The organism is Mesorhizobium sp. WSM4813 (assembly GCF_055811555.1).
The window spans coordinates 1-50,023 of sequence record NZ_JBVVQU010000044.1; the positions used below are offsets into that span (position 1 = coordinate 1).

At 61.0% G+C, this 50,023-nt stretch carries 37 protein-coding genes, 1 tRNA gene and 1 pseudogene; 14 read left to right on the forward strand and 25 right to left on the reverse strand.

What is annotated here, in order from left to right; all coding sequences use genetic code 11:
- Positions 1–207: 207 nt before the first annotated feature.
- The 4 genes from AC0L25_RS22985 to AC0L25_RS23000 all read left to right on the forward strand — a co-directional run bounded on the left by AC0L25_RS22985 (position 208) and on the right by AC0L25_RS23000 (position 3,774).
- A complete protein-coding gene (locus AC0L25_RS22985) occupies positions 208–2,061 on the forward strand; it encodes an ABC transporter ATP-binding protein (protein ID WP_473597614.1) in 1,854 nt (617 codons plus the stop codon).
- Positions 2,058–2,900: a 4-hydroxy-tetrahydrodipicolinate reductase gene (dapB, locus tag AC0L25_RS22990; protein ID WP_473597615.1), complete on the forward strand. Its 843-nt coding sequence runs from the start codon at positions 2,058–2,060 to the stop codon at positions 2,898–2,900. The genes AC0L25_RS22985 and dapB overlap by 4 nt, the downstream gene beginning before the upstream one ends.
- A gap of 32 nt (positions 2,901–2,932) precedes the next feature.
- Complete coding sequence (locus AC0L25_RS22995) at positions 2,933–3,556, forward strand: 2,3-bisphosphoglycerate-dependent phosphoglycerate mutase (protein ID WP_473597616.1); 624 nt, start codon at positions 2,933–2,935, stop codon at positions 3,554–3,556.
- Between the two features lie 133 nt (positions 3,557–3,689).
- A tRNA-Leu gene (locus tag AC0L25_RS23000) sits at positions 3,690–3,774 on the forward strand.
- Between the two features lie 269 nt (positions 3,775–4,043).
- Here AC0L25_RS23000 and AC0L25_RS23005 read toward each other — a convergent pair.
- From AC0L25_RS23005 to AC0L25_RS23025, 5 genes and pseudogenes are all read right to left on the reverse strand, one after another.
- The gene (locus AC0L25_RS23005; RefSeq protein WP_473597617.1) at positions 4,044–5,114 is read right to left on the reverse strand and encodes an adenylate/guanylate cyclase domain-containing protein; all 1,071 of its coding nucleotides are present in this window, start codon (positions 5,112–5,114) and stop codon (positions 4,044–4,046) included.
- 3 nt (positions 5,115–5,117) lie between these two features.
- Entirely contained in the window at positions 5,118–5,609 is a 492-nt protein-coding gene (locus AC0L25_RS23010) for a Rab family GTPase (protein ID WP_473597618.1), read from the reverse strand.
- A 16-nt stretch (positions 5,610–5,625) separates the two neighbouring features.
- Positions 5,626–8,691 (reverse strand): OmpA family protein, encoded by a 3,066-nt coding sequence (locus AC0L25_RS23015; protein ID WP_473597619.1) that lies wholly within the window; start codon positions 8,689–8,691, stop codon positions 5,626–5,628.
- Between the two features lie 7 nt (positions 8,692–8,698).
- Positions 8,699–9,364, reverse strand: a complete 666-nt coding sequence (locus AC0L25_RS23020; protein ID WP_473597620.1) for a hypothetical protein — start codon at positions 9,362–9,364, stop codon at positions 8,699–8,701.
- A 607-nt stretch (positions 9,365–9,971) separates the two neighbouring features.
- Positions 9,972–10,123, reverse strand: a pseudogene (locus AC0L25_RS23025) (IS110 family transposase); the annotation flags it as partial.
- 160 nt (positions 10,124–10,283) lie between these two features.
- Between AC0L25_RS23025 and AC0L25_RS23030 the strand changes: the two are divergent.
- Positions 10,284–13,145 carry a trifunctional glycosyltransferase/class I SAM-dependent methyltransferase/polysaccharide deacetylase gene (locus AC0L25_RS23030; protein WP_473597621.1) on the forward strand — a complete coding sequence of 954 codons (2,862 nt, stop codon included), beginning with the start codon at positions 10,284–10,286 and terminating at the stop codon, positions 13,143–13,145.
- A gap of 38 nt (positions 13,146–13,183) precedes the next feature.
- On the opposite strand, the gene AC0L25_RS23035 is transcribed toward AC0L25_RS23030, so the two are convergent.
- The 5 genes from AC0L25_RS23035 to AC0L25_RS23055 all read right to left on the reverse strand — a co-directional run bounded on the left by AC0L25_RS23035 (position 13,184) and on the right by AC0L25_RS23055 (position 19,760).
- Positions 13,184–13,864, reverse strand: a complete 681-nt coding sequence (locus AC0L25_RS23035) for a peroxiredoxin-like family protein (RefSeq protein ID WP_473597622.1) — start codon at positions 13,862–13,864, stop codon at positions 13,184–13,186.
- An 18-nt stretch (positions 13,865–13,882) separates the two neighbouring features.
- Positions 13,883–17,182 (reverse strand): ATP-binding protein, encoded by a 3,300-nt coding sequence (locus AC0L25_RS23040; protein ID WP_473597623.1) that lies wholly within the window; start codon positions 17,180–17,182, stop codon positions 13,883–13,885.
- Between the two features lie 279 nt (positions 17,183–17,461).
- Entirely contained in the window at positions 17,462–18,847 is a 1,386-nt protein-coding gene (locus tag AC0L25_RS23045; protein WP_473597624.1) for a hypothetical protein, read from the reverse strand.
- Between the two features lie 121 nt (positions 18,848–18,968).
- Complete coding sequence (locus AC0L25_RS23050) at positions 18,969–19,493, reverse strand: GNAT family N-acetyltransferase (RefSeq protein ID WP_473597625.1); 525 nt, start codon at positions 19,491–19,493, stop codon at positions 18,969–18,971.
- 69 nt (positions 19,494–19,562) lie between these two features.
- On the reverse strand, positions 19,563–19,760 hold the full coding sequence (locus AC0L25_RS23055) for a hypothetical protein (RefSeq protein ID WP_473597626.1): 198 nt from the start codon (positions 19,758–19,760) through the stop codon (positions 19,563–19,565).
- Between the two features lie 342 nt (positions 19,761–20,102).
- On the opposite strand from AC0L25_RS23055, the gene AC0L25_RS23060 reads away from it, so the two are divergent.
- Positions 20,103–21,518 (forward strand): DUF5939 domain-containing protein, encoded by a 1,416-nt coding sequence (locus AC0L25_RS23060; RefSeq protein WP_473597627.1) that lies wholly within the window; start codon positions 20,103–20,105, stop codon positions 21,516–21,518.
- 57 nt (positions 21,519–21,575) lie between these two features.
- Here the strand turns inward: AC0L25_RS23060 and AC0L25_RS23065 are convergent, their stop codons facing one another.
- From AC0L25_RS23065 to AC0L25_RS23100, 8 genes are all read right to left on the reverse strand, one after another.
- Positions 21,576–22,055 carry a class I SAM-dependent methyltransferase gene (locus tag AC0L25_RS23065; protein WP_006326864.1) on the reverse strand — a complete coding sequence of 160 codons (480 nt, stop codon included), beginning with the start codon at positions 22,053–22,055 and terminating at the stop codon, positions 21,576–21,578.
- Between the two features lie 141 nt (positions 22,056–22,196).
- Positions 22,197–23,378 carry an ABC transporter permease gene (locus tag AC0L25_RS23070; RefSeq protein WP_473597628.1) on the reverse strand — a complete coding sequence of 394 codons (1,182 nt, stop codon included), beginning with the start codon at positions 23,376–23,378 and terminating at the stop codon, positions 22,197–22,199.
- On the reverse strand, positions 23,375–24,373 hold the full coding sequence (locus AC0L25_RS23075) for an ABC transporter permease (protein ID WP_254023574.1): 999 nt from the start codon (positions 24,371–24,373) through the stop codon (positions 23,375–23,377). The genes AC0L25_RS23070 and AC0L25_RS23075 overlap by 4 nt, the downstream gene beginning before the upstream one ends.
- Positions 24,374–24,375: 2 nt before the next feature.
- Complete coding sequence (locus tag AC0L25_RS23080; RefSeq protein WP_473597629.1) at positions 24,376–26,274, reverse strand: ABC transporter substrate-binding protein; 1,899 nt, start codon at positions 26,272–26,274, stop codon at positions 24,376–24,378.
- Positions 26,271–28,166, reverse strand: coding sequence for an ABC transporter ATP-binding protein (locus tag AC0L25_RS23085; RefSeq protein ID WP_473597630.1), 1,896 nt, complete (start codon positions 28,164–28,166; stop codon positions 26,271–26,273). Before AC0L25_RS23085 ends, AC0L25_RS23080 begins: the two co-directional genes overlap by 4 nt.
- Positions 28,167–28,330: 164 nt before the next feature.
- Positions 28,331–29,671 carry an adenylate/guanylate cyclase domain-containing protein gene (locus AC0L25_RS23090; protein WP_473597631.1) on the reverse strand — a complete coding sequence of 447 codons (1,341 nt, stop codon included), beginning with the start codon at positions 29,669–29,671 and terminating at the stop codon, positions 28,331–28,333.
- A 182-nt stretch (positions 29,672–29,853) separates the two neighbouring features.
- The gene (locus tag AC0L25_RS23095) at positions 29,854–31,197 is read right to left on the reverse strand and encodes a nucleotide sugar dehydrogenase (protein ID WP_473597632.1); all 1,344 of its coding nucleotides are present in this window, start codon (positions 31,195–31,197) and stop codon (positions 29,854–29,856) included.
- A 109-nt stretch (positions 31,198–31,306) separates the two neighbouring features.
- On the reverse strand, positions 31,307–32,467 hold the full coding sequence (locus tag AC0L25_RS23100) for a DUF3095 domain-containing protein (RefSeq protein ID WP_473597654.1): 1,161 nt from the start codon (positions 32,465–32,467) through the stop codon (positions 31,307–31,309).
- Positions 32,468–32,559: 92 nt separating this feature from the next.
- On the opposite strand from AC0L25_RS23100, the gene AC0L25_RS23105 reads away from it, so the two are divergent.
- Complete coding sequence (locus AC0L25_RS23105) at positions 32,560–33,648, forward strand: glycosyltransferase family 4 protein (RefSeq protein WP_473597633.1); 1,089 nt, start codon at positions 32,560–32,562, stop codon at positions 33,646–33,648.
- Entirely contained in the window at positions 33,645–34,409 is a 765-nt protein-coding gene (locus AC0L25_RS23110) for a polysaccharide deacetylase family protein (protein WP_473597634.1), read from the forward strand. The genes AC0L25_RS23105 and AC0L25_RS23110 overlap by 4 nt, the downstream gene beginning before the upstream one ends.
- Position 34,410: 1 nt before the next feature.
- Here the strand turns inward: AC0L25_RS23110 and AC0L25_RS23115 are convergent, their stop codons facing one another.
- From AC0L25_RS23115 to AC0L25_RS23125, 3 genes are all read right to left on the reverse strand, one after another.
- On the reverse strand, positions 34,411–35,265 hold the full coding sequence (locus AC0L25_RS23115; RefSeq protein ID WP_473597635.1) for an MBL fold metallo-hydrolase: 855 nt from the start codon (positions 35,263–35,265) through the stop codon (positions 34,411–34,413).
- 193 nt (positions 35,266–35,458) lie between these two features.
- Positions 35,459–35,908, reverse strand: coding sequence for a cyclic nucleotide-binding domain-containing protein (locus AC0L25_RS23120; protein ID WP_473597636.1), 450 nt, complete (start codon positions 35,906–35,908; stop codon positions 35,459–35,461).
- Between the two features lie 265 nt (positions 35,909–36,173).
- Entirely contained in the window at positions 36,174–38,888 is a 2,715-nt protein-coding gene (locus AC0L25_RS23125; RefSeq protein WP_473597637.1) for an ABC transporter transmembrane domain-containing protein, read from the reverse strand.
- Positions 38,889–38,917: 29 nt separating this feature from the next.
- Between AC0L25_RS23125 and AC0L25_RS23130 the strand changes: the two genes are divergently transcribed.
- Positions 38,918–39,388, forward strand: coding sequence for a hypothetical protein (locus AC0L25_RS23130; RefSeq protein WP_473597638.1), 471 nt, complete (start codon positions 38,918–38,920; stop codon positions 39,386–39,388).
- Positions 39,351–40,025 carry a methyltransferase domain-containing protein gene (locus AC0L25_RS23135; RefSeq protein WP_473597639.1) on the forward strand — a complete coding sequence of 225 codons (675 nt, stop codon included), beginning with the start codon at positions 39,351–39,353 and terminating at the stop codon, positions 40,023–40,025. Before AC0L25_RS23130 ends, AC0L25_RS23135 begins: the two co-directional genes overlap by 38 nt.
- Positions 40,026–40,084: 59 nt before the next feature.
- Here AC0L25_RS23135 and AC0L25_RS23140 read toward each other — a convergent pair whose 3' ends face one another.
- From AC0L25_RS23140 to AC0L25_RS23150, 3 genes are read right to left on the reverse strand one after another with little or no spacing between them, the layout of a single operon-like run.
- The gene (locus AC0L25_RS23140) at positions 40,085–41,281 is read right to left on the reverse strand and encodes a glycosyltransferase family protein (RefSeq protein ID WP_473597640.1); all 1,197 of its coding nucleotides are present in this window, start codon (positions 41,279–41,281) and stop codon (positions 40,085–40,087) included.
- Positions 41,278–42,522 carry a glycosyltransferase gene (locus AC0L25_RS23145; RefSeq protein WP_473597641.1) on the reverse strand — a complete coding sequence of 415 codons (1,245 nt, stop codon included), beginning with the start codon at positions 42,520–42,522 and terminating at the stop codon, positions 41,278–41,280. The genes AC0L25_RS23140 and AC0L25_RS23145 overlap by 4 nt, the downstream gene beginning before the upstream one ends.
- 1 nt (position 42,523) lies before the next feature.
- Positions 42,524–43,738, reverse strand: coding sequence for a glycosyltransferase family protein (locus tag AC0L25_RS23150; protein ID WP_473597642.1), 1,215 nt, complete (start codon positions 43,736–43,738; stop codon positions 42,524–42,526).
- Between the two features lie 526 nt (positions 43,739–44,264).
- Here AC0L25_RS23150 and AC0L25_RS23155 point away from each other — a divergent pair.
- Together AC0L25_RS23155 and AC0L25_RS23160 are read left to right on the forward strand one after the other, a co-directional pair.
- Complete coding sequence (locus AC0L25_RS23155; RefSeq protein WP_473597643.1) at positions 44,265–44,414, forward strand: hypothetical protein; 150 nt, start codon at positions 44,265–44,267, stop codon at positions 44,412–44,414.
- A gap of 208 nt (positions 44,415–44,622) precedes the next feature.
- The gene (locus tag AC0L25_RS23160) at positions 44,623–44,862 is read left to right on the forward strand and encodes a hypothetical protein (protein WP_473597655.1); all 240 of its coding nucleotides are present in this window, start codon (positions 44,623–44,625) and stop codon (positions 44,860–44,862) included.
- Between the two features lie 68 nt (positions 44,863–44,930).
- Here AC0L25_RS23160 and AC0L25_RS23165 read toward each other — a convergent pair whose 3' ends face one another.
- Positions 44,931–47,003: a transcriptional regulator gene (locus tag AC0L25_RS23165; RefSeq protein WP_473597644.1), complete on the reverse strand. Its 2,073-nt coding sequence runs from the start codon at positions 47,001–47,003 to the stop codon at positions 44,931–44,933.
- Positions 47,004–47,229: 226 nt separating this feature from the next.
- Between AC0L25_RS23165 and AC0L25_RS23170 the strand changes: the two genes are divergently transcribed.
- Both AC0L25_RS23170 and AC0L25_RS23175 read left to right on the forward strand, forming a co-directional pair.
- A complete protein-coding gene (locus AC0L25_RS23170) occupies positions 47,230–48,318 on the forward strand; it encodes a PLP-dependent cysteine synthase family protein (protein ID WP_473597645.1) in 1,089 nt (362 codons plus the stop codon).
- A gap of 21 nt (positions 48,319–48,339) precedes the next feature.
- Positions 48,340–49,836, forward strand: coding sequence for a pyridoxal phosphate-dependent decarboxylase family protein (locus tag AC0L25_RS23175; protein WP_473597646.1), 1,497 nt, complete (start codon positions 48,340–48,342; stop codon positions 49,834–49,836).
- Positions 49,837–50,023 lie beyond the last annotated feature (187 nt).

Consider the following 50,023-nt stretch of genomic DNA (forward strand, 5'->3'; position numbering starts at 1 on the left):
CCTACAGGAAGTGAATCACGAACGTCGCCTCACTGGAATCCCCTCTCGATTCAACCTGAGCGTCCGACGCTCTAATGTCTGGGGGGGACTCCACTCGATGAAATTTTGCCGGCCTCTGCCATAGGCAAGCCGCCACCGGAGCGCTAAGAGGATTGCCGAATTGGTCCGGCCGCGGAGCCGAACCGACATCACTGGAACGATCCCGACTTGAACCAGTCGCCAAACCACCAAGCCAAAGCCCGGCCCGGCGAGATCGTGGCGGTGATCCGCCGCATCATCGCCGAGAACAGCCACGACTACCGCTGGTATTATGTTCTGGCCGTTCTGTGCCTGGTGACGGTTGCGGCCACGACCGCCTTCACCGCCTGGATCATGAAGGATGTCGTCGACCAGATCTTCTACGAGCAACGCGGCGATCTCATCGCGCTGATCTGCGGATCGATCCTGAGCGCCTTCATGCTGCGCGGGCTGGCCACCTACGGCCAGGCGGTAACGCTGGCCAGGATCGGCAACAATCTGGTGGCCCGCTACCAGCGCCGCATCTTCGCTCATCTGATGAAGCTCGGCATCGGTTTCTTCAACGACACGCGCTCGGGCCGGCTGGCCGCCCAGATCAACGAGAACGTCAACGGCATCCGCGACCTGCTCTCGATGACGCTGACCTCCGTGGCACGCGACGCCGTATCGCTGATCGCGCTGATCGGCGTCATGATCTGGCAGGATCCGATGCTGTCCCTGATGTCGCTGCTGATCGGGCCGCCGCTGATCTACACGGTGATCTACCTGACCCGCAGAATAAGGCGCGCAACGCGCGAAGCGGTGCAGATCAACTCGCGGCTGATCGGCGCCATGCAGGAAGCAACGCAAGGCATCGCCATCGTCAAGGCCTTTACGCTGGAGGACGAGCTGTCGCGCCGCATCAGCAGTCTTGTCGACGGTGCCGAGCAGCGGGCAAACCGCATCGCCCGCGTGTCGGAGCGGCTGACGCCGATCTCCGAAATGCTGGCCGGCTTCGCCGTTGCCGGCGTGATCGCCTATTCCGGCTACCGGGCAGCCGTCGGCGGCCAGCCGCCCGGTGCGGTCTTTTCCTTCATCACCGCACTGCTGCTTGCCTACGACCCGGCCCGGCGGCTGGCGCGCATGCAGGTCGGCATGGAACGGGCGCTGGTCAATGCGCGCATGATCTACGAACTGCTCGACCTCGAGCCGCAGCAGGGCGACGCGCCCGGAGCGGCCGAAGCGAAGATCATCCGCGGCGAGGTGCGCTTTAACAATGTGTCGTTCGGCTATGTCACCGACGCTCCGGTGCTGCAGGATCTCAGCTTCGTTGCCGCCGCCGGCAAGATGACGGCCATCGTCGGCGCCTCGGGCGCCGGCAAGTCGACGCTGGTGGCGCTGCTGCAGCGTTTCCACGATATCGAGGCGGGCAGCATCGAGGTCGACGGTCAGGACATTTCGAAAGTCACCAAGCAGTCGCTGCGCCGCTCCATCGCCTATGTCTCGCAGCAGCCCTATCTGTTCGAAGGCACGATTCGCGACAACATCCGCTACGGGCGGCTGAGCGCCAGCGACGCCGAGATCGAGCTGGCCGCGCAACAGGCCGAGGCCGATGGCTTCATCCGCCAGCAGCCGCAGGGCTATGACACCCCTGTCGGCGAAGGCGGCCTAACGCTGTCGGGCGGCCAGCGCCAGCGCCTGTCGATCGCCCGCGCCATCGTGCGGCAGGCGCCGATCCTGCTGCTCGACGAGGCGACCTCGGCGCTCGACAACGAGGCCGAAGCGCGCGTCCAGCAGGCGCTGACCCAGGTTATGAAAGGGCGCACGACCATCGTCATCGCGCACCGGCTGTCGACCGTGGTCAATGCCGACCATATCATCGTGCTGGAACAGGGCCGGCTGGTCGAGCAAGGCACGCATGCCTCGCTGATGGCCGACCCGCACAGCGTTTATGCCCGGTTCCACCGGGTGCAGGGCAACAAGGGGCTGGGGCTTGTCGACGACGGCAAGCCAATCCAAACTCCGGTGCGACGGGCGAAAAAGGCGATCGGGAGAACTTTATGAGCGGTACACCCACAAACGATCCCCCCGTCGGTGAAATGGGCCTGGTGGTGGTCGGCGCGGCCGGAAGGATGGGCCAGGCGCTGATCCGCGCCATCCACACGATACCGGGCGCCCGCGTCGCCGGCGCGATCGCACGGGCCGGCTCGCCGCATATCGGCAAGGATGCCGGCGAACTGGCCGGCATCGGCAGGATCAACGTGGCGATCGGCGACGATCCGTTGCCTGCCTTCGCCAAGGCCGACGGCGTGCTCGATTTCACGACACCTGCGACGACCGTCGAATTCGCCGGCTATGCGGCGCAGGCGCGCATCGCCCATATCGTCGGCACCACCGGCTGCTCGGCGGACGACAATGCCAGGATCGCTGCTGCGGCGCGCCATGCGACGATCGTCAAGTCAGGCAATATGAGCCTCGGCGTCAATCTGCTGGCGGTGCTGGTGGAGCAGGCGGCGCGCGCGCTCGACGCCGACGATTTCGACATCGAAATCCTGGAAATGCATCACCGGCACAAGGTCGACGCACCTTCGGGCACGGCGCTGCTGCTCGGTGAAGCCGCCGCCACTGGGCGCGGCATCGATCTTGACGGGAACAGCGTGCGGTCGCGCGACGGCCACACCGGCGTGCGAAAGACCGGCTCGATCGGCTTCGCCACGCTGCGCGGCGGCTCGGTGGTCGGCGACCACTCCGTGGTGCTGGCCGGCACCGGCGAGCGCATTACGCTCGCCCATCACGCCGAGGACCGGGCGATCTTCGCCCGCGGCGCGGTCAAGGCCGCACTGTGGGCGCGCGGCAGGAAGCCGGGACTGTATTCGATGCGCGACGTGCTCGGACTCGCCTGAGACGATCTGATCCACAAACTGAAGGAGCAAAAATGTCGGGAACTCTCGTGCTCGTGCGCCACGGCCAGAGCGAATGGAACCTGAAGAACCTTTTCACCGGATGGCGCGATGTCGACCTGACCGAATTGGGCCACGCCGAGGCCAAGGAGGCAGGCGCCAAGCTGAAGGCGCGCGGCATGAAGTTCGACATCGCCTTCACCTCGTCGCTGATCAGGGCGCAGAAGACCTGCCAGCACATTCTCGACGCCGTCGGTCAGAGCGATCTTGAGACCATCCGCGACCAGGCGCTGAACGAGCGCGACTATGGCGACCTCTCCGGCCTCAACAAGGACGACGCGCGCAAGAAATGGGGCGAGGAACAGGTGCATGTCTGGCGCCGCTCCTACGACGTGCCGCCGCCCGGCGGCGAAAGCCTGAAGGACACCGGCGCGCGCGTCTGGCCCTATTATCTGCACGACATGCAACCCTATGTGCTGCGCGGCGGCACTGTGCTGGTGGCGGCGCACGGCAATTCGCTGCGCGCGCTGATCATGGCGCTGGACGGCAAGTCGGGCGAGGAGATCGTCAGACTGGAGCTCGGCACCGGCGTGCCGGTCATCTACAAGCTCAACGCCGATTCGACGGTGGCATCGAAGGAAGTGCTGGAGGGCGCATGACCCCGAACCGCAGGTTCGGAAAGGATCATGCGCAGATTCAAAACGACACTAGCCGGCGAGCGGGGCGTGTTTCTTGATTGAGCAAAAAAGCGCGTTGACACTCACCCCTTGCCCGCCTAAAGAGCCCGCACCAGCCCAGATGGCGGAATTGGTAGACGCGCACGGTTCAGGTCCGTGTTCCGCAAGGAGTGGAGGTTCGAGTCCTCTTCTGGGCACCATCATCTTGTAAGCACCTGTCATTCAGGTTCTGATTCGCCAGTTTGGCCCAGTTGTAACAGTGACTGTTATAGTCGGGGCTCGAATCGGATGGCGACACTGCCCGAACGGATGATGACACGCAGCGGCACTTTTACTGCCGAATTTGACCCAGGACAGACCTTTGGCGGTCGCTCGGTGGTCAACTGCACCTCTGCGGACATTCGAAACCATGATGTTTGACTAGCTTAAGATGCAATGCGCTCCAGGGTCGGCACTGCCAAGCGGCAAATCAGGCCGGGAGCCGCCACATTCGCACACGACCTGTACCACGCAATTCCGTTTCCGCGAGTGGGTCGCAAGCAAAGTTTGGTCCAAGCAGTTTGCGAGTTGCATCCGAAATACGGATTTCATCGGGCTCCGCTGACGTTTGAATACGTGCGGCGAGATTAACGGTCTCGCCCCACAGGTCATAGGCAAACCGCCTTTTGCCTATGACGCCCGCGACGATTGGTCCTGAGTGAATTCCAATTCTGAGTCTTATCGGTTCTCCTGCGAAGCGTTCGCGCTTAACTGCCTTCCGCAGTTCAAGTGCATAGTGCGCAAGGGCTTCTGCATGATCGGGTCGCGCGACGGGCAGGCCAGCGACCACCATCACACAATCGCCGATTGTCTTGATCTTTTCGCAGCCGTATCGTTCCGAGAGCAGATCCGCCGCCTTGAAGAAGTAATTTAAAATAGCGAGCGTTGTCTCGGCTCCGACGCTCCGCGCTCTTTCCGTAAAGCCGACGATGTCGGCAAAAAGCACACTCACGTCAGCATGGCTGTCTGCAATTTGTTCGTCCGCTTTTAACCGCTCCGCGATCGACGCTGGAAGAATGTTGAGGAGTAGGCTTTCGGCGCGCTGGTATTCACGCGACAGTCCCTCTTGGCTCTGCCTCAACGCCTCATTTGTCAATTGTAACTTTTCGTTGAGTTGACGCTCCCTCTCTTGCAGGAGTGTCATTTCATACGCCTTCTGTTGAAGCCGCTGCCTATTGTCGCGTTCGGCAGTGGCGTCAAGAAAGAGCAGCCACACGCTGGCATTGTCAGCAAAAAGATGAAGGTCCGCGACACGCCCGCTGGGCAGTTCGACCATGGCCATATGATATGGAAGCTCCGGACAAGGCAGTAAGCCTTCCATGAATTCAAGCTGCTCGGCTACGGGCTTGCCAACGCAAAGCGATGATAGGCCGTAATGTTCAACACTACCGCCCTTAGCAGCGATGCAAAGCTGGGCGTCGATTTTCAGATATGCGACAGAGTGCTCGTTGTAGAAGAAATCGTAAATCCAGCTTCTGACTTCTCTTGGCAATCCATGCATGGTTTATTTGGCAACCATCGAAGCAAGCTGACGAAACGCATCATCAACGTGTTCACCTGAAAGCGCACTTGTTAGATAGATTTGCCATCCAAGTTGCCTCAGTTCGTTAATCTCACTATCCGCTATTGCCCACCGATCGGCCAGATCGGATTTGTTGAACAGCAACACGAACGGCATAGCGCCGAATTCGGCCTCGGCCCGCTCGCGCAGCGTGAGCGCCACGGCAAGAGTAGCGGCGCGGGTGCCATCGACTACAAGCACGAGCCCGCTCGCTCCTCGCACATAGCTTACGCGAAAGGAGCCGATATCGTCTTCGCCGGCCAAATCCCACAAAATCAGATCCACGGTTATATCCGGCAGTACAACACTCTTCTTGTCGATTTTCACGCCCACCGTGGTCAAGTAGGTTTCTGAAAAGATGCTTTGCACAAACCTGCGAACCAGACTCGTCTTTCCGACAGCGAACCCGCCCAACATGCAGATCTTCTTTTGCAATATCCTGGGCTCCGCCCTAGTGGAAGTTTACCGTAACCGAAACTCTGCGATTGGCGGAGCTCCCGGTTCGGCTAGTTTCAGTCTCCGCTGGCTCAAAGGTGCCCGCGCCGCGAACCAAGAGCAATTCCGGATCGACGCCGCGCTTCTTGAGAAGCGCACGAACTGTCTCCGCGCGGGCGGCGCTGATCGACACGTTGGCCGTTTCACGGCCAGTCGCGTCCGAATGGCCGGTCAACATGAACTGTGCTGTCACGCCTGCCTTGCGGGCGTCCTTGGCCAATTCCTTCAACTGATTCGCCAATTTGTCGAGAACCGGCAGTTGCTCTGGTCCCGGTACAGCCTTGCCGGAATCGAAGAAAATGTCGACCGCTTGAATAGCCTCCCTCAAATGCGTGAGTTTCTGAGGGGTCAACTCACGCAGCTCGGAAATTTCTAGAGAGAGTCCGTCCGCGGCCAGCTGTTGGGCGGCGACCCGCGCCCGATCTATCCAGGCGGCAGGAGCCTCACCCATGACAACGATGCGATCCTTGATGATCGAAAATCGTACTGAATCCGGCGGAGTCAGCGACGCCATCAGCCGCTTCACCACGAACTTCGGATCAAGGCTCTGATAGAATTGCCAGTGTGAATGAACGCGGGCAGGATCGACCCCTGTTCCGGACAGCAGAGCCTGCGGGTCGGCGGCCTGCGGGTCTCTCAGGCCGGAAATGTAGAAATGTCCGCGCCTCGCCGTTTGTTGGGCTACGATGATCCCCGGTTGGGCCTCAAGTCGCGACACATAGTGCTGCCAGTGCTCCGCCGCGCGTGCTTCGGGGCTCACATCACGAACCTTGGAGATGTCGAATACCGGTCCGCCTGCCGAAAGCTGTCGAGCCGCCGCGCGTGCCCGATCTATCCAGGTGTCAGGAGCCTCACCCTCGGCAACGATGCGGTCCTCGACGATCGAAAGCCGAACCGATTTCGGCGGGGTCAGTGACGCGGTTAGCCGCTTCAGCACGAACTCCGGATCAAGGCTCTGATAGAATTGCCACTGCGAATGAACGCGGGCGGGATCGACCTGCGTTCCGGACAACAGCGATTGCGGGTCGGCGGCAAGCGGGTCTCTCAGGCCGGCAATATAGAATTGGCCATCGCGCATCTTTTGTTCGGCAACGATGATGCCCGGCTGCGTACTCAGTCGCGACACATAGGTCTGCCAGTGCTCCGCCCCGCGTGCTTCGGGGCTCACATCACGAACCTTGGAGATGTCGAATACCGGTCCGCCTGCCGAAAGTTGTTGGGCGGCGGCCCGCGCCCGGTTGATCCAGGTGTCGGGAGCCTCGCCCTCGGCAACGATGCGATCATTGATGATCGAAAGTCGTACCGAATCCGGCGGAGCCAGCGACGCAGTTAGCCGCTTCAGCACGAACTTCGGCTCAAGGCTCTGATAGAATTGCCAGTGTGAATGAACGCGGGCAGGATCGACCCCTGTTCCGGACAGCAGAGCCTGCGGGTCGGCGGCCTGCGGGTCTCTCAGGCCGGAAATGTAGAAATGTCCGCGCCTCGCCGTTTGTTGGGCTACGATGATCCCCGGTTGGGCCTCAAGTCGCGACACATAGTGCTGCCAGTGCTCCGCCGCGCGTGCTTCGGGGCTCACATCACGAACCTTGGAGACGTCGAATACCGGTCCGCCTGCCGAAAGCTGTCCGGCCGCTGCGCGTGCCCGATCTATCCAGGTGTCGGGAGCCTCACCCTCGGCGACGATGCGATCCTCGACGATCGAAAGCCGTACTGAATCCGGCGGAGCCAGCGACGCCGTTAGCCGCTTCAACACGAACTCCGGCTCAAGGCTCTGATAGAATTGCCACTGAGAATGAACGCGGGCGGGATCGACCTGCGTTCCCGACAACAGCGACTGCGGGTCGGCGGCAAGCGGGTCTCTCAGGCCGGCAATATAGAATTGGCCATCGCGCATCTTGTGTTCGGCAACGATGATGCCCGGCTGGGTACTCAGCCGCGACACATAGGCCTGCCAGCGCTGCCCGGATTGCCAGGAAAGAAGGAACCAACCGCCTGTCGGAATCAAAACCAGCAGGACTGCAGCCACCACCAACCACGGAAATCCCTGGTTTGAGTCCTCCTGCTTCAGTTCAACGCAGGTCTGCAACTGCGACTCTATGCCGGCCAACTGCGAACTGTCGCCGTCAAACTGCTCTAAAGCCTGTGAGTATTCATCATGGATCCGAAACAACACATCGCGGAATATTTCATGTAATTCTTCTGGCGGATTTCCCCGGATCACCGCGACCAAGGTCGCAAACGGTCCAACTTCCGACCAGAGACGAAGCTCCCCAAAACGGATAGTGTCCAGGCCGCTCTGTTCTTTCTCGTTAAATGAGTCTTTCACAAAATCTTGAATTGCACTAAGCATAGAAGAAATGAGTTGAGGATCTTCGCTCGTTGCATTATCGGCAGTTACATGCGCTATCAAAAGCCCGGAATTGCGGTTAATAAGAAAGACATGCTCTACGCGATAGACAAGAGAATGTTTAAGAACAACTTCTGAGAAGCTAGCACCCGTTCTCCAGGCTTCAAATCTCCACTTGAGCCCATGCCAGGTAAATATATGTCTTAAAGTTTCATTCAGCGACTGAAAGGTCTGATCGATCTTTTCCCCGATCGACTTGCGAATTGCCGGCAGAAACACCGGGTATAATATATCCGTAAGCGTACGCGGGCTCTTCTGGATGGACCGTTGCACGGCCCTCTCGACAGCTGGCGCAAGGGCTTCGCCGAGTTGCGCATAAGGCGCACGTGCGGCTGCACTGGGGAGAACACCCCCAACTGCAGACGCAAGCTGCTCAGGTTCGTCGAGCAGGTGCGTAACTCGTGAAAGCTCCGAAATTTCGCGGCCGACCAGCAATTGGCGCAGCGTTGCCATGCGAGGATCGGCGGTTGGAACTCCGTCGAAACGCGCACGATAGTCCGGATCAACGTTCCGGGCAATTTCGACCAAAAGACTAGCCAGAGCCTCGCGATCAATCTCTGTATCGTTCGAAGCTGCTTTTTGAGCAAGGCTGATTGGGTCGACGGTGGACGTCAAGTTCCGATCAACTCACTTTCCAACTACGCTCCGAGTTGCTCTTGCTGCCGGCGGGATCCTGATTCAGACATTTTGCAACCTCGACAAACAGGCCAGCCAAAAGATTTCGGTCGGTCTTGACGTTGCTGAGATCGGAAAACATTTTCTCCATCAGCATCTGCATGCTTTCATTCTTTTGCTTGATTTCCTCACGCAGCAGTTGATCGCTTCGATTTATCCGGTCCGCAACTTCGCGCTCAAGCTCGCTCAATTGATCCGACAACGCGCGCACCTGCTTTTCAAGCGCCTGATTTTGCTCGCGAAGATTCCGGTCGATCTCCTTGTCGGCCTCGGCTCGTGCATCCTTTTCGTTCCGCAATTGCGCCGCGAGCGATTCAACCTGCTTCTTTGCATTCGACTCGTACATTTCAAGGTTGCGCTTGGCCTCGGATTCGACATCCTTGAAGCGCTGCAAGAACCGTTCTTCAAGCTTGGAAAAACGGCGGTCATAGTCCTGCATCTGGTTGCCGAACAGCAGATCACGTATCTTGTCGACACCTACAGCGTCGCCGGAGACCCCGCCCTCGCGAGCCTGGACTCCCATGAAGGCCAGCCCGTTTCCGTCTGCATTACTTATCAGATTTTCGTCCGCTTTATTTGCTGAAGAAGCGGTACTCGAAGATTCCTTAGCCATCCTTATGCCCCTTCATTTGAACACCTGCCACAGTGCAAAACTCAAAAACACCCAAGCATGTCAGCAAAATACCCGGCTAGCAAGCCGGAATCTTCTTGACTAAGGCCAATTCGAGCGCCCCTTTTACATCTCTTGAACTAGCTGCAAAAGCACGAGTTCCGATTGGGGTCGCTCCCGCATCTCTTTGTGATAGCAGCCATAGCCGCCTAATCTAATCGACCATTGGACGCAATCTACTATCGAAATGATTAATACAATGTCAGGCTATAGCTACTGAAGCGCAATTAAGTAGCGCAGATTTATTAGAAATATCTAAAGTAGCTGGTCTGGCGGTGCACATACTGTCTCGCACGCGGCTGTATACTGCGACGATCAGCTTCCGATTCGGGCGCAGCGGCAGAGGGAATGTCTACTTTTGCACGGAGAATGGCTGTTCGAGACTGCACCTCGGAATCGAGGCGTTTCGGTCGATAGGAGGGGAGCAATAGTCCCAATAACTGCAGTCATTCACACCAAAGCTTCAGTGGGCTTGCATTTATTGCGCCCCCGATTGCAAAGGACGTCAGTTTGCCGTAGCTGTTGCACTCATACGAGGCCGGGGACCGCAGCTTGTGGTCAGGGCGCCGACTCCGGGGATCGACACGAGTATGCGGCATGCTTGGCTTTGACGGGCATCTGCGACAGCTGGCGACCAAGCTCGGCGGCACGGATGCGAATGCTGCGCCAAGCTTCAAGCATCGGTAGCATGACAGGAGCAAGCTCGCTCTGCAGCCAAATGGCGGCGTCGCGGTATCTCGGGAGAGTTCGCAGGAGACTGTTTGGATGCAGCGTCGCTGAGGACCGTTTCCTTTGGCAGGAAATCGCCGACTATGTTTCGGGACTGTTGTTCTACCTTCGAACCAGGCGCAGGTAAGACGGCGTGGCGCATAATCCCTTGGTTTCAATCGTGGTTCCTGCGCACGACGCGGAGGTAACGCTGGCGCGCGCACTCGATTGCCTTCTCGATCAGGAAATAATGGACTGGGAGGCGATCGTCGTCGACGACGCCTCCACGGACGCCACCGCCGCGATTGTCGCCGGTTATGTAGAGCGCGATGCCCGGTTTCGGACGTTGAGCTCTTGCGCGTATAGCGCCGCCGGCGCGCGCAATAGCGGGATCTCGACAGCGCGCGGCCGCTGGCTCATGTTCCTGGATGCGGACGATTGGGTGGACGCCAGCTTCCTTGCGAAAATGCTGGCCGCACTTGAAGCCGCGCCCGATGCGGTCGCCGCCTATTGCGGTTCCCGGCGCGTGATGCCCGATGGCGAAGTCACCCCGTCGAGCATCCCAACGGAGGTTGCGATCCAGCCCTTCGAAACATTCGCGCGCCGGTGCGCCATTCGCACTCACGCGCTGCTCGTCGACCGGAAGACAATTGTCGAGTTGGGCGGCTTCGATGTTTCGCTTCGCACCTGCGAGGACTGGGATCTGTGGCAGCGCCTCGCACGTCTAGGCAAACGTTGGGTGATGGTCGACGAGACGCTCGCTTTCTATCGGACCAGCCCCAACTCGCTCACCCGCAATTCGACACAGATGCTGGCCGATGCGGAAATCGTGATCGCCCGCGGCTTTTCTCCTGATCCCAGGGTCAAACAGCCAGCATCGGCTCACGCTAATGGTGCGATCGAAACGAATGGCCGCACAGCTTCCGAAGCACTCGCGTGGTTCGCGTTGTGGAACGCCGCGTCGGATTGCGGCTGCGGCCGCCGCTCGATCAGCCCGCAGACCCTGCGCGCGCTCCCGGCAGGACGTAAGTGGGCGTGTGAGATCGCCAAGGTGGCCTTCGATGGCCTTACGGTAGGAAGCCTATCGGTGCCAGCGCAATTGGCTGCCAGGTGGGACAGGTTCGGCGGCTCGCTCACCGAGTTGATCATCGAACTCGGCAAGGTCTGGGACGATCCCGTCGCGGGTCGCCGCGTCCAGTATCACCTTGAGCAAATGCTTCTCGACGTCGACGATCTTGCCGCGCCGCGCAGGCTGGCGCGGACACTTGGAATTCGCGTCGACGTCCGAAATCCGACCTCGACCGAACTGCCGGAAGGAACCGATCAAATCTATGCCTATCTGATGATCGATGGCCGAATCGAGGCTGTCGTGCAGTTCGGCGTACTCGGGACGGTGACAAGGGATCATTGGATTGAATTGATCCAGAATGTCGTGCCCGCTGAGCGGCTTGAACGCCGGTCTGATCCGGACAGCCACTTTGGCAAACTCGCGCAATTGGCCGCGCAAGCGCGGGAGCTGGTTCGGTCGAGCGCCGAACCTGCGGAGCCTCCTGCGGCGCCGCGCCGCGCACGGCCCGGGCACGACAAGGATCGCACGTCGTTCTGGAATGGCTATTTCGCGACCGAGGACCCCTGGAACTACGGTTCGTCCTATGAGCAGGAAAAATATGAGCGGCAGCTCGAAATTCTGCCTGCCGGCCCGATCGGACGGGCGCTTGAGCTGGCCTGCGCGGAGGGGCACTTCACGCGGCAGCTGGCGCCGCGAGTGGGCCATCTGACCGCAACCGACATCTCCGCCGTAGCCATCGGGCGAGCGCGCGCGCGATGCAGCGATCAGCCGAATGTTGAGTTCGGCGTACTGGATTTCTGCGCGGACACGCTGCCGGGTGAAATGGACCTGATCGTCTGTTCGGAAGTGCTCTACTATCTGGATGATCTCGCCGAGTTGCGGCGCATCGCCAAAAAAATCGTTGAGGCGTTGGCGCCCGGCGGTAGTTTCATCAACGCACACGCATTCGTGTTACGTGACAATGTTGAAAGGACCGGCTTCGACTGGAACACATTCGGTGCACAAGCGATCTCAGAGGCGCTGGCAGCGACCGAAGGCCTCGTCCTCGATCAATCGATCCAGACCGAGCTCTATCGCATAGACCGCTTTCGCCGCCTGTCACCTGACGACGTGGCGACGGAACCGATGATTGATCAAGTGCCAATCCGCGCGCCCCTCGAAATCGGGGTCGCGCGAAATATCGTCTGGGGCGGGGCGCGGGCCTTGCGCCGCGACGTTGCGCGTAGCGAGCGGCGGCAGCGTATCCCTGTCCTCATGTATCACAGCGTCTCCGATGAAGGTCCGGCCGCGCTCGCCCGTTTTCGGCTCACGCCCGCCGCATTCCACAGTCAGATGGCATGGCTGCGCGCCAATGGCTTTCACGCGATTAGGTCCGAGCAGCTGGAAGAGTCCATCGCCAACCGTCAGCCCTTCGTTGGCCGCCCAGTGCTCATCACCTTCGACGACGGCTTCCAGAACTTCGCCGACCATGCCTGGCCGATCTTGCGCGCGAACGACCTGACCGGGGAAGTGTTCCTGGTGACGGACCTCGTGGGTGAAAGTGCACTGTGGGACGCCGACAGCGGTCCGCCGACACAGCTTATGGATGCCGGGACGGTGCGACGCCTCGCCGCCGAAGGTGCGTTCTTCGGAAGCCATCTGGCGACGCATCGCGCGATCGATGGTCTGTCGAGCTCTGACTTGGCCGCCGAGCTGCTGCGCTCTCGTATGTTCATCGAACGGTGGACCGGTCGGCCAACCACGGCGTTCGCGGCACCCTTTTCTGTCACCGACCGACGGCTTGGCAGGTTGGCCAAGGAGTGCGGCTATCGAATCGGCTTCGGCGGCAGACACGGGCCGGCGGACCTCGATTGCGATCCCATCGACCTTCCGCGCATCGAGATTCGCGGGGATCGCTCGCTCGATGACTTTGTGGCCAAGGTCGAGGCCGTGCTCGAAGAGCGGTGAACTTGTCAGTGTCCCGCCCGTTTACCTCGTTCGCAAGTTTATTGGGCGACTTGGGACACCGCTGACATCAGCTCCTGCGGGTTTGGCGCCCCAAACATGTATCGCCCACCCTCTGGAAACTCCGTGAAGCTCCAGCGGACGATCCCCTGCCGGTCCAGCAGGAATTGACCGACCAGTTGTCCGTGTCCCGTTGCCATCATCTGCTCGTCGGCATCGGTCACTTCGTACTTGTCCTTCTTGTTGAGAATTTCGCTGGCCGCAATAGGATCCATAGGACCAGGCAACTCGCCTGGTATGTCGACCCGCATGTCCTTTGCCGCTGCCATCGAGACCTTGTACGGCCAGTTCGTCTCGTTTTCGGTGAATTCGAGATTGGGCAGTCCAAAAGCACGATGTGAAGCGCGTTCAGGGTCGGAGGCCGCAAGCAGATTCGGCATCGGGTGGTACCGGAAATAGAGACGCGCCCGTTCGATCGGCGTGTTGACTACCGTCAGGCTCTCCACGCCCTTTTCGCGCAGTTCCGGATCAAGCCGCGCCTGGGCGGCGATATGGCGCCGGCAAAACGCACAATGCAGACCTCGAAACAGCCCGACCAGCACCGGTTTTTGTCCGCGAAAGTCGTCAAGCGCGATCTTGCCTTCCTGGGTAATGGCGTCGAGTACCACGTTCGGCGCACGGTCGCCCGGTTGAAGCGGTACCAAGTCACTGCGCGCGGACATTTCCAACCTCCAACCCGGCTAATCGAGAAAAGGCAGCACCACAAGCGCTTCCGGGTCGAGCCCGTGCTGGGCGCATATTCCCTGCGCCAGGGAAAAGTAGCGTTCGGCCTCGGCCAGATTGTCCAGGTCGAGATTGAGCGTTGCGAGACCATCATAGCACGGAAACAGCAGTTGGGGTTCGCCCGTTTGGCGGGCTATGTCCAGTGCTTCGTGGAACAAGCCAATCGCCAGTTCCGGACGGCCGTGGCACTGGTGGATCTGCGCAAGCACGATCAACGGCACCGGCAGGTGCTCGCGCTGGTCGAGCGCCCGGTCGATCTCGATGGCCTTCTCGGCAGCAGGCACGCCCTCTGTTGGACAGCGATCCGTGAAAGTACAACAAGCGACCGCCAGATTGGCGAGGAGGCGCGCCTGGAAACCCAAGTCACCAATATGGCGCGCCACTTCAAGACCGCGCCGACAGACCTCCATCGCATGTGCCGGATCGATGGTCGTGTAAAGCACGCCGAGATTGGTGTAGCCGCGGCAGGCCGCACCCAGCAGACCGGCGGCTTCGGCCAATTCAATGCTATGCTCAACCTGGCGCACGGCTTCACGGTTTCTCCCAAGGCGAGCCAACGCAACAGCCTTGGTATTAAGTGCCTCGGCGGTCACAAGAGTGGCATCCCACCCTACCTCGGAGTCATGCTCCGTTGTCAGAGAGCGTACGCAATCCAGCGCCGCGTCTGCCCATTTTGCCGCGAGAGCGTGATCTCCGCTACGGAACGCCTGTCGGCCACGTTCTTGCCAGAGATGCGCCTGCTCGATCGGGGCATCCGCTCCATCGAGGAGCGCTGTCGCTTCAGCATAGCGGGATTCGGCCTTGTCCCGCTTGCCGACGTCCCAGAGCAGCCGACCGATCTTACGCAAAACTCGCGCCGACGCGACACGATTGGCTGACTCGCGGTATGCCTGCAACACCGTCTGGTAATGGTGGTGCGCGATCTCGCGGCGGCCTGCCGGGCCGCTCAAATCGGCAATGCGCTCTGCAATTGCCAGTTTGAGCGGTGTGTGCCCGATCGCGCCCAACGCAGCCAGTGCTCGCTCGTAGAAACGAAGGGCGTCGTCGTTGGCGTATATCATGCGAGCGCGATCGCCCGCCGCCTGCAGGTAATGCGCGCCCCTCTCCCGCTCGGCGCTCAGTGCGAAATGATGACCGAGCACGGTCAAATCCTCGAGCCGTTCCGGCTTGCCGCCGCACAGTTGCTCCAAGGCAGCACCGACCCGCCCGTGGATCTCGGTCCGGCGTTGCAGGAGCATATTCTGGTAGATCACGTCCTGCAGCAATGTTTGCGTAAAGCGGTAGCTTTGCGACGAGACCGAGCCTAATCCGGCAACTTCCTTGATGATTTCCGCATCGCAAAGCAGTTCGCAGCCGGCTTCTAGCCGGCCGGGGTCGGCTGTCACGGCTTTCAGAAGTGTGGCATCGAAGCGCGGGCCGATTACCGCGGCTTCCTGGGCCAGCCGGCGCACCTCTTGGGGCAGCCGGTCGACGCGAGCAAGCGACATTGCCTGGATAGTGGCGGGAATGCCGGTTGCGACTTCGCCTGCCACAGTCCGCCATCTCTGGCCCTCGCGCATCAGTGCACCGCTATCGATAAGGCCGCGGACGATCTCCTCTACAAAAAGGGGGTTGCCGCCCGCGCGCTCAAGGATCTGGTCGAGAAGCCCTCCTGCGGAGTTTACCCAGCTCTCGCCGAAAAGCGCCGCCAGCAGGCTGCGTCCGTCATCATTGTTGAGCGGCGAAAGCCTGAGCGCTGTGTGACTGACCCGACTTGAGTCGAGCTGGCCGTTGTCCGGCGCCGGACGATGCGTGACCAGCAACATCAACCGCGTGCGTTCCAGCCTGTCCATCACGAAACGTAGTGCCTCGAGCGACACGGCGTCGGCCCAGTGCAGGTCTTCGACGACAATCAACAGCGGCGACAACGCAAGCCGCCGTTCGATGATTGTGCGGACTGCGTAGAGAATTTGCCGCCGCAGCTGCTCGGGCTCGACATGCTGCAAGGTGGCATCGGGGTCGCCAAGGCCGAGCACATGGTAGAGCAAAGGCATCAGCCGCTTCGCCTCCTCGCCCTGCAGGCCGAGATCGGTAAGCAAACCTGCGAGCTTCCCCCGCACTTCGTCCCCGCTGTCGTTTCGCATCATCCCGGCAGCGCTGCGCATCACTGCGCCCAAGGCGCCAAATGATTGTTCACCCAGTGGTGAGCACGTGGCCAGCCGCACGGCGACGTTGCGAAAACGATCCTCGTCGCCGACGCGGGCGACGAACTCCTTCACCAGCCGCGATTTCCCGATACCGGCTTCTCCGACGAGGCGGACAAGTTGGGCCGAGCCGCCGCACGCCTGGTCAAGGCTCGCCAGCATTCTATTGAGCTCCGCACCACGACCTATTATCGGCGCACTGAGGCCGAGCGCCTCGAGCCCGCGCGCTGCACGCGGCACCGCAAGCGGTGCATCCAGTCGATGGACGAGCACACTGCCAGCCTTGCCGCGAAACACGACATCACCCAGCGACTCGTAAGAGAAGGCATGCCGGGTCAGCCGGTAAGTGAGCTCGCCTACCAGCACCTCACCCGGTGCGGCCAGCGATTGCAGGCGTTGCGCTGTATTCACTGTGTCGCCGGTCACCGAATAGGATTTGGCGGTGCCGATTCCCAATCCGCCAGTAACGACCGGACCAGTGTTTATGCCGATGTGGAGTAACAGAGGCGAGCCGGAGTGGGGGGTGCTTTCGCCGAGCCGCGCCGTCCGGGCGATCATGTCGAGAGCGGCGCGAAGCGCACGTTCCGGATCGTCCTCATGCGCGACCGGCGCACCGAACAAAGCGAGCAGTGCATCACCGATGAATTTGTCGACGAAACCACCGAAGTTTCGCACGGCCGCCGTCAATTCCTTGAACAGTTGGTTCTGCAGCGCTTGCATGACCTCGGGGTCGAGCTGCTCGCTGAGTGTCGTGAAGCCGCAAAGGTCTGCGAACAGGACCGTTACCGTCCGGCGATCGGCGTCAGAAGCGGGATGCAGCCCTTCTTCGCTTTCGATGTTCGGAAGCAGCGACGGAGTTCGAGAAGGCGGCACAACGGTCCGGCTTGGTGTCTGAGAAGGCCGTTCGACGGCTTTTGCGTGCGCACCGAGGCTTGCCCCACATTTCGGACAGAACTCGAAATCAGGTGCGCAGGGGTAGCCGCAACTGGCGCATGGCACGGGCTGGCGCCTGCCACACCTCGGACAGAAGGCGTAACCGCCCTCAACCTCGAAACCGCAGCCCGAGCAGTCCATCGAACAAGACCTCACTAGAGGCCGTGATTCTCGCCACGCACTTCACGGCCAGGCTATTCACAAGGATGCACCGATAGCCATCGACCGGCAAGCGGCAGCGCAAATGGGCATCGAGCGATCCGTGTGGGTCCGGTGGCAAATGCCGATTCGGGCGGAAGCCGTCGTCGAAATCCTGAAAGGCATCAGCGTCAAGGAAGCGGCCGGATAAGACGCCAGAGGCTCACCGATAGATCGCCGTCGCTTGCGGTTGCGCACCAGAAAGTCAACCTGAAGTAAGGCTCAGCTCGCCTTGATCCCTGCCTGGCCGATCTTGCGCCATCGGGCGTTTTTGCGAACCAGTTTCAGATCGTCGGTCGTCTCGGCAAATGTCCGCAAACGGTATTGCCGGAGCAGGTCCGGGAAGAGCGCCCCTTCCGGCAGGCCGGCAAGCTGCTCGCGGACCGAGATCTTTTCATCGATGACCCGCATGCCCCAGGCATTTTCCCGAACCTGCAGCTCCGCAGCCAGATCGCGCTCTTCCGGCGCGTTTTCATCTAGCACAGCCAGCAGGATCGAGTGGAAAAGCGCTACATAACCAATCTGTCTCAGGCCGCCCACAACCCGCACGCGCGGCAATATGGCAAGGACGAGGAACATCAGGAACAAGTTCGGCAGCAGCACGCCGTCCAGCAGCGCCTGCCTGAGATGCGGCCGCTCAAACGGGATGGAAAGACCATGCGGCCTGTCTGACTCGATCAGGTGCCCGTTCTCGAGGACGAGCTTGCGCACGCGCTCCTCGCGGATGCCCCAGAAATAGGCCGTGGCATTGGGCAGGAATCTGCCAAACGGGCTCGATGCGGCCTCTTGCAAGGCGCGTTCGAGACGCTGGCGCCTTGCGGGCTCAATGAGCAGCCTGGAAAGAAGGCTGCCGTCATATTCTAGATGCCGCGCCATGGCAGAAGCGGCGAGCCGATCATCGATGAAAACCGGCAGGGCCATGCCGGAACGATCCCAATCGGCGACCAGATCCTCGTTGAGGGCTGTCAGCGCATCGGCGGCGGTTCCAAACACCTTGTCCTGGCTGGCAAGAAGTGTGCCCAGCCAGCGGCTGGCATCCGTTTCGTCACCCACCGCTTCGAGCGCGCGCTTGTTGAGGGTGACGGGACCGGCCGCGCAGGCGCTTTTGCGGCACAGTTTGTGGCGCCCCAGGCCAAACAGGTTCACCTTGTCGTCGCCGACATCGAGCCATCCCGGCCCCTCCCGGCCAATCGTCTCCATGGTCATCGTCGCTCCCATGAAGCCGAAGAAGGCCGACAGCCCGTTTTCGACCGCGCCGAGCCAGGCAAGCAGAAGGGCATCGAAGGTGATCCGGTCCATCAGAAGCAGGCAATGCAGGCCGGACTGAATCACCGGTCTGTGCTCGAACTCTTCGAGGGCCTTGCCGATCTCTTCAGGCTGCATGATCACACCAAGGCGCTGATGCAGGACTTCGCGCAGGATCGAGCGGGCAGCGATCGCCGGGCCCGATGCAGGCCTTGCCACCGGCCGCCACAGATGGCGGGCGTAATCGGAAACCGGTGCATTCCAGTTCTGCTCGATGTCACGCACGACTTCCGGGCAGAGCAGCGACAGCACAGCCAGAATTTCCGCCGGAGGCGTAGGGGTTGGGTCAAAGACGGCGGTCATCGGTCCCGTCTAGCCGCTTGCGGTGCAAACGCCAAGGGAGGCCAGTTCTCCATGAGCAATCGCCTGTTCGCCGACTCGGCATTGTTAGATTGGCTAAACAGTTGAGGCCAAACAGCGGATCTCAGAATCGCAGCCGGGCCATGCTCAGGAGGTCGTGGTACTGCCCGTCGGTAAAACCGGCCTTCACATGCCGGCCTTCGACCTCGAAGCCGTGGCTTGTGTAGAGACGGACGGCCGGTTCGTTGTCGGCATAGACGGTCAATTCGACCCGCTTCAGGGCGCGCCAGTTGTCGGCCACGTCAAGCAGCGCGCCGAGTATGGCAGAGCCGATACCCTTGCCGACAAAGGCATCGTCAAGGCCGATATTGATCTCGCCGATATGCGAACGGCGTGGCGAACCCTGCACGACCAGGCTGCCATGGCCGACGACCTTGCCGTCCAACTCGGCAACGATCCAGGTGGTTTCCTGGCCGGACTTGGCGATGCGCCGCTCCACCTGCTCCACCATCTCGAAGGGCATCCTCAGCGTGCCCCAGCGGAAGCCCGGCATGTTGAAGATAGCGCAAAGCGCCTCCGCATCGCTCAGCCGGACGGACCGGAGCTGCGGCTGGATTTTCTCTCGGGATGGCGAGGTCGTGCTGGTCATGGCGTTCCCGGCGAAGGCAATCGGCACGATGCACCGGACGTCACCTCAAAATCCAGTCGTCTCTGCAACCTATGACGCCGATTGCGAGCTAAAATACCGGGAGGCGGCGTAGAGTTTGAAGACGCCGCTGATGCCGATCCAGCCGAAAAGGTCGAGCCAACACAATCTCCCGGTTGCCGTCCAGTCGATCCGGTGCACCGCAGCGTCGGTGATGACGACGCCAAGGATGGCAAGCAGGCCAATCAGAAACTGCGCCAAGCCGAGCACCAGAAGTTCCTCGCGCGGCGTGCTTCTCCGGACGAGATATATACCGCCCGCACCGGCCGGCGCTTACGATCGGGACGATGATGACCCACCACAGAGAAAAGGCGCAGGGCCGCGGGAAATGGCGCGTTGTTGGAAGCCGGCATGGTGCCCAAAGATGAATGCCCCATGGACCATCATAGTGCCGCTTGCGGCCGGTGAAAATCCGCCGAATGGAAATTGACCTGTCATCAGGCTTATCCATTCGAATGGCCGTACGGTCCGTTTCGAAGTAAGATGGAGCACTCGGACCAAAGACCGGTCCGGCCAACACGCCTCGGGGGCGCATTTTCCGGAGCCTGCACGATGAACGAAGCTCAGGATCTGTTCTCGCTTCTGCGGCAATCGACCGATCTCGATCCGCAGGCAATCGACGCGATCCAGCGAACCATCGCTGAGGGCAAGGACCGCGATCTTTGCCGCATCAATGCGCCAGCCTTCGCCGGCAAGCATGGCCTCGACGAGGAACGCGCCATAAGCGCCTTTCTCCATGCGGCGCGGGTGGGCATCTTCGACATTTCCTGGAATGTTCTGTGCCCCGGCTGTGGCGGCGTGCTCGACACCAACGCCACGCTGAAAACCCTGCAGAAGGACGAATACACCTGCGCGCTGTGCTCCGAGGGCTATTCGCCGACCCTCGACGAGATGGTCGAGGTGACATTCACCGTCAGTCCCCGCGTGCGCAGGATTGCCGCCCACAATCCTCACGAACTGCCGTTGATGGAATACTTCCGCCAGATCTACTGGGGGTCCGGCGTCGATCTGCCGGAAGAGGATTTCGCAAAAAAGATAGAAGCGTTCTCGCTGGAGGATATCGAGCTTGCCCCCGGTGAAAAGGCGGTTCTGCCCATACAGATTCCGTCTGAATTCATCATCGTCTTCGAGCCGGTCACCCATTCAGTGCAGTTCATCGACGGGAAGGGCGAACCAACAAAAGACCGCCGAAGCCTCTCTTTGGTCTTCGACCGCGACCATGTCCAGAACCAGACGCTGGAGATGCAACCCGGCCCGTTGCGCATTTCGCTGGAGAACAGGACCGACACCCGCGTGCTGCCGACGGTCTTCATCGCCGGCCAGCTATTGCATGATTTCCTGGGCAAACGCCGGCCCTTCCTGACCGCCAAGCGCCTGCTCACCAACCAGACGTTCCGCGATCTCTATCGCACGGATACACTCGACATCAACCAGCGCCTGAAGATCACCAGCCTGACCTTCCTGTTCACCGATCTGCGCGGATCGACCGAGCTTTACGAGCGGGTGGGCGATCTTTCAGCCTTCGATCTCGTGCGCGAGCATTTCCAGATTCTGCATGAGATCGTCGCGGCGGAGGCAGGCGCGGTGGTGAAGACGATCGGTGATGCGGTGATGGCGACCTTCGCGACGCCTGATCGTGCGATTGCGGCGGCCCTCAGGATGCGCGATGCCATGCGTGCGCTCAACGACAAGAGCGGGCGCGAGGATCTGCTGCTCAAGATCGGAATCCATGCCGGCCCCTGCATCGCCGTGTCTATGAACGAGCGACAGGACTATTTCGGCCAGACGGTCAACATTGCTTCGCGGGTCCAGAACCTTGCCAACGCGCAGGCGATCTTCGCCACTCGTGCGGTGGTCGACGACAATCTCACCGCCGATCTGTTGCACAGGAACGCGCTGACGCCCGTGCCCCACGAGGTCTCGCTGCGCGGCATTGAGCGGGAGATAGCAGTCTATACGATCCCCTGAAGACTCGGCCCCGAAGAGAAGGCTTAGGCCCCTCAAGATTTGGGCCGTCTCCGGCCCTTACACGCGCCTGCAGAGGAAATACCGATCGGCGGGCTCCGAAGTCGGCGGCGGGAGGCGTTGCAGCAGCGGGTGATCGAGCGGCGTGCCACTGACCGCGAAGCCGCCGACGCGAAGCAGGCGCGCAATCAGATCGGGAAGCCAGGTAGACGTCACTGCATCGCGATCGTCATAGCCGGTGCCGATGTCGGCATGAACAAGAGCCGCGTCGATGCCAATGAACTTGCGGGCCGTCTCGCGTATTTCGCCGAGCACGAGGTTTTCAGCGTCGGGAATTGAGCTGGCGTGTGCGCCAACTTCGCGGTCGAACACCACGATCCGGCGCCCGGGCAGGCGCTCGCGCAGATGGTGGAACGTCCTGCCATTGCCGAGGCCGAGCTCGAGCACAAGCCCCTCCATCTTCGCCACCTCGGGGCAGATTTGATTGAGAATGTCGCGCTGTGCGGTCATCCTGCTGATGAAATTATCGAGGCGACTCATATGCGATTGTATGTCCTGAACCAGCAGCCCCGATCGAGGCTTGCCGCATATAGAGGCGAACGACGAACCTTGCAATAACACAACCGGCCGCCGACAAGCATCATACGGGTCGTCGGCAGGCCGCGCGGCGAAATAGCGATCTCACTTGTAGGGGTCTGCGGCGTCCCGCAGGCCGTCGCCAAGGAAGTTGAACGCCAAGATGACGAGAATGACGGGGAGCATCGGCAAAAGCAGCCATGGATAGAACGCGATGACGCTGACGCTGCGCGCCTCGGTGAGCAGGATGCCCCAGCTGGTTATCGGCGCCCTCAGGCCGAGCCCCAGGAAGCTCAGCGCCGTCTCGCCCAGGATCATGCCGGGTATGGAGATCGTCGCCGTCGCGATCAGATGCGACATGAAGCCGGGAATGAGATGCCGCCCGATGATGCGGCTGCTTCTGGCGCCCATCAATTGCGCGGCCAGAACGTAATCCTCCTCTCGCAAGGCTAGAAGCTTTGAACGCACGGCCCGCGCCAATCCGGTCCAATCGAGCAGCCCGAGGATGACGGTGATGCCGAAATAGATCAGGATCGGACTCCAGGTTATCGGCATGATCGCCGCCAGAGCCAGCCATAGCGGAATGCTGGGGATCGATTGCAGAACTTCGATTACCCGTTGAACGATCAGGTCGAAGATACCGCCGTGATAGCCGGCCAGTCCGCCGATCACGATGCCGAGCAGGAAGCTGAAACTGATGCCGACGAGGCCGATTGTCAGTGAAATGCGTGCGCCATAGATGATGCGCGAGAGCACATCGCGCCCCAGCCTGTCGGTGCCGGCCAAAAAGAGCTGGCCGTTTTCGGCAGGGCAGACAAAATGCCTGTCACCTTCGATCAGGCCCCAGAACCGGTAACTGTCGCCCTTGCAGAAGAAACGTATCCGCTGAACATCATCCTTTTTCTCGATGTAGTTCCGCTTGAGCGTGTCCATATCCAGCGTCATCTGGCGCCCATAGACGAACGGCCCGACGAACTGGCCGTTGTGGAACAGGTGCACCCGCTGCGGCGGCGAATAGATGTAGTCCATGTTGCGCGTGTGCAGATCGTAGGGCGCCAGGAACTCGCAGACCAGTATCCCGAAATACAGCACTGCCAGGAATATGCCGGATACAACGGCAAGCCGGTGCTTTCGGAATTTCCACCACATCAGCCGCAACTGCGACGCCTGAAAGACCTTCGACTGCTCCGGCGTCATCGCCTCGACCGACTGCAGGTCAATGGGCGCGATGGAAACGTAGTGTTGCAGTGGAGCACCTGGAGCGGGCAGCGGTGAAAGCGTGTTCATTTGGTGCTGCCGCCCTGCAAACGAATTCGTGGATCAAGCAATGCCAGCGCCAGGTCGGAAATCAAGACACCGATGACCGTCAGGAAGGCGAGGAACATCAGGAACGACCCTGCCAGATACATGTCCTGGCTTTGCAGCGCCTTGATCAGCATCGGCCCGGTCGTTTCCAAAGACAGCACAATCGCCGTGATTTCGGCGCCGGAGATGATGGCCGGCAGGATAGAGCCGATGTCGGAAATGAAGAAATTGAGCGCCATTCGCAGCGGATATTTGACCAGCGCCTTGAACGGATGAAGTCCTTTGGCGCGCGCGGTCACGACATATTGCTTGTGTAGCTCATCGAGAAGATTGGCGCGCAGCCGCCGGATCATGCTTGCCGTGCCCCCGGTGCCGATGATCAAGACCGGAATCCAGAGATGGGCGAGGATCGACTTCGCCTTGGCCCAGCTCATCGGCTCGCCGAGATATTGCTGGTCCATGAGATGGCCGATTGATGTGCCGAACCAGATGTTGGCGAAATACATCAGGATCAGCGCCAGCATGAAGTTCGGAATGGCAAGGCCGAGAAGGCCGAAGAAAGTCAGGCCGTAGTCGCCCCAGCTGTATTGATGCGTAGCGGAGTACATGCCGATCGGAAAGGCGATGAGCCAGGTGAAGATGATCGTGACGAAGGAAACCAGCACGGTCAGCCACATTCGGTCCCCGACGACATCGCGAACCGGCATCTCATATTCGAAGGAGTAGCCGAAGTCGCCCTGTAGCATCCCGCCGACCCAGTAGAAGTAGCGAATGACCGGTGGCTGGTCGAAACCATAGTCCTTGCGCATCATCTCGATGCGATCGGAATCCACCGCTTCGCCCAGAGCCCGAAGCTCGGCAACATGGCTGTCGAAATAGTCGCCTGGTGGAAGTTCGATGATCGTGAACACCAGTGCCGATATGACCAGCAGCGTTGGAACCATCACGGCGATGCGCCAGACAAAATATCGAAGCACGCTCAGGACTCTCCAAGCCAGAATGTATCCGGCATGTAGACACCGAAATAGGCGGTCGGGTCGTAGCCGTAGAGCGCCTTTTCAGGCAGATTGCGCAGCCGCGAGGACACCAGGACCGGCTGATGCGTTCCGTTCACGGTGCCGATCGAAAACACCTGATCGGTGTAGATCGACAGCATCGAATTCCAGATTTCGGCGCGCTCCGTGGCTTTGGTCGATGCGCTCCAGCGCTTGAGCAAAGCCATCAGCTCGACCACTTCAGGAAGATCGGGCGCCTCACCGACCTTGCCATGGGACAAGTAGTGAGCACCCCAGAGCGGCCATTGCAGCTGGTCGTCGACGGTGGGGGCCAGCTGGTATGGGTTCATGTCGGCGGTCGGCACGCCATTGTCGATGCCCGACCACATCGACATCATGATCTGGCCGCCAAGCGCGCGGCTGCGGAAGATATCGCGCTGCGAAGTCCGGATGAACAGGGCGATCCCGATCTTGCGCCAGTGATCGGTGATGAGTTCGAGCGCGTCGGTTTCCAGCGTGCTTTCGCCGGCCGTTTCCACTATGATCTTCGCCGGGCGTCCATCGGGAAGTATCCGCAGGCCGTCATCGTCACGCGTCTGAAGCCCGACCTCGTCGAGCAGGGCATTGGCCTGGTCGGGATCATGGGCGACCCAGGCTTTCGCGAATTCCGGCCGGTATAGCGGGCTCTCCGGCAGGACCGTATCGGCACTTTCCTGCGCCAATCCGTAGAACACGGCCATATTGATCTCGCGCCTGTCCACAGCGAGCGAAAGTGCGCGGCGCACGCGCACGTCACGCAAAAGGCCACGCCACGTCTGGTCGGCACAATTCAGATTGGGCAGCAGCGCCAGCCGCGAGCCCTGTGTGCGTTTCCAGAGATGCATCTTCACCGGGTAGCGCTTCTCCGCGTCCTTCAGGAAGGCGTAATCGCTGAAGTCAATTCCCATGCTTTGCAGGTCGCTCTCGCCCGCACCGGTCTTGGCGGAGATGATCGCCGACGAGCTGACATTCAGGAGGATCCGGTCGACATAGGGCAGTTGCCGGCCATTCTCGTCTATTCGATGAAAGAACGGGTTGCGCTCGAAGACGAATTGCTCGGCCGGCGGCTTGGTCCGGTTCTGCCAGGGATCGAGCGTCGGCAGTTCCGGATTCTCCGGGCGATACTGCCGCGACATGCGGATGTGCAGGAGCGTCCATTTCTTGGCCCGGTTCTCCTTCATTAGGCCGGCGAGCCGGAATGGATCCTGGTATTTCTTGTGGAACTGCTTGAGATAGGCGGCCGGCAGAACAAGCGGCAGCGGCGAGGCAGCAGCAAGCTTGGGCAGGAAGTCGGGATTGGGCGCATCCCAACTATAGCGGACCGTCCACGGATCGACGATCTCGAAGCGTGGCGGCTTGCCGCCCGCCAGCAGGGCCGGGGCAAGCCCGCCTTGCGAAAGCTCATCGTTCAGCCAGACATCTTCCCAGCAATAGCGAAAATCCTCCGGCGTCAGCAGGCTACCGTCAGACCATTTATGCCCTTCCCGAATCTTGAAAGTGAAGACGCGATCATCCGCTACGTCGAAACTTTCGAGAATGTCGGGTTGCAACTTAAGCTTTTCGTCATAGCCGACCAGGCGAGCATACCCGTAGATCGTCATCATCCGGATATCTTTCTGGCTGCCGATGATCGTGCGCAGCGTCCCGCCATACTGGCCGGGCTGCCGCCCCATCGCGGCGAGGTTCAACACGCGCGGGCTCTTGGGCAGGCGTTCGGCGAGTGCCGGCAGCGCCTTGGCCTTCAGCCGCGGCTGAAGAAATTCCGGCTCCAGATCGCCGGCGCGCAACGTGCCCGGCAGAAATACCGAAGCCATCAGGCCAAGGACGGTGCGCCGGCCGATCAATGGCGTAGCTCGCTGACATCGGCCGAACGTCGGGCCAGCACGAGATGGCCGCCGCCAAGATCGAGCGGCGACAGCATATCCTCGTCGCCCTCGTCGCGGAATTGCGGTCCCCATGCGCTGGTGTCGGAAGCACCGCTGAGTTGCAGCGTCTTGAAATCCATCGGCCTGTCGAGATCGGGGAAAGGTACAGCGGCAACCAGTGAGCGGGTGTAGGGGTGGACCGGTTTCCTAAGCAGGATTTCGCGCGGCGCAAGCTCGACGATACGCCCGCCGCACATCACCGCGATGCGGTCTGCCATGTAATCCACCACCGCCAGGTTGTGGGATATGAACAGGTAGGTCAGGCCCAGTTCCTTCTGCAGGTCCTTCAGAAGGTTCAGGATCTGCGCCTGGACAGAGACATCGAGCGCCGAAACCGGCTCGTCGCAGATCAGGAGTTCAGGCCCTAGCGCCAACGCGCGCGCGATGCCGATACGCTGACGCTGCCCGCCGGAGAAACTGTGCGGATAACGCTTGATGAAGCGCGGATCGAGCCCGATTGCCTGCATCAGGCTCTTGACCGTGGCGAGTCGGGACGCGACATTGCCGCGTTGATGGATTTCCAGCGGCTCGCTCAAGATGTTCTCCACCGTCATGCGAGGTGAAAGCGACGAAACCGGATCCTGGAAGACCATCTGGATTTTCGCGCGCAGCATGCGCAGGGCGTCTCTCTCAGCTTCCAAGACGTCGATCGGTCCATCGCGGCCATTGAAAATCACAGAGCCGCCGCTAGGGGTGACAGCCCGCATGAGGATCTTGCTGACGGTGGTTTTACCGGAACCGCTTTCGCCGACCAGACCCAGGCACTCACCCCGCCTGATATCGAAGCTCACGCTGTCCACGGCGCGAACAGAGGTCTGATGAGCCCCGCTGAACCATCCGGACTTGCGGGTGGTGAAGGTCTTTTTCAGATCCCTGACCGACAGCAGGATGTCGTCCGGCCCCTTCGACGCCGGCGCCGTCTGCTTGCCGAGCAGGTTCCCGACATTCACCGGCACCTCGCGGAGCGCTTTTAGCCTTTCGCCAGGCTTCAGATCGAAATGCGGAACGGCTGCCATCAGGCCCTTCAGGTAAGGATGACCTGGCCGGCGGAATATCGCCTCGACAGGTCCCGCTTCCATGATCTCGCCATGGTAGATGACCACCACCTCGTCGGCGACATTGGCGACCACGCCGAGGTCGTGCGTGATCAGTAGCATCGCCATGTTCAGCTTGGTCTGAAGCTCGCGCAGCAATTGCAGAATTTGCGCCTGGATGGTGACGTCCAGCGCCGTCGTCGGCTCGTCGGCGATCAACAAGGCGGGCCGGCAGATAAGCGCCATCGCGATCATGGCGCGTTGACGCAATCCTCCCGAAAGTTCAAAGGGATACATGTCATAGGCGCGCTTGGGATTGGGAAAGCCGACAAGGCCGAGCATTTCCACGGTCCGCGCCTTGCGCTCCGCCCGAGCCATGGGGGTATGAATCTGCAGGGATTCGCTGACCTGGTTGCCGATCGTGTGCAGCGGCGACAGCGATGTCATCGGCTCCTGAAAGATCTTGCCGATGCGGCTGCCTCTCAACGCCCGGATATCGGGTCCGTCACGCGGCATCTGCAGGATATCCTGCGTCGTGCCGGGCTTTTCAGGATCGGAAAACAGGATACGGCCGCGAACATGGGCTGTGTTCGGCAAAATACCCATCACTGCCTGGCTTATAACCGATTTTCCGGAACCGGACTCGCCCACAAGCGCGGTAACCTTGCCGGGCAGGACGCGAAGATTTGCACGCCTGACGGCATGCAACGGCCCCCCAATAATGGCAAAAGAGATGCCAACATCCTCGATCCGCAGCAGATCAACACCCGAATTCATTCTCACACCAGCCCCACTCTGGCAGCCTGCCGGGCGGCAGACCCAGAAAGCGAGACTAGCGCATTGCCAGCCTAGAGCAACTTGGATTCGAGTCGGTCGCCAGTTCCCTGGCGGAACCGGCGACCGGACTGCATACCAATGGCGTTCGGATCAGATCGTGGCGGTTACTGGAGCTTTCTCGGGTCGCCCGCCGACAGCCGCGCGGCATCGCGATGAAGCAGCATGACCTGTTCGGCGTCCGATATTCGGTCGTAAATCGGCTCCAGCGCACCGTCCTCATCGAGTGCGAGAGCACCCGACAGATCGGGTGAAAGCACCGTCAGCTTCTGCTTAATGCCCGCCAGTTCCTCGTTGCCGAGCGTCAGCCAGCTGTTGGCGCCGCAATAGCTGGCGAAGTCTTTGCTGGCGAGAACGCTGTGCGGATATTTCTTGGTCAGGGTCTGGAGGCGCTGGACCTCGTTTACAGCCGAGCCGAAGACAGAGAATGTGAGCCGGTCTGTAAGCCCGACATTGCCGAACATCACATTGCCGACATGCAGGCCGATACCAAAGTTTATGTCGCCCAACCCCTGCTCCTTTCTGCGCAGATTGAGATCCATCATGCGCGCCGTGGCTTTGTGCGCTGCCGCAAGAGCAGCCTGGCAGGCGATCTCGGACTGCGAGCGGTGCCTTTCGCAAGGGTAGACGGCAATGAAGCCATCCCCCAGGAAACTCATGATCTGCCCGCCTCCGCGATTGAAAGGTGCAGCAATGGCATCGAAAAACTGGTTCAGCGTATCGATGTAGATTTCGCGGCCGGAAGTTTCGGCAAGCCTTGTCGACCCGCGCATATCCGCCATGACCAGTGCGGCCCGGATTGTATCGCCCTCGCCGCGCTTGATCTGGCCGTCCAGCACGCGCCTGCCGGCGTCGCCGCCGAGATAAGTGGTCATCATGTTGTCGGCCAGCTTGGTGAGCACCGCCATCTTGGTTGCGATAGCGAGATGGTTCTGGATGCGCAGCAGCGCTGAAATCATGCTCTCGCTGAAGCCTGAAGCGCTGTCGGTGGACCAGGACCCGATCATGCCCTGACTGGTATTGCCGTTGAAGGGATGCACGAAAGCCATGTAATCGGTCACGCCCATAAGCCTGAGTTCATCGAAAATAGGAAATTCTGACGGCACCGACTGGTCGAGCCGGCGCCGCAGATGGTCGAGCTTGTTGCTGAGCAGATGGTAATATGGGCTGGTCAGGAATCTGTCAGAATGAACGCCGTCCTTTTTGCGGAAGCCTTCCACTTCCATGCCCTGGCCGCGAAGCCAGGTGAAGCCAAGCGCGTCATAAAGCGGATGAAGCATCGAAAAGCTCAAATGCACCCGCTTCAGCGGCAGGCCGGCAGCAGCCAGCCGTTCACAAAAGCCGTTTACCAATGTTTCCAAGGCGTCGCCCGCCAGTGCCGATTGGGTCAGCCAATCGGCAACCTTATCCATGAGAATGGTGGAAATTTCTGCTTGCGCTGTGCTCATGCTATCTTGAGACCCGTCGAAAACGAGCCATTCTCCTTTCTAACGACCCAAAGATAAGACCCTCGAAGTCAATAATGCCCTTCGGCGGCAAAAGCCGGCGAAGAGGCATTATGTGGCGAGGCTGCCGGCGGAGTGCAATCATGATCCTGACATCAGGCAAAAATTCGCCGGCTCAGACGCCGTCAGGCTTTCACCACCGTCTCTCGGGCTAGCCCGAGGCGGCCAAAAACATTGCGTGTGTCGACGATCAGAAGAGCGTGATCAGCGATCGCCTGATAGTCGATCGCGTCGTGGTCGGTTGCAACGACGACAGCATCGAAATCCTTCAGGGCCGCCTCGGTCAATTCGACCGAGCGGCGCCCCTTGATCGCCATATGCTCCCGTGTGGTCGGAATCTCGGTAACATGCGGATCGTGGAATTCCGCCTTGCCGCCCCATTCCTCGATGAGTTCAATGAGCCGCAATGAGGGGCTTTCGCGGATGTCGGGCACATTCTTCTTATAGGCGAGCCCGATGATGAGAATGCGCGAGCGGCTGAGCGCTTTGCCGCAGCGCCGATCCAGCGCCTTCGCCAGTTCATCGACCACATGACGCGGCATGGCGGTGTTGATCTCTGCCGCCAGCTCGATGAAGCGGGTGGGCAGTTCGTATTCGCGCGCCTTCCACGTCAGGTAGAAGGGATCGATCGGAACACAGTGCCCGCCAAGTCCGGGGCCAGGATAGAAAGGCATGTAGCCGAAGGGCTTGCTCTTTGCCGCCTCGATCACCTCCCAGATGTCGATGCCCATCGCACCGAGCACGACCTTCAACTCGTTGACCAGCGCTATGTTGACCGAGCGGAAGATGTTTTCCGTCAGCTTGACCGCCTCGGCCGTCGCCGTGGTGGAAACCGGAACGACGGTCTTGACCACGCCCTGGTAGAAAGCCTGCACGAGCGTCGCCGCTTCAGTGCCGTCGCCTGCCACGACCTTGGGGATCGTCGCGACTTCAAAGCTGCGGTTGCCGGGATCCTCGCGTTCGGGCGAAAAGCCGAGGAAGAAGTCTATCTTCGACTGCAAGCCGGTTTCTTCCAGTATGGGCTTGAGCACGTCGTCGGTGGTGCCGGGATAGGTGGTCGATTCCAGCACGATCAGCTGGCCGAGACGCAGATGCTTCGCGATGGTGCCTGCCGTGTTCCTGACAAAGGAGAGGTCCGGCTCGCGGTTTTTCGTCAGCGGTGTCGGAACGCAGATGATGATGACATCGCAGACGGCCAGTTCGGCAAAATCCGCGGTGGCGCGGAAACGTCCGCTCGCCACCTGGCCGGCAAGAACTGTCGGCGTCACCGCCTCAATGTAGGATTGGCCGTTGTTCAGGCTCTCGACCTTCTGGGCTTCGATGTCGAAGCCGGAAACCGGGAAGCCGGCGCGTGCGATCGCAACCGCCAGCGGCAACCCGACATAGCCCAGTCCGATCACGCCGACTTGCGCGGCGCGCGTCGAAATCCGGTTCAGAAGACGGTCATGTGCCGATCGTGAGGCGTCCAAAAATCTGCTTTCCGTCAATTCGGACAGGCCGTCCTCCCATAGCGAGGCTCACCTGGTTCGCCAAGAACCCAGAGGCATATTGCGGAAAATCGATTTCCGCAAGGCGTCGTCAGACCGGCACCTTCGCCTTCAGGCTTGCGGCGGCCATCGCATAGCCGCCGGCGGCGCCGTCAATGAAATGAACGTGATCGCGCTGCAGCGGCGAGGCGACGAGGCATGTCATCAAGGCCGATTTCTGGCGGTGCAGGCCATAGTTGCAGATGCCCGCCTCTTCCGCCTGTTTCAGCCGGTTCTCGATCCGTTGCAACACATCCGCGTCAACGTCGATGGTCATCTTCAAGCCGTCGTCGAACTTCCGGAAATCCGAATTGCTGGCCACGTCGCGTTTGTAGACCTTCGGATCGAAACTGCCGATCGTCCAGCCATATCTATCGGTGACAGCCGTAAGCGTCATCAGAAACAATATCCACAGCTTCGACAGCCATCGCCATCCTGCCGGCGCCATGGCCCGCGCCTCGATATCGAGGCCGGCGGGCGGAAAACTGTAGCCCGGCCCGTTCACCGGCACCGGGTGGCCATCGCGTTCCTGCCCGCCGGCAAGGGCGATAATGTCGGAAGCCAGAAACTGAAAACCGCGCAAGTCGCGCGACGCCCCCGGTATAGCTATGATCGAGACGATTTCGCCATGCCGGGCTTCGATCGGGTTCCAGCGGCAGGAGAGGCCGGTCAGATCCGGCCGCGCGCCGGCTGGCGCAGGATCGATGCGGTAACGCCCCGCTTTCATCTCGGCTTCCGCCCAACTGCCGCCACCGCCGGCGAACATGGCATAGAAGACCGCTTCGGAGGCCCGGAACCTCGCCACGCGAACGTCGAGGCCTTGCGCTCTTATATCCTTTATCGGCACGATTGCGGCACGCAAGGTCAGGCCCATTTCGTCCGCCACCCATTTCTGGACGGCCGCCAGCGCGTTGCGGGTGATCTCCAGCGCCGAGCCGGGAAACGCCACGAGCGCGCCGTCGCCGCCGAAGACAAAAGGAAGATCTCGCCGACCCAGCGCATTGAGCAGCGCCGAAATGACGCTGGCGCCGGCCATATTGACGGTTTTATAGCGCCCAGCCTCGATCGCCTTTGTCGAGCCGACGATGTCGGCGGTGGCCAGCGCCCAGCCATCCGGCAGAGGCCGATAGTTATCGATATCGGTAACGCTTTCGAACTTTGCGAAGACCGGCAAAGAAGCGACAAACGGATCGGACGCGGCAGCTGTTTCCATGAGCATCAGATAGCACATTCCACTGCTTGAGGGGGAAGTCGATCATGCTTCGAAATTGACTTGCGCAGGCTTTCCGATGATAGGGTCCGGCGATGCGAATTGCCTTCTACGCGCCGCTGAAGTCGCCCAATCATCCCGTTGCCTCCGGCGACCGCCAGATGGCACGGATGCTGGTCAAGGCGCTGGAGCATGGAGGGCATAGCGTCGAACTAGCATCCGAATTGCGCTTGTATCTACGCGAACCGGAGTCGAAAAGTTTTGATGCGCTCAAGCTCGATGCCCGAGAGCAAGCCGCGCGGCTGACAAAGCTTTGGGATCGTGACGGCAAGCCCGATCTCTGGTTCTCCTATCATCTCTATTACAAGGCGCCCGACCTGATCGGACCCGAGCTGGCGTCGGCCTTTGCTATCCCCTATGTGACAGCGGAAGCCTCCTATTCGAGGCGGCGCAACGCCGGTTTGTGGGCTGATACACAAGCGTTGGTGGCGCGAGCCGTCGAACAGGCAGCGCTGAACATCTGCTTCACGCAAAGGGATCGTCAGGGACTGACGGATGCCATTCCCGACGCCGCTCTCGGTATGCTTTCGCCCTTCATCGACGCATCGGCATTCCGGGAAATGCCGGCACGGGGTTGTCCGACGCGCCTCGTTACCGTAGCCATGATGCGCCCGGGCGACAAAGTCGAAAGCTATCGCATGCTGGCGCAGGCGCTCGGTCCGATCGGCCACCTGTCCTGGACCATGTCGGTCGTCGGGGATGGGCCTGCCCGTGACGAGGTCAAAGCGCAATTCGCCGGCTTGCCCGCCGACCGTATCGAATGGCTTGGTGCGATTGAGCCGGCCGCCGTGCCGGATGTCCTCTACAGTGGGGGAATTTACGTCTGGCCGGGTTACGGCGAGGCCTATGGCGTTGCCTATCTTGAAGCACAGGCCGCCGGCCTTCCGGTGGTGGCTCAGGACATCGCCGGCGTGCCGGAGGTCGTGCGGGATGGCCAGACCGGGTTTCTCACCCCGCCGGGCGATGTGGCGGCGTTCGCTTCTGCCATTGAAAGGCTTCTGGCCCGTAACGACGAAAGAACCATCATGGCCGCGGAAGCCAGACGTTTCATCCTCGAAGAACGCTCCCTCGGTGTTGCAGCGGCGCGTCTGGCCGAACTTCTTGCGAAGATCCCGGTTTCATGACATCCGATCAGATCTGGCAGCCATTGGTGGAAGAACTGGCGTGCCGGCAACGGGCGGACCGTAAGGCAGAGTTCTGGCTGCGTGACGATGACGCCGTGGATCCGACGCCTGCGCTTGATCGGCTCCTCGACCTCACCGGTGAATTCGCGGTTCCGGTCACTCTGGCCGTCATTCCGGCCCTGACTGATGAGAAGCTTGTCGCCCGGCTTGACGAGGCGCCGCATGCCACGGTCGCCATCCATGGCTGGGCGCACCGAAATCATGCGCCCGAGGGCCAGAAAAAGCAGGAGCTCGGCGCGCATCGGCCGCGCAAGGCGGTACTCGATGATCTGGCTCACGGGCTGTCGCACGTAACCGGACTGCACGGCGCACGTGCCGTTCCGATGCTGGTGCCCCCCTGGAACAGGATCGACGCCGGCTTGGTATCCGACCTTGGATCGATAGGATTTGCGGCATTGTCGGCCTATGGGCCGCCGAAGCCGGCTCCACTGGCGGTCATCAACAGCAATGTCGACATCATGGATTGGCATGGCACGCGCGGCTGCCGCGATCACGGCCTATTGGTTCAGGCTATCATCGCGCAATTGCAGCATGCATTCGACGGCGGCGAACCGGTCGGCCTGCTCACCCACCATCTCGTGCATGATGAATCGGCCTGGCTTTTCCTCGAACGGCTGTTCACAGTCACCGCACAGACTGAAGCCTGCGCATGGCTTTCGATCAGGACATTGATCGGGCGCGGCGCCGGCAGAGGAAAATAGCTCAGCGCTTTTTGCGCAATGAGACTGGAAATTTGAGCGTCTGGCCATCCCGCGCGGCAAAAGCGCCGGTAAACCTGTCTTTGGCCAGTTTCTCGATCTCGTCCAGTTCCGCGTCGGTGCGTGTCGGATCGTGGTGAAACAGCGCAAGCCCCCGCGCACCGGCCGCCTCACAGAGCTTGACGCCCTGTTGCCATGTCGAGTGCCCGTAACCGCGGCGGTGTTCCATTTCCTCCTCGGTGTAGGTGCAATCGTAAATGACGAGGTCGGCATCTTCGATCAGGCCGAGCACCGCCTGATCGAGTTTGTCCGGCTCGTGCTCAGTGTCTGTGATCACCGCCACGACGCGGCCGCCCCATTCGACCCGGTAGCCTATGCAGCCGCCCGGATGGATAAGACTGCCGGTTCGGACGACCACCCCTTCGCGCGGCCGAAGCACGTCTCCGGATACGAAATCGCGATAGTCGAGCCTTGCCTTGCAGAACTCCAGTTTCATCGGAAACCACGGCGGCCGCATGAACTCATCGACCATCTGCCGGGTCGTCATGTGTCCTGCAAGATGCCCGGACCAAAGCGTAACCTTGACGCTTCGGTCATAAATCGGCGCAAAAGACGGCAACCCGATGATGTGATCGTAATGGCAATGGGTGAAAAGCAGGTCGAAATCGGTCACGCCCAACGCCTGAAGCGCCCCGCCGGCAGGCCGTAGGCCAGAGCCTGCATCGAATAGAAGCGTATGCTTACCGCATCGCATCTCAATGCAGATTGTGTTGCCGCCATAGCGAGAGAATTCTGGCCCCGATACCGAAATGCTGCCGCGAACGCCCCAAAACCTGACCAGGAAAACGTCGTCGTCCATGCTACCCCTTCGCAGTCCCCGCCGCCCATAGTAGCCAAACAACTGCTGCTAGAGCAATTCCAGGAAAAGTGTGAAACGGTTTTCCGTCCGGAATTGCGTCAAAACAAACAGGCGAGACAGGTTTTCTCCGGGTGACCTTCTCAGCAAGAGGACAGTGCCATCACGACGGCGAGGATCGAGCGCACGTCATTCGTTATTTGGCGCTTCGTGCGTCGATCAGATCCGCGGTCGTATGGCTTAGGCGATCGGCAAGAACCCGCAATATTTCGATGGTCATTTCCGGGAACTCCCTCATAAGCCTCAGGAAATGATCCTTGCGGATTCTCAAGGCTTCCAGCTGACTTGCCGCTCTGACGGTGGCAGTGCGGGAGCTGTTGCACAATATGGCAATCTCGCCAACAATCGAATTTGGCTCCAGTTCGGCAACTTTTATCGGTCCGCGGTCGGAATCGACCAGAATATCCGCCCTGCCTGAAAGGATGACATAGGCGGCGTCTCCCTCGTCGCCCTGCCGGAAAAGGATCTGGCCGGCGCTGTAGCTCACGCGATCGGATGTGAACGCAAGCAGCTTGAGCTTTGTCGGCTCGATGGCAGAGAACAAGGGAACGCGTTGCAGCATTCCAACTTCGTCCTTGAGCAGCATTGTCGCAAACCTTTCAACTTCGCCTTTGCCAGACTAGAGCAACGGCCGCCCAGATGGAATTCTGTTTCCGGTGGCGAGACGAACCACGCGAAAGGTGGCGAGCCCGATGTCAAGCGATCGGGCGATGCCGCCTGACAAAATGGCGTCCGCCAGCCGGAAACCCGAAGAGCCGGGTGAATTTGCGGCCGCTACGCCCTTCGCCGAATCCCTTGACCTTGCAGCAAATTCCCACCGGCAGAATGATCCCATCTGAATGTTCGTTGCTCTATGACAGCAGTTCCTTGAAGATACCGTTCCCTGCCAAAAGTGTCTCGTGTGTTCCGTCTTCCACCAATTGACCCGAGTCGAAGACGATAACGCGATCGAACATCATCGCCATTGCCGGATTCGTCAGGACCCACACAATTGCCGGCGAATGGCCGTCGCGCCTGGCTTCCTCGAGCACGTTTCGCAGCACCTTATCCTGCATGCGCTGGTCGAGCGCCGACAGCGGCCGGTTGAGAATGAGAAAATCGGGACGCTTGAGCAGGGCTCGGGCAACATCGAGCTTCTGTCGCTGTCCACCGGTCAGCCGCCTGCCGCCGGCTCCGACGTTGAAGTCCAGGCCGACATCCAGAAGTTCGGCATAAAGCCCCAGTTCGTCAAGAATGTCATAGACGATGGTCCGTATGCGGTCCGGCGCGTCGGGATGGTTGTTGCCCACACGCCCGAACAGGACATTATCCATGACGGTGGCCGCGGCAATGTATTTGGCAGGATCGTACCGTTCGATCGCATTTTGCAGCTCGGGCGGCAGGTTTTCATAGAACCGGCTGCGTGCAGCGACGATCTTGCTCATCAGTTCGTCGCTCAGCAGTCCGAAACGGTGCCGGGGCTCGATATAGGCAAAGCTCAAGGAGACGATCATGGCGCGGTCGCTCTCCGAAACCGCCTCGTAGGCCCGGTTCTTGAGCCGTTGCAGCAAGGTTTCGTAGGTGGGGATCTCCTCGGCGCTCATGAAGGCGAGCTGCTGGAAGAACTGGTGATCGGGCGGCAGGTCGGCAAATAGCTCGATCGCCTGTTCGGCGATCTCCATGCCCATTTCGTAGAGCGTGCGGTCGAGGCCGGCTTGCCTCAGCACAGAAGCAAAATAGGGATTGGCCGCTAGAGCCCTGTCGGCCAGTTCGGGGCCGGCGGCAGCGCCGAAGAGCAGGTTTTGGCCGATTGTTGCTTCCTTGTTGTAGGCGCCCGGTTCGAAAGGAACCACCAGTCCGCTCAGCCCTTCGCGTTCGAGCCGGGTTCGCAGCGCCGCACGCAGTTCGACGATCCGCCTGGCAAGCTCCGTATGGCGCGTGAGGTCGGCCGAAGAGCGCAAGCCGAGATCCAGGATGTCGCGCGACAGAACAACCGCGTCGAGCACTCGGCGCACGGCTTCAAAAAGGTCGTGCGGGCCGGTAGCGCCGGCGGCAGCATAGTCGATCCAGTCGCTGTGGATATCAAGCTCCGGATTGCCCGACCGGCGCGCCTCGTTGATGTTCCAGCGGTGCTGGTCTGCCGCGGCACCGTCATAAGTCACCGATGTCAGCGGCGCATGCTTCAACCCGTAGAGCAGGTTATCGCGGAGGCTTGCCTGGAACAGGAAAACATCCGATGAGGCATAGGACATGCGCCGGCCGGTCACTGCTTCGGGGAGTTCAAGCAGGTCGTCGGCGCCCGAAACGACCCTTCCGCTATCCGGCCAGTTCAGCCGCGCGAAGGCTTCTGCAAGCGCCTCGGCTCCACCTGTTGCGGTACTGACCAGCGCCACCGTCTCACCCGGCTTGACCTTGAGGGAGATACGGTCGAGGAGCATTGCACCGCCATCGTCTGCTATGGACAGACCGATCGCGGACAGGGGTTTGGTCATCGGCTCGGGAGCGTCGATCGTCAATGCCCCGATTCTCGGCGCAATGAGATTCTCGACGGTAAACTGTTCAACGACCTGCTGATATTTGACCTGGACATCCTGCCGCGCCTGATCCCAGTCGATCAGTTCCTTCATCGGTCCGGGCAGTTCCTTGTAGGCGCTGATCACGGCCACGAGCTGGCCGACGTCCAGCCGCCCCTGGATAACCAGGTACCCGCCGATCATGTAGAACAGAAAAGGCGTGATCTGCGCGAGAAAATTGTTGAGGAACTTCACCATGAATTTCCATTGGTAAAGATCGAAGCGGATCTTGAAGATGAGCCCGAGCCGGGCAGCTATGTCGGCCCGCTCGTAGTTTGATGTATCGTGGACGTGAACCGCGCCGATGCCGTCGACGATTTCGCCAATCCGGCCCGAAAGCGCGCGTGCCGTCAACTGCCGTTGGCGCCCGAGCACGATCAGCCGCCGCCGCATTCGCGGGATGAGCACGATCTGGAACGCCACGATCACGGCGGCTATCATTCCGAGCCAGAAGTTCTGGATCATGATGAACAGCATGGCCGTCAGCGCCTGGCCGCCGAGCAGCACCGGCTGCACGAAGGCATCGCCGATGAAGCCGCCCAGCGGCTCCACCTCGTCCTTCACCATGGTCGCCACTTCGGCGGATTTCACCCGCTTGAAGTAACCCGGCGGAAACCGCAGCACACGATCGAGAAGATCAAAGCGGATACGCCGCAGCATGCGTTCGCCGAGGCGGCCCTTGTAGGTGTTGATGTAGAGTTTGAACAGGCCGTTGATGACGACTAGCAAGAGGAAGACAATGCTCAGGGCAAATAGCGTCTCCTTGCGGTCGAGCTGAAAACCGGAGAAGAACTGGACCTCTCCGATGAACGGCAGGTTGTAGTGTAGCCTCATGAATGGCTGGGTCGCGCCCGGTTGCTCGAAGCCGCTACCTTGGATCGGGCCGTTGACGATCAGCTTCGGCAGGTCGAAGGACATGAAATACGGGATCATCGAAAGCATGACGATCATCAATATCCAGAGCTGCTGCTTCTTGGTGTGCGTCCAGATATAGCGGGCTAGGCTGGGTTCCATAAGCGGCTGTGGACCCTTCAGTTGAAAGCATGCAGGATGTAAAAGCACCTGCTGGCGAATGGCGTATCGGCAATTTCTTCGTCGCCACCGACAAGCTCGAAGCTGCAGCGCACGGAGATTGTCCTGCGCTCGACAATGGAAGGAACCTGCGAGGCGGCGCGATCCAGTTCCGGCGCACGGTCTATGACAACGCCATGGGCATTGCTGATCAGCGAAGAAAGCAGCCGGCCAAACGGTTCGCGGCTTCTGTAGGGTTTTGGCGAATAGCCGAGCAGCACGAGGCCGCAGCTGCACCGCTGGTGCTGGCGGATGGACGCCGATGGTCCGGACAGATGCAACAAGCTCTCTCCGGCACCGGGCAATGGCGAAGCGGCTTGCTGCATAATCACGTCCGCGAATCAACAGCCTTGCGGGAGGCAAGATTGCGTTGTGTCGCCCGAAATCCCAACATACAAGACAAATATGATGGATGTCACGCAACCACGCAATGCCGGCATTGACTGGCACGAGCAAGCCCTGGACCTCACGCGGGGAATTGCTGCTTATGTCAACTGCTCTCTGGTGGCGGGGCTGGCGCGCGTCATCGCCAAGCATCCGAATGCCGATATCGCCAACGCCTTCAACCACAAGCAGGTCGCCTGCAAGATGTGGGCGCTCGACAGGCTGTTCGAAAGCTGCGGCGGCCGGTTCGGGCGCGTATGGGTTCTGGGTGGATGGTACGGCGTATTGCCGGCAATGCTTTTCAACGACGCCCGCTTCGACGTCGCGGCGGTCGACAGCATCGACATCGATCCTGAAGTCGCGCCGGTCGCCCGGACCCTCAACCGGGAAGCCGGCGACCGGTTCCGGGCGCTGACGGCAGATATGTACGCACTCGACTATGCGGCCGGGCGGCCCGACCTGATGGTCAATACGAGCTGCGAACACATAGCCGATCTGCCCGCCTGGCTTGCTCTGCTTCCGCGGGGCACGAATGTACTGCTGCAATCGAACGATTATTTCAGCGAGCCGACGCACATCAACTGCGTGGCTTCACTTGCAGCCTTCGAAGAAATGGCGGCGCTACGGGAGGTGCGGTTCTCCGGCGAACTGCCGACAAAAAATTATACGCGCTTCATGCTGATTGGAACTGTTTGAACGGATTTCGCCCAAAAATGCGTCGCGCGTCGCGCGAATCTCGCCAGACGCGACGCGCGTTAGAATCTATCCTCTGTTTGATGATGAACTTTTCCGAAACCGGGCCCTACTTTTAGGGACCATGTTCGATACCGCTCGCGCAGGATTTGCGCCGAGCGACGCGCGCCTTCCAGATCGAGACGATGCGCGGCTGGCGTCGGTCCCACAAGCGCCTGTTCGATCGCTTGCGCCAAACCTTCAGGGGTTAGGTCCTTTTCCATCAGCACCGTTGCAAGACCGAGTTCTTCCAGCATCAGGGTGCGAACCGTCTGTTCGGTTTCCCCGCCGGCTGCAAATGGAACGAGCAGAGAGCGACAACCCGCGCGCAGGACATCGCAGACCGTGTTGTAACCCGCCTGCGAGACTGACAGGCGGGCGCTGGTCAGCAGGCTGGCGAAATCCTCGCGGAACCGGAAGATGGACAGGACCGGCGTCGCATTGCGTGCGATCGAGTCAAACTCGTCTTTCGGCAGGTTTGGGCCGGTGATCAAACACCATTTCCAAGCGTTGTTGGCATTGCGCGCCGCTGCGATGGTGGACCTGACAAGGCTCTTTCCGGCAGCCCCGCCGCCAACCGACACCAGAACGTCGAAGCGCTCGGAGGCCGCGGGCGATGGCGGCGCGGCAACGAGCCCTGTGTAGGCGACCTCGGCCCTGATCACCCCAGCCAGTGGAAATGTCTTGTCAATGGTCGCGAAAGCCGGATCGCCGTGGACCATAACAAGGTCGAAATGCCTGTTGATCAGATCGACCGTTTCCTCGTTTCGGCCCGGCTTGACGCGCTCCTGAAGGATATCACGGACGGACGTCGCCAGCAGCGGTCTGGGCGAGGTCGCGTCGATGGCCTCGATCAGCGGCAGGAGTTCGAAACGCATCTGCCGGCGTCCAAATGGAAACGCCTCGACAATGACGATATCAGGCCTGCAATCCCGGAATGCCTGCAGCAGCATCTCTGAACGCCATTTCTTGAAATCATCGTCGATGGGTTTGCCCTGCAGATCGACAAGTCCGGAAAATCCTTCATCACCGGAGGTGACAGGTGGCAGGGTTACAGATTTTACACCCAGTCCCGGAAACCCGGCGATCGGCGCTCCGCCGGTCACGACGGTTACGTCAAACCCGTCATCGACCAGAGCCGCCGCAATGCGGCTGGCGCGCGCGAGATGGCCGATACCGAGCAGGTGCTGGACATAGAAGAAAGCGCGCAGCCGCTTCATTCGGCGGCCCGCCACTCCCGCTCGAACAGTTCCTTGAGCTGTCCAATGCTTGCCATATGATCGAAATTGCCGCGCACGCGCCGCTCTGCGGCGTCGCCGAGGCGGGCGCGCAACACGGGATCACGGATCAGGCGCTCCAGCGCCTGTGCCAGGGCAATCGGGTTTTCCGTCGGAACCAGCAGCCCGGTTTCATCCGGCGATAAAAGCTCCGGCACGCCGGAAATATCGGTCGATACGCAGGCAAGCCGCTGGCTAGCAGCCTCCACCAGAACATTCGGCAGACCGTCCCGGTCGCCATTTGCGGTGATCCTGCAGGCCAGGGCGAAGATGTCGGCGCAGCGGTAGTGCTCAAGCACCTCGTCCTGCGCAAGCGCGCCTTTCCAAGAGACGCGACCATCCAGTCCGAGCTTTTGCGCCAGCGCCTTGAACCGTTCCAGTTCCTCGCCGCCGCCGATATGCTCGAAGCGCCACGCCAAATCACCAGGCAAGAGGGCAAGGGCCTCCAGCAAGGTATCGTAACCTTTCTTTTCAACGGCGCGCCCAACACTCAGAACGATAACCGGTTCGTCCGGCGCCGAGCCGTCATGCTGTTTTCGCGCCTCGCCGAAACTGCCGAAGCGATCAAGGTCGAGTCCATGATAGCTCAGATGCACAGGCGAGCTGCCGTTAGCGAGTTTTTTCAGACGGTCGAAGCCGGTTTTCGTGCAAGTGACCGTCCAGCGCGCCGAGGAAAGCTTGCCAGCCAGATCCCAGTCCGCCGAAGTCCAGATGTCCTTGGCATGGGCCGAGCAGCTCCAGGGCAGGCCACGAAGCTGGCTGGCATAGCGCGTCACTGATGCAGGTGTATGCGCGAAATGTGCATGCAGCCAGCCCGCGCCTTCCGGCCATTCAGCCGCCAGCACGAGCGCTTGCCCGAAGCGGCGCGCGCGATTGCGCGTAAAGTCGCGGCGGATATCGGTAGCCAGCGATCGGAGCGCGCGCCAGAAGCCAGGCCGCAGCAGATAAGCAAACAGCGAGCGAACCACGCGCAGCGGCTCTTCATGCAGATATTCCGGCAGATAATGGACGGGCGCTTTGATCTCGTCATGCACGGGGTGGCGTTTTGCGTCGGTCGGCCGCCGGAGCGCGACGAGTATCAGGTCGAACCCCGCACGCTCCAGACCGAGCAGTTCCTGCGCGATGAAGGTTTCCGACAGCCGCGGATAACCCTTCAGAACCACGACGATCTTGCGATGTTGCAACTCAGTTCATGCCTTCAATGACTGAAAGGTGATGGCCGGCCCGCCGGTCGAACAGTTCCGCGACGATTTCGGAAATGTGAGGCAGCCCTTCCAGCGTCAGATGCGGATGGCTCTGCGATGGGCCGGGCCGGTCCGGCAGCACCTTCAGTGCATTGGCAAACCGCTGGGAATCCCCGGCTTCTTCCGGCAAAAGCATCTCGATGAGGCCGAGTTCGGCTGCGCGCCGTGCTCGGATCAGTTGTTCCTCGCGGGGCTCGACGCGCGGCACGATCAGCGCCGGCTTGTCGAAAGACAGTATCTCGCAATAGGTGTTGTAACCGCCCATCGCCACGACTGCCTTGGCGCCGGCAATCAGCTCTTCCATGCGGTTGTCGAACTCGATGATCTTGATATAGGGGATCTTGGACCCCTTCTTGAGCAGCTTGTTGCGCTTGCGCGCCGGCATGTAAGGCCCGAGCACGATCAGCGCCCTATGCTGCAATTGCGGATCCTGCTGATAGGCATCGATGACGTTGTGGATCAGTTCGGCGCCGTCACCGCCGCCACCGGTGGTAACCAGGATATAGTCGCCCTCGGGCCGATGGCCGGGCAACTCGTTCTTCTGCAGGCTCCGTTGCAGGAAACCGACGAACTTCATCTTTGCTCTGATAGCCGACGGCACATCCAGGCCGGTCAACGGATCGTAGAAATCCGGCGGACCATAGGCCCAGATCTTGTCGTAGAACAGGCCTATCTTGCGCATCACATCCCTGCGTGCCCACTCTGCTTCGAGCAGATGCGGCGCGTCCATCACCTCGCGCAGGCCAAGCACGAGCGTGGTGCCCCGCGTCTTGAGGTAGGACAGCGTGTCCTCGATCTCACCGCGCAGGCCGAGCGGTTCCTTGTCGACGATGAAGATATCCGGCCGGAAGGTCTCGGCTGTGTGGCGGATGATCGACTGGCGCATTCTTAGCGTCTCATGCAGATCGATATCCTTTTCCAGCGAGGTGTACTCGCCGTTGCGCAACTTGATGACGCTGGGGATCTTCACGAAGTCGACGCGGGCGCGGTAGTCGAAGGCGCCAGCGATAGTCGCACCCGAAATGATAAGCACCTGAAGTCCGCGGAAATCCTCAACCAGCGAATGCGCGATCGTCCGGCAGCGCTGCAAGTGGCCGAGCCCGAACGTGTCGTGGCTGTACATGAGAATTCGAGCATTTGGTACGTGCTGGGTCATTGTTGAACGTCTTTTAGAATTCTCGGCTTGAGGACCGTCGGTGACCCGCACGAACCATCCTCGCGAGCCTACCGACTGTTTTGAAACATGAGGGCGCAATTTTCAATTTGTATTACCCAAGAGGGCCATATGCTGAAACCAGGAGGCTGCGTCTACTTAGCGGCCTGCTTGTCACGTGGTCCAGAAGAACCTGCATCATTTCACTGGTATTGACCATCTCGGATTCTCGGCGGCCTTGACCGCCATCGCGGACATCCTAAACATTGGGCGCGGCGGCCGCGTTTTGAGCATCTTCCCAGAGGGAATGTCATCGAGTAGGGCGCAGGGGCGGCATGTGACGGCGCTCTCTTTGGCGAATGCACTGCCGCACCTTCAGCAGTTGCCGTGATAAGATTGGGCTGGTGTCATAACACGGTGCTCGCCGTGACAATTGTTCCCGTCCCGGTTCGTTTTCGGCACCGAATTGAGAAAAATGCACAACCGATTTCGGCAGTGCCTGCGGAGAATGTCGCTGGCGGCATTGACAATGCTGGCGGTCCCGGTCCACGCGGCCGATCTCGCCATTGCAATGCCGAACTGGCCGTCGGGCCAGGCGACGGCAAACATTCTCAAGGTCAGCCTGAAGGAAGATTTCGGGCTCGATGCCGATGTGCGCGAGAATTTTGCGACGATCTGACGATTGCCGCGAAGCTGGCGGTCGGCTTGACGTGGCGACATTGGTGGTGACCAGCCGTGGTGAAGGTTCAGAAATCCCGAGAAAAGCCCGGCCGACTGCAGCTTGCCTCAACCAAGCGCGATCATCGTGATTGGCACATTCGGGCATTAGCTGTACCATTCCTACGCCGGTCGTCGACGTGGCGTGTTCCGGCGAGGGAGAAACGTCCATGTTACGATCAATTTCGCTTGCGGTTTTCCTGGCGGTCGTTCCTGCGACAGCCTTTGCAAATTCATGCCCGACCATCATGGCCGAGATCGACGCGGCGTTGCCGACCGCAACCATCGCCGAGGCCGATAAGACCAAAGTCAAGGAACTGCGTGCTCAAGGCGAGAAATTGCACGCGGCCGGCGATCATGCAGGGTCAGAGGCTGCGCTCAACCAAGCCAAGACAATGCTCGGCATATAGTGCGACGAACGCGGCTTTCTTGACCGGCTGACCGGTTGACGCACTGTCAGGCCCGAACCGGGGTTGGATCACCCCAGCCCGATGCGCTTGGCGCCTTGCCGGAACAGGCCTGCGGCGTCCGGCTCGAAGCGGAAGGTGCCGATGAAATCGTCGGCGCAGTAGTTCGGAAGCGTCTTGCGGATGGCGGCCGCGAAAGTGCGGGCCTCGTCAAGCCGCCCCGCCAGCGCAAGGCAGTGGGCTGCGATCGCCAGGATGATGGCGTGGGCATTGGGGCGGGCGGCGGCTTTCAGCGCCCATTCGGCGGCCTCGTCGAACTGGCCGAGACGGACATGCGCCATCGCCCTGGCGCCAAGCATGCCGAACAGCAGCGGATCGAACGGGCTCAGATGGCGCGAGTGATCGGATGAACCGATCGCCGCGTTCGGATCGCCCGCCTGCGAGTGCACGAACGAAAGCGCGTAATGACCGAGCGCAAAGTTCGGGCTGAGATCCACGGCCCGTTCCAGCTCGATGAGAGAGCCGTCCTGCTCGCCGCGCAACCACAGCGCCCGGCCCATAGCCCAGTGCGCGGCCGGATTGTGATCGTCGACCAGAAGACTTTGGCCGGCTGCCTCGATGGCGAGCGCGCTTTCCTGATCGCGGTCTCCCCAGCGCTGAAAGGCGTTTTGCCAATGGGTGAAGGACAGGCCGGCATAAGCGCGGGCGAAGGTCGGATCCAGCTTCAAGGCCATGTCGAAGAAATGCCGGGCCTGCTCGTTTTCCGTGCGGGTGAAGCGATACATGTGCCAGAGACCGCGATGATAGGCCTCCCAGGCATTCAGCGAGTTGGGCGCTTTCAGCATGGCGCGGTTGCGCTCGACCATCTCGATCTCGGCCGAGATCGACGAGACGATGCTGTTGCCGATATCATCGAGGACGGCAAAGATATCGTCGGGCTTGCGTTCGAACGTGTCGGCCCAGACGATCCTGGCCGTGCGAACCTCGACAAGTTCGATGCTGACCACGACGCGGCCTGCCTGGCTGCGCACTGTCCCGGTGGTCACATAATCGACATTGAGCCGCCGGCCGGCATCTTCCGGCGCGATGTTTTTCTCGGCCAGCGCAAAGACCGAGCCGCGGGCGATGACGAAGAAATCCCGGAGCTTGGCCAGGCGGGTGATGATGTCGTGGGTGAGACCGTCGGCCAATCCGCCGCGAGTGGGGCCACCACGTGAGGGGCCTCCGCGAGGGTCCCCACAAACACCAGAGACAGCCGCCTCCTCGACAAACGGCATTATCGCGAGCGAGGTCTTGCACGATGCAGCAACACCGGAATCGGGAAGTATAATTTCCGCTTGCGGGACCACGGGCACGAGTGCCGGTCGCGCCCGGAGCGTCGCGGCAGGTCGTTCGCTGCGGATCGTCCGCCATGCGTCACGAACGGGTTCAAAATCCAGATCCTCCGAAGCAAACAGCTGCGCCGCGGAAGCGAGATGTTCCTCGCACGCGGCGATCTGGCCGCGCTGCGCCAGCCTTGCCAGAAGAGCCACATGCGCGCGCCCGTCGAAGGGAGCGAGTTCCAGCCACTTTTCCAGATGCGCTAACGTGTCGTCGGCATCCGCCGGGAGCTTGCTGACGAGATGTTCCAGGATGGCGGCGTGCCAGGAGCTGAAGCGGCGGCGCTGCGCGATCAGCCAGCTGTTGAAATGCGGGCTGCGGTCGATCTCCAGCCCGTCGAGGAAATCGCCTACGAACAGTTCGGACAAGGCCTGCAGCCGCTCAAGATCGAGCATCTCGATTCCTCCAGCGGCGGCCGAGGCGATGTCGATCGCATCGACGGAAACGCCTTTCAGATCAAGGGCGATCGTGTCGCCAGGCGTTTCGATCCTGCGGCGATCCGGTTCGTCGAGAATGCCCCTGAGCTTGCTGAGGCACCAGCGAAGCTCGCCCCTCGGATCGTTCGGCACATCCCACAGCAGCTCGCACAGACGGCTGCGGCCGACGGCATGCGGCGCAAGCGCCAGATAGGCGAAGAGCGCGCGCAGCTTGCGCGATGCCGGCAGTTGCACGGTGGCGCCGTCGCGGATGACCGTCAGCGGTCCGAGCAGCCGCACGGACAGCCCGGGCGTTGCGCCCTCCAGGCTCGATCGAGCGGATTCCACGTGCGTTTCCACGCTTGCTCCCACGCTGGCCAGTTGTCCTGTGTTCTACCATCGAAAGCGATAGAGTGCATCCGGCAACGAATTTCCGCGCCGGACGCCGGCATTGCCGCCTTTCCGGGCCGCATTGCCGGCACAGCACCTTACCGCGGCAAGGTCTCGAAACTTCGCCGCCCAAGCCGCCGGTTTGTAACCGGCTTGTGACGACAACAAAAAGAGGAGAGCAGACATGCTGCAGCAACGGAAAATCAGGACCACGGCCGGCCGCGGCCGCCTGTTCGACAGCATTACCGACACGGTCGGCGATACGCCGGTGATCAGGATCAACAATCTCGGCCCCGATCATGTGACGATCTATGTGAAGGCCGAGTTCTTCAATCCGGCGGCGTCGGTGAAGGACCGGCTGGCGCTCAACATCATCGAGGAGGGCGAACGCAGCGGCGCCCTGAAGCCGGGCCAGACGGTCGTCGAAGCGACCAGCGGCAACACCGGCATCGGGCTGGCCATGGTCTGCGCGCAGAAGGGCTATCCGCTGGTGGTGACGATGGCCGACAGTTTCTCCATCGAGCGCCGCAAGCTGATGCGCATGCTGGGCGCCAAGGTGGTGCTGACGCCGCGCGCCCAGAAGGGTTTTGGCATGTACAACAAGGCGGTGGAACTCGCCGAGGCCAATGGCTGGTTCCTGGCCCGCCAGTTCGAGACCAAAGCCAATGCCGCCATTCACGAGGCGACGACGGCGCGCGAGATCATCAACGACTTCGCCGGATCGCGGCTCGACTGCTTCGTCACCGGCTACGGAACCGGCGGCACCGTCGTCGGTGTCGGGCGGGTGCTGCGCCGTGAGCGTCCCGAAACCCGGATCGTGCTGGCCGAACCCGCCAATGCCCAGCTCATCGGCAGCGGCAAGGCACAGGAGCGCGGCGCCGACGGTGCACCGGCCGCCAGCCATCCGGCGTTCGAGCCGCACCCGATCCAGGGCTGGACCCCGGATTTCATCCCCAACATCCTCCAGGAGGCGGTCGACGCCAGCCTCTATGACGAGGTCGTGCCTGTTCCCGGGCCTGAAGGCATCAAATGGGCCAAGGCGCTGGCGCAAAAGGAAGGGATTTTCACCGGCATCTCCGGCGGAGCCACTTTTGCCGTGGCACGCCAGATCGCGGAAAAAGCCGCACCCGGCTCGGTGATCCTGTGCATGCTTCCCGACACCGGCGAACGCTACATGACGACGCCGCTGTTCGACGGCATCGAAGCCGAGATGGACGCGGAGGAGATCGCGCTGTCGCGCTCGACGCCGGGCTGCCAGTTCCCGGCCGAGTAACGGCGTACGGGAGCGACGCGGATGGACGCCATGCTGAAGGCCGCCGGCACTGCCGGTCTGGTTGCCGAAGAAACGCTCGATCCGGTCGACTGGGCCGATGTGCAGGCGCTGTCGCACCGGATCGTCGATGACGCCGTCGACTATCTGCGCGATGTCCGCGAACGGCCGGTGTGGCAGGATATGCCTGAAGAGGTAAAAACCTTCTTCACCGCACCGCTGCCGCGGTCGCCTCAGCCGCTTGCCCAAGTCTATGGCGAGGTAGCGCGGAACGTGATGGCCTACCCCATGGGCAACATCCATCCGCGCTTCTGGTCCTGGTATATGGGATCGAGCAATTTCACCGGGGCGCTCGGTGATTTCCTGGCGGCGGTCCAGGGTTCCAACCTTGGCGGCGGCAACCATGCCGCCGCTCTGATGGACATCCAGGTCGTCGACTGGTGCAAGCAGATGATGGGCTTTCCCCAATCGGCCAGCGGCACACTGGTCAGCGGCGGCTCGATGGCCAACATCATCGGGCTGACCGTGGCGCGCAACGCTAGGGCAGGCATCGACGTGCGCGAGCTTGGCGTTGCCGCCATCGACAAGCCGCTGCGTTTCTATGGCTCGGACCAGCTTCATTCCTGCCACCGCAAGGCGATGGAGGCGCTTGGCCTCGGCAATCGGGCGCTGCGCCGCATCCCGACCGATGCCGGATTGCGGATCGACATCGACGCCTTGCGGGCAGCGATCGCCGAAGATCGTGCGGCCGGGTTCAAGCCGGCGTGCGTGATCGGCACGGCAGGCACCGTGAACACCGGAGGGATCGACGATCTGCAGGCGCTGGCAAGGCTGGCGGCACAGGAGGATCTCTGGTTCCATGTCGACGGCTGCATCGGCGCGCTGATCGCCATCGCACCGGAAAATTTCCATCGTGTTGCCGGCATCGAGCACGCCCACTCCATCGCGCTCGATCCGCACAAATGGCTGCACGCTCCCTTCGAGGTCGGCTGCGTGCTGATCAGGGACGCAGCATCGCATCGCAATACGTTTGCGGTGACGCCGGAATATCTGGAATCGACGCCGCGCGGCCTCGCTTCCGGACAATGGCTGCATGATTTTGGCCTGCAGACGTCACGCGGTTTTCGCGCGCTGAAAGTGTGGATGGCGCTGAAGGAGCACGGCATCGAGAAATTCGGCCGGCTGATCGACCAGAACATCGCACAGGGCCACACGCTCGGCAGGCTGATCGAGGCCGCGCCGCTGCTGGAACTGGTCGCGCCGCCGAGCATCAACATCGTCTGTTTTCGCTACCGCGGCGACGGGCTGACGGGAGAGCGGCAGAAGGCACTTAACACCGAGATCATGCTGAGGCTGCAGGAAGAAGGCATCGCCGCCCTTTCGGATACGACGGTGCACGGCCAGCATGGCCTGCGGGTGGCGATCAACAACCACCGCACCCGGCGCGAGGACCTGGACCTGCTGGTGCGGGAAACAGTGCGGCTTGGACAGGAGATTTCAAAATCGGGCGCCGCTCGCTAATCCGTGTGGCGCGGAGATCGTCAATGTTCCGAGGTTGGCGGGAAAGCGGCTTCATTCCAGCTTGGGTTCCTCGCCCCCCCGAGAGTGGGGGAGAGGTGGCTCGGCGAAGCCGAGACGGAGAGGGGGAACCCCCACAAACGATGCCCCCCCACACACGGGGGGGGGGGGGGCGCCCCCACGCCCCCCC

Coding starts and splice junctions, on each gene's coding strand:
- dapB (WP_473597615.1), top strand. CDS start 2,058: ATGAGCGGTACACCCACAAACGATCCCCCCGTCGGTGAAATGGGCCTG.
- AC0L25_RS22995 (WP_473597616.1), top strand. CDS start 2,933: ATGTCGGGAACTCTCGTGCTCGTGCGCCACGGCCAGAGCGAATGGAAC.
- AC0L25_RS23005 (WP_473597617.1), bottom strand. CDS start 5,114: ATGCATGGATTGCCAAGAGAAGTCAGAAGCTGGATTTACGATTTCTTC.
- AC0L25_RS23020 (WP_473597620.1), bottom strand. CDS start 9,364: ATGGCTAAGGAATCTTCGAGTACCGCTTCTTCAGCAAATAAAGCGGAC.
- AC0L25_RS23035 (WP_473597622.1), bottom strand. CDS start 13,864: ATGTCCGCGCGCAGTGACTTGGTACCGCTTCAACCGGGCGACCGTGCG.
- AC0L25_RS23040 (WP_473597623.1), bottom strand. CDS start 17,182: ATGGACTGCTCGGGCTGCGGTTTCGAGGTTGAGGGCGGTTACGCCTTC.
- AC0L25_RS23045 (WP_473597624.1), bottom strand. CDS start 18,847: ATGACCGCCGTCTTTGACCCAACCCCTACGCCTCCGGCGGAAATTCTG.
- AC0L25_RS23050 (WP_473597625.1), bottom strand. CDS start 19,493: ATGACCAGCACGACCTCGCCATCCCGAGAGAAAATCCAGCCGCAGCTC.
- AC0L25_RS23060 (WP_473597627.1), top strand. CDS start 20,103: ATGAACGAAGCTCAGGATCTGTTCTCGCTTCTGCGGCAATCGACCGAT.
- AC0L25_RS23065 (WP_006326864.1), bottom strand. CDS start 22,055: ATGAGTCGCCTCGATAATTTCATCAGCAGGATGACCGCACAGCGCGAC.
- AC0L25_RS23070 (WP_473597628.1), bottom strand. CDS start 23,378: ATGAACACGCTTTCACCGCTGCCCGCTCCAGGTGCTCCACTGCAACAC.
- AC0L25_RS23085 (WP_473597630.1), bottom strand. CDS start 28,166: ATGAATTCGGGTGTTGATCTGCTGCGGATCGAGGATGTTGGCATCTCT.
- AC0L25_RS23090 (WP_473597631.1), bottom strand. CDS start 29,671: ATGAGCACAGCGCAAGCAGAAATTTCCACCATTCTCATGGATAAGGTT.
- AC0L25_RS23100 (WP_473597654.1), bottom strand. CDS start 32,467: ATGGAAACAGCTGCCGCGTCCGATCCGTTTGTCGCTTCTTTGCCGGTC.
- AC0L25_RS23105 (WP_473597633.1), top strand. CDS start 32,560: ATGCGAATTGCCTTCTACGCGCCGCTGAAGTCGCCCAATCATCCCGTT.
- AC0L25_RS23110 (WP_473597634.1), top strand. CDS start 33,645: ATGACATCCGATCAGATCTGGCAGCCATTGGTGGAAGAACTGGCGTGC.
- AC0L25_RS23115 (WP_473597635.1), bottom strand. CDS start 35,265: ATGGACGACGACGTTTTCCTGGTCAGGTTTTGGGGCGTTCGCGGCAGC.
- AC0L25_RS23120 (WP_473597636.1), bottom strand. CDS start 35,908: ATGCTGCTCAAGGACGAAGTTGGAATGCTGCAACGCGTTCCCTTGTTC.
- AC0L25_RS23125 (WP_473597637.1), bottom strand. CDS start 38,888: ATGGAACCCAGCCTAGCCCGCTATATCTGGACGCACACCAAGAAGCAG.
- AC0L25_RS23130 (WP_473597638.1), top strand. CDS start 38,918: ATGCAGGATGTAAAAGCACCTGCTGGCGAATGGCGTATCGGCAATTTC.
- AC0L25_RS23135 (WP_473597639.1), top strand. CDS start 39,351: ATGATGGATGTCACGCAACCACGCAATGCCGGCATTGACTGGCACGAG.
- AC0L25_RS23140 (WP_473597640.1), bottom strand. CDS start 41,281: ATGAAGCGGCTGCGCGCTTTCTTCTATGTCCAGCACCTGCTCGGTATC.
- AC0L25_RS23150 (WP_473597642.1), bottom strand. CDS start 43,738: ATGACCCAGCACGTACCAAATGCTCGAATTCTCATGTACAGCCACGAC.
- AC0L25_RS23155 (WP_473597643.1), top strand. CDS start 44,265: ATGCTGGCGGTCCCGGTCCACGCGGCCGATCTCGCCATTGCAATGCCG.
- AC0L25_RS23160 (WP_473597655.1), top strand. CDS start 44,623: ATGTTACGATCAATTTCGCTTGCGGTTTTCCTGGCGGTCGTTCCTGCG.
- AC0L25_RS23170 (WP_473597645.1), top strand. CDS start 47,230: ATGCTGCAGCAACGGAAAATCAGGACCACGGCCGGCCGCGGCCGCCTG.
- AC0L25_RS23175 (WP_473597646.1), top strand. CDS start 48,340: ATGGACGCCATGCTGAAGGCCGCCGGCACTGCCGGTCTGGTTGCCGAA.